56 protein-coding genes (1 of these 56 cut by a window edge) are annotated in these 55,798 nt (G+C 69.7%); 31 read left to right on the forward strand and 25 right to left on the reverse strand.

Annotated elements, in window-relative coordinates:
* Positions 1-476, forward strand: a 476-nt coding sequence (locus ACFPZ3_RS49130) for a hypothetical protein (RefSeq protein WP_379521324.1), incomplete at its 5' end; no start/stop codon positions are given.
* Between the two features lie 108 nt (positions 477-584).
* Complete coding sequence (locus ACFPZ3_RS49135; RefSeq protein ID WP_379521325.1) at positions 585-1,343, forward strand: SDR family NAD(P)-dependent oxidoreductase; 759 nt, start codon at positions 585-587, stop codon at positions 1,341-1,343.
* Here the strand turns inward: ACFPZ3_RS49135 and ACFPZ3_RS49140 are convergent, their stop codons facing one another.
* The gene (locus ACFPZ3_RS49140; RefSeq protein ID WP_379521326.1) at positions 1,344-1,742 is read right to left on the reverse strand and encodes a CAP domain-containing protein; all 399 of its coding nucleotides are present in this window, start codon (positions 1,740-1,742) and stop codon (positions 1,344-1,346) included.
* A gap of 186 nt (positions 1,743-1,928) precedes the next feature.
* Between ACFPZ3_RS49140 and ACFPZ3_RS49145 the strand changes: the two genes are divergently transcribed.
* Positions 1,929-2,714 carry an alpha/beta fold hydrolase gene (locus ACFPZ3_RS49145; protein ID WP_379521327.1) on the forward strand — a complete coding sequence of 262 codons (786 nt, stop codon included), beginning with the start codon at positions 1,929-1,931 and terminating at the stop codon, positions 2,712-2,714.
* On the opposite strand, the gene ACFPZ3_RS49150 is transcribed toward ACFPZ3_RS49145, so the two are convergent.
* The 3 genes from ACFPZ3_RS49150 to mce all read right to left on the reverse strand — a co-directional run bounded on the left by ACFPZ3_RS49150 (position 2,711) and on the right by mce (position 5,998).
* Positions 2,711-3,853, reverse strand: a complete 1,143-nt coding sequence (locus tag ACFPZ3_RS49150; protein ID WP_379521328.1) for an AI-2E family transporter — start codon at positions 3,851-3,853, stop codon at positions 2,711-2,713. The two genes, ACFPZ3_RS49145 and ACFPZ3_RS49150, sit on opposite strands and share 4 nt — an antisense overlap.
* 203 nt (positions 3,854-4,056) lie before the next feature.
* Positions 4,057-5,361: a DivIVA domain-containing protein gene (locus ACFPZ3_RS49155; RefSeq protein WP_379521329.1), complete on the reverse strand. Its 1,305-nt coding sequence runs from the start codon at positions 5,359-5,361 to the stop codon at positions 4,057-4,059.
* A 214-nt stretch (positions 5,362-5,575) separates the two neighbouring features.
* Positions 5,576-5,998, reverse strand: coding sequence for a methylmalonyl-CoA epimerase (mce, locus tag ACFPZ3_RS49160; protein WP_379521330.1), 423 nt, complete (start codon positions 5,996-5,998; stop codon positions 5,576-5,578).
* A gap of 85 nt (positions 5,999-6,083) precedes the next feature.
* Here mce and ACFPZ3_RS49165 point away from each other — a divergent pair, with 85 nt between their 5' ends.
* Positions 6,084-7,271, forward strand: a complete 1,188-nt coding sequence (locus ACFPZ3_RS49165) for an acetyl-CoA C-acetyltransferase (protein WP_379521331.1) — start codon at positions 6,084-6,086, stop codon at positions 7,269-7,271.
* A gap of 542 nt (positions 7,272-7,813) precedes the next feature.
* Here the strand turns inward: ACFPZ3_RS49165 and ACFPZ3_RS49170 are convergent.
* Together ACFPZ3_RS49170 and ACFPZ3_RS49175 are read right to left on the reverse strand one after the other, a co-directional pair.
* Positions 7,814-8,206: a hypothetical protein gene (locus ACFPZ3_RS49170; RefSeq protein ID WP_379521332.1), complete on the reverse strand. Its 393-nt coding sequence runs from the start codon at positions 8,204-8,206 to the stop codon at positions 7,814-7,816.
* Positions 8,207-8,272: 66 nt separating this feature from the next.
* Positions 8,273-9,490 (reverse strand): helix-turn-helix domain-containing protein, encoded by a 1,218-nt coding sequence (locus tag ACFPZ3_RS49175; protein ID WP_379521333.1) that lies wholly within the window; start codon positions 9,488-9,490, stop codon positions 8,273-8,275.
* An 860-nt stretch (positions 9,491-10,350) separates the two neighbouring features.
* On the opposite strand from ACFPZ3_RS49175, the gene ACFPZ3_RS49180 reads away from it, so the two are divergent.
* Positions 10,351-12,639: a terpene synthase family protein gene (locus tag ACFPZ3_RS49180; RefSeq protein ID WP_379521334.1), complete on the forward strand. Its 2,289-nt coding sequence runs from the start codon at positions 10,351-10,353 to the stop codon at positions 12,637-12,639.
* A 285-nt stretch (positions 12,640-12,924) separates the two neighbouring features.
* Here the strand turns inward: ACFPZ3_RS49180 and ACFPZ3_RS49185 are convergent, their stop codons facing one another.
* The 3 genes from ACFPZ3_RS49185 to ACFPZ3_RS49195 all read right to left on the reverse strand — a co-directional run bounded on the left by ACFPZ3_RS49185 (position 12,925) and on the right by ACFPZ3_RS49195 (position 15,466).
* Positions 12,925-13,077, reverse strand: coding sequence for a hypothetical protein (locus ACFPZ3_RS49185; RefSeq protein WP_379521335.1), 153 nt, complete (start codon positions 13,075-13,077; stop codon positions 12,925-12,927).
* Between the two features lie 144 nt (positions 13,078-13,221).
* Positions 13,222-13,893: a DUF4230 domain-containing protein gene (locus tag ACFPZ3_RS49190; RefSeq protein ID WP_379521336.1), complete on the reverse strand. Its 672-nt coding sequence runs from the start codon at positions 13,891-13,893 to the stop codon at positions 13,222-13,224.
* A gap of 28 nt (positions 13,894-13,921) precedes the next feature.
* A complete protein-coding gene (locus tag ACFPZ3_RS49195) occupies positions 13,922-15,466 on the reverse strand; it encodes a hypothetical protein (RefSeq protein ID WP_379521337.1) in 1,545 nt (514 codons plus the stop codon).
* A gap of 236 nt (positions 15,467-15,702) precedes the next feature.
* Here ACFPZ3_RS49195 and ACFPZ3_RS49200 point away from each other — a divergent pair, with 236 nt between their 5' ends.
* Genes ACFPZ3_RS49200 through ACFPZ3_RS49215 form a run of 4 tightly spaced genes read left to right on the forward strand, consistent with a single transcriptional unit; the run spans position 15,703 to position 19,281 of the window.
* Complete coding sequence (locus ACFPZ3_RS49200) at positions 15,703-16,254, forward strand: MarR family winged helix-turn-helix transcriptional regulator (RefSeq protein ID WP_379521423.1); 552 nt, start codon at positions 15,703-15,705, stop codon at positions 16,252-16,254.
* The gene (locus ACFPZ3_RS49205) at positions 16,238-17,176 is read left to right on the forward strand and encodes a co-chaperone YbbN (protein WP_379521338.1); all 939 of its coding nucleotides are present in this window, start codon (positions 16,238-16,240) and stop codon (positions 17,174-17,176) included. The genes ACFPZ3_RS49200 and ACFPZ3_RS49205 overlap by 17 nt, the downstream gene beginning before the upstream one ends.
* 9 nt (positions 17,177-17,185) lie before the next feature.
* Positions 17,186-17,815: a cytidylate kinase-like family protein gene (locus tag ACFPZ3_RS49210; protein WP_379521339.1), complete on the forward strand. Its 630-nt coding sequence runs from the start codon at positions 17,186-17,188 to the stop codon at positions 17,813-17,815.
* Between the two features lie 56 nt (positions 17,816-17,871).
* Entirely contained in the window at positions 17,872-19,281 is a 1,410-nt protein-coding gene (locus tag ACFPZ3_RS49215; protein ID WP_379521340.1) for an NAD-dependent malic enzyme, read from the forward strand.
* Between the two features lie 424 nt (positions 19,282-19,705).
* Here the strand turns inward: ACFPZ3_RS49215 and ACFPZ3_RS49220 are convergent, their stop codons facing one another.
* The 4 genes from ACFPZ3_RS49220 to ACFPZ3_RS49235 form a co-directional block, all read right to left on the reverse strand.
* Positions 19,706-20,194, reverse strand: a complete 489-nt coding sequence (locus ACFPZ3_RS49220; RefSeq protein ID WP_379521341.1) for a hypothetical protein — start codon at positions 20,192-20,194, stop codon at positions 19,706-19,708.
* A 78-nt stretch (positions 20,195-20,272) separates the two neighbouring features.
* The gene (locus tag ACFPZ3_RS49225) at positions 20,273-21,823 is read right to left on the reverse strand and encodes a glycerol-3-phosphate dehydrogenase/oxidase (RefSeq protein WP_379521342.1); all 1,551 of its coding nucleotides are present in this window, start codon (positions 21,821-21,823) and stop codon (positions 20,273-20,275) included.
* 10 nt (positions 21,824-21,833) lie between these two features.
* Positions 21,834-23,306, reverse strand: coding sequence for a glycerol kinase GlpK (glpK, locus tag ACFPZ3_RS49230; RefSeq protein WP_379521343.1), 1,473 nt, complete (start codon positions 23,304-23,306; stop codon positions 21,834-21,836).
* A 75-nt stretch (positions 23,307-23,381) separates the two neighbouring features.
* The gene (locus ACFPZ3_RS49235; RefSeq protein ID WP_379521344.1) at positions 23,382-24,131 is read right to left on the reverse strand and encodes an IclR family transcriptional regulator; all 750 of its coding nucleotides are present in this window, start codon (positions 24,129-24,131) and stop codon (positions 23,382-23,384) included.
* A gap of 250 nt (positions 24,132-24,381) precedes the next feature.
* On the opposite strand from ACFPZ3_RS49235, the gene ACFPZ3_RS49240 reads away from it, so the two are divergent.
* A complete protein-coding gene (locus ACFPZ3_RS49240) occupies positions 24,382-25,041 on the forward strand; it encodes a TetR/AcrR family transcriptional regulator (RefSeq protein WP_379521345.1) in 660 nt (219 codons plus the stop codon).
* Here ACFPZ3_RS49240 and ACFPZ3_RS49245 read toward each other — a convergent pair.
* Complete coding sequence (locus tag ACFPZ3_RS49245; protein WP_379521346.1) at positions 25,030-25,539, reverse strand: hypothetical protein; 510 nt, start codon at positions 25,537-25,539, stop codon at positions 25,030-25,032. The two genes, ACFPZ3_RS49240 and ACFPZ3_RS49245, sit on opposite strands and share 12 nt — an antisense overlap.
* Positions 25,540-25,651: 112 nt before the next feature.
* Between ACFPZ3_RS49245 and ACFPZ3_RS49250 the strand changes: the two genes are divergently transcribed.
* A complete protein-coding gene (locus ACFPZ3_RS49250; RefSeq protein ID WP_379521347.1) occupies positions 25,652-26,230 on the forward strand; it encodes a YqgE/AlgH family protein in 579 nt (192 codons plus the stop codon).
* Here ACFPZ3_RS49250 and ACFPZ3_RS49255 read toward each other — a convergent pair.
* Positions 26,227-26,841: a TetR family transcriptional regulator gene (locus ACFPZ3_RS49255; protein ID WP_379521348.1), complete on the reverse strand. Its 615-nt coding sequence runs from the start codon at positions 26,839-26,841 to the stop codon at positions 26,227-26,229. The two genes, ACFPZ3_RS49250 and ACFPZ3_RS49255, sit on opposite strands and share 4 nt — an antisense overlap.
* A 155-nt stretch (positions 26,842-26,996) precedes the next feature.
* On the opposite strand from ACFPZ3_RS49255, the gene ACFPZ3_RS49260 reads away from it, so the two are divergent.
* The 7 genes from ACFPZ3_RS49260 (at position 26,997) to ACFPZ3_RS49290 (ending at position 35,042) form a co-directional block, all read left to right on the forward strand.
* Positions 26,997-28,592 (forward strand): MFS transporter, encoded by a 1,596-nt coding sequence (locus ACFPZ3_RS49260; protein ID WP_379521349.1) that lies wholly within the window; start codon positions 26,997-26,999, stop codon positions 28,590-28,592.
* Positions 28,593-28,675: 83 nt separating this feature from the next.
* Positions 28,676-28,936, forward strand: a complete 261-nt coding sequence (locus tag ACFPZ3_RS49265; protein WP_379521350.1) for a DUF3039 domain-containing protein — start codon at positions 28,676-28,678, stop codon at positions 28,934-28,936.
* A 78-nt stretch (positions 28,937-29,014) separates the two neighbouring features.
* The gene (locus tag ACFPZ3_RS49270) at positions 29,015-29,929 is read left to right on the forward strand and encodes a zinc metalloprotease (RefSeq protein WP_379521351.1); all 915 of its coding nucleotides are present in this window, start codon (positions 29,015-29,017) and stop codon (positions 29,927-29,929) included.
* Positions 29,930-29,954: 25 nt separating this feature from the next.
* Positions 29,955-31,340: an MFS transporter gene (locus tag ACFPZ3_RS49275; RefSeq protein ID WP_379521352.1), complete on the forward strand. Its 1,386-nt coding sequence runs from the start codon at positions 29,955-29,957 to the stop codon at positions 31,338-31,340.
* Positions 31,341-31,422: 82 nt separating this feature from the next.
* A complete protein-coding gene (locus ACFPZ3_RS49280) occupies positions 31,423-32,586 on the forward strand; it encodes a chromosomal replication initiator protein DnaA (RefSeq protein ID WP_379521353.1) in 1,164 nt (387 codons plus the stop codon).
* A 124-nt stretch (positions 32,587-32,710) separates the two neighbouring features.
* Positions 32,711-34,462 (forward strand): DEAD/DEAH box helicase, encoded by a 1,752-nt coding sequence (locus tag ACFPZ3_RS49285; RefSeq protein ID WP_379521354.1) that lies wholly within the window; start codon positions 32,711-32,713, stop codon positions 34,460-34,462.
* 202 nt (positions 34,463-34,664) lie between these two features.
* Complete coding sequence (locus tag ACFPZ3_RS49290; protein ID WP_379521355.1) at positions 34,665-35,042, forward strand: STAS domain-containing protein; 378 nt, start codon at positions 34,665-34,667, stop codon at positions 35,040-35,042.
* 50 nt (positions 35,043-35,092) lie between these two features.
* On the opposite strand, the gene ACFPZ3_RS49295 is transcribed toward ACFPZ3_RS49290, so the two are convergent.
* The 3 genes from ACFPZ3_RS49295 to ACFPZ3_RS49305 form a co-directional block, all read right to left on the reverse strand.
* Positions 35,093-35,629 (reverse strand): SH2 domain-containing protein, encoded by a 537-nt coding sequence (locus tag ACFPZ3_RS49295; RefSeq protein WP_379521356.1) that lies wholly within the window; start codon positions 35,627-35,629, stop codon positions 35,093-35,095.
* Positions 35,630-35,881: 252 nt separating this feature from the next.
* Entirely contained in the window at positions 35,882-36,451 is a 570-nt protein-coding gene (locus tag ACFPZ3_RS49300) for an isochorismatase family protein (RefSeq protein ID WP_379521357.1), read from the reverse strand.
* A gap of 15 nt (positions 36,452-36,466) precedes the next feature.
* Positions 36,467-37,750 (reverse strand): nicotinate phosphoribosyltransferase, encoded by a 1,284-nt coding sequence (locus ACFPZ3_RS49305; protein WP_379521358.1) that lies wholly within the window; start codon positions 37,748-37,750, stop codon positions 36,467-36,469.
* Between the two features lie 46 nt (positions 37,751-37,796).
* On the opposite strand from ACFPZ3_RS49305, the gene clpS reads away from it, so the two are divergent.
* The 5 genes from clpS (at position 37,797) to ACFPZ3_RS49330 (ending at position 40,407) form a co-directional block, all read left to right on the forward strand.
* Entirely contained in the window at positions 37,797-38,090 is a 294-nt protein-coding gene (gene clpS / locus ACFPZ3_RS49310) for an ATP-dependent Clp protease adapter ClpS (RefSeq protein WP_379521359.1), read from the forward strand.
* Between the two features lie 19 nt (positions 38,091-38,109).
* Positions 38,110-38,634, forward strand: coding sequence for a DUF2017 domain-containing protein (locus ACFPZ3_RS49315; RefSeq protein ID WP_379521360.1), 525 nt, complete (start codon positions 38,110-38,112; stop codon positions 38,632-38,634).
* A gap of 9 nt (positions 38,635-38,643) precedes the next feature.
* A complete protein-coding gene (locus ACFPZ3_RS49320) occupies positions 38,644-39,045 on the forward strand; it encodes a M67 family metallopeptidase (RefSeq protein ID WP_379521361.1) in 402 nt (133 codons plus the stop codon).
* Positions 39,046-39,185: 140 nt separating this feature from the next.
* Positions 39,186-39,458 (forward strand): MoaD/ThiS family protein, encoded by a 273-nt coding sequence (locus tag ACFPZ3_RS49325; protein WP_379521362.1) that lies wholly within the window; start codon positions 39,186-39,188, stop codon positions 39,456-39,458.
* 1 nt (position 39,459) lies between these two features.
* Positions 39,460-40,407 carry a PLP-dependent cysteine synthase family protein gene (locus tag ACFPZ3_RS49330; protein ID WP_379521363.1) on the forward strand — a complete coding sequence of 316 codons (948 nt, stop codon included), beginning with the start codon at positions 39,460-39,462 and terminating at the stop codon, positions 40,405-40,407.
* Positions 40,408-40,517: 110 nt separating this feature from the next.
* Here ACFPZ3_RS49330 and ACFPZ3_RS49335 read toward each other — a convergent pair whose 3' ends face one another.
* Both ACFPZ3_RS49335 and ACFPZ3_RS49340 read right to left on the reverse strand, forming a co-directional pair.
* On the reverse strand, positions 40,518-42,401 hold the full coding sequence (locus ACFPZ3_RS49335; RefSeq protein ID WP_379521364.1) for a DUF3352 domain-containing protein: 1,884 nt from the start codon (positions 42,399-42,401) through the stop codon (positions 40,518-40,520).
* 86 nt (positions 42,402-42,487) lie between these two features.
* A complete protein-coding gene (locus tag ACFPZ3_RS49340) occupies positions 42,488-42,814 on the reverse strand; it encodes a hypothetical protein (RefSeq protein ID WP_379521365.1) in 327 nt (108 codons plus the stop codon).
* 103 nt (positions 42,815-42,917) lie between these two features.
* Here ACFPZ3_RS49340 and ACFPZ3_RS49345 point away from each other — a divergent pair, with 103 nt between their 5' ends.
* From ACFPZ3_RS49345 to ACFPZ3_RS49355, 3 genes are all read left to right on the forward strand, one after another.
* Positions 42,918-43,709: a thioesterase family protein gene (locus tag ACFPZ3_RS49345; protein ID WP_379521366.1), complete on the forward strand. Its 792-nt coding sequence runs from the start codon at positions 42,918-42,920 to the stop codon at positions 43,707-43,709.
* A gap of 106 nt (positions 43,710-43,815) precedes the next feature.
* Positions 43,816-44,640, forward strand: coding sequence for a glutamate racemase (murI, locus tag ACFPZ3_RS49350; RefSeq protein WP_379521367.1), 825 nt, complete (start codon positions 43,816-43,818; stop codon positions 44,638-44,640).
* Positions 44,637-45,389, forward strand: a complete 753-nt coding sequence (locus ACFPZ3_RS49355) for an MBL fold metallo-hydrolase (protein WP_379521368.1) — start codon at positions 44,637-44,639, stop codon at positions 45,387-45,389. Before murI ends, ACFPZ3_RS49355 begins: the two co-directional genes overlap by 4 nt.
* On the opposite strand, the gene ACFPZ3_RS49360 is transcribed toward ACFPZ3_RS49355, so the two are convergent.
* Positions 45,374-46,627, reverse strand: coding sequence for an MFS transporter (locus ACFPZ3_RS49360; protein ID WP_379521369.1), 1,254 nt, complete (start codon positions 46,625-46,627; stop codon positions 45,374-45,376). The two genes, ACFPZ3_RS49355 and ACFPZ3_RS49360, sit on opposite strands and share 16 nt — an antisense overlap.
* 53 nt (positions 46,628-46,680) lie before the next feature.
* Here ACFPZ3_RS49360 and rph point away from each other — a divergent pair, with 53 nt between their 5' ends.
* The 5 genes from rph to ACFPZ3_RS49385 all read left to right on the forward strand — a co-directional run bounded on the left by rph (position 46,681) and on the right by ACFPZ3_RS49385 (position 50,994).
* Complete coding sequence (rph, locus tag ACFPZ3_RS49365; RefSeq protein WP_379521370.1) at positions 46,681-47,400, forward strand: ribonuclease PH; 720 nt, start codon at positions 46,681-46,683, stop codon at positions 47,398-47,400.
* A complete protein-coding gene (gene rdgB, locus ACFPZ3_RS49370; protein WP_379521371.1) occupies positions 47,397-47,987 on the forward strand; it encodes an RdgB/HAM1 family non-canonical purine NTP pyrophosphatase in 591 nt (196 codons plus the stop codon). The genes rph and rdgB overlap by 4 nt, the downstream gene beginning before the upstream one ends.
* A gap of 109 nt (positions 47,988-48,096) precedes the next feature.
* Positions 48,097-49,809, forward strand: a complete 1,713-nt coding sequence (locus ACFPZ3_RS49375) for a molybdopterin-dependent oxidoreductase (protein WP_379521372.1) — start codon at positions 48,097-48,099, stop codon at positions 49,807-49,809.
* A 118-nt stretch (positions 49,810-49,927) separates the two neighbouring features.
* Positions 49,928-50,728, forward strand: coding sequence for a toxin glutamine deamidase domain-containing protein (locus ACFPZ3_RS49380; RefSeq protein WP_379521373.1), 801 nt, complete (start codon positions 49,928-49,930; stop codon positions 50,726-50,728).
* The gene (locus ACFPZ3_RS49385; RefSeq protein ID WP_379521374.1) at positions 50,725-50,994 is read left to right on the forward strand and encodes a hypothetical protein; all 270 of its coding nucleotides are present in this window, start codon (positions 50,725-50,727) and stop codon (positions 50,992-50,994) included. Before ACFPZ3_RS49380 ends, ACFPZ3_RS49385 begins: the two co-directional genes overlap by 4 nt.
* A gap of 204 nt (positions 50,995-51,198) precedes the next feature.
* Here the strand turns inward: ACFPZ3_RS49385 and ACFPZ3_RS49390 are convergent, their stop codons facing one another.
* The 4 genes from ACFPZ3_RS49390 to ACFPZ3_RS49405 all read right to left on the reverse strand — a co-directional run.
* Positions 51,199-53,685 carry an ABC transporter permease gene (locus tag ACFPZ3_RS49390; protein WP_379521375.1) on the reverse strand — a complete coding sequence of 829 codons (2,487 nt, stop codon included), beginning with the start codon at positions 53,683-53,685 and terminating at the stop codon, positions 51,199-51,201.
* 1 nt (position 53,686) lies between these two features.
* Entirely contained in the window at positions 53,687-54,439 is a 753-nt protein-coding gene (locus ACFPZ3_RS49395) for an ABC transporter ATP-binding protein (RefSeq protein WP_379521376.1), read from the reverse strand.
* 169 nt (positions 54,440-54,608) lie between these two features.
* A complete protein-coding gene (locus ACFPZ3_RS49400) occupies positions 54,609-55,265 on the reverse strand; it encodes a response regulator (RefSeq protein ID WP_379521377.1) in 657 nt (218 codons plus the stop codon).
* On the reverse strand, positions 55,262-55,798 hold the final stretch of the coding sequence (locus tag ACFPZ3_RS49405; protein ID WP_379521378.1) for a sensor histidine kinase. 618 nt of this gene lie beyond the right edge of the window; 537 of the gene's 1,155 nt are visible here — the last part of the coding sequence; its start codon lies beyond the right edge, outside the window; its stop codon occupies positions 55,262-55,264. Before ACFPZ3_RS49405 ends, ACFPZ3_RS49400 begins: the two co-directional genes overlap by 4 nt.

Consider the following 55,798-nt stretch of genomic DNA (forward strand, 5'->3'; position numbering starts at 1 on the left):
GGGCCGCTGCGGCCAGGCGGCGTGCCGCTGAGGCCGCACGGCGGGCCAGGGCGGCGGCGGCCAGGGCACGCAGCAGGCGGGCCGCCAGGGCCCCTGCCCGTGCCGCACGGCAGCGTCCGGCCCAGCGGCCGACCAGCCACCGCGCGACGCAGCGGCAGTCTCCGCCGAAGGTCAACCGGGCGCCGGCCAGGAGCCCGGTGCAGTCGAGGCCGAGTCAGGTCTACCGCAACGACGGCACCGTGCAGCCGACGCAGTCCTTCACCGTCTACCGCAACGGCCGCATGTACCCGGACGGCCCGCCGCCGTCCAACCTCACGCGACCGGCGGGTTCCGGACAAGGGGAGAAACAGATCTTCAGGCCCGAGAAGATCGAACCGGAGAACACGCGGACGGGCACGATCGCCGAGACCGGCGCCCGTGTCACCCGCTGGATCGACCAGAGCGGCATTGACGACGCTTTCGGTTTCTTCTTCTGATCCTCCTCCGTGACGCCGGCGCGAGGCCCTCCGTGGGTCTCGCGCCGGTGGCGTCTCCTCAGTAGAGTCACGTTCGGTTCTGTGTCGTCTGTCGTTCGAGGAGGCGGTGTGGGCGCGTTCGATCTCACAGGGAAGCAGGCTCTGGTCACCGGGGCGTCGAGGGGGATCGGGCGGGCCATCGCGCTCGCGTACGCGGAGGCCGGGGCCGACGTGGCACTCGTGTCCCGCTCGGCCGGCACGCTCGCCGAGGTCGGCAAGGAGATCGAGGCCCTGGGGCGGCGCGCGCTCGTCATCCCCGCCGACCTCACCGACCGCGCTGCCGCCGCCTCCGCCGTGGCGGCGGCGATCGACGGGCTCGGCCACCTCGACATCGTGGTCAACAACGCGGGCGGGTCGAACTTCCTGGTCGAGTTCAAGGACCTGCGGTTATCGGGCTGGGACAAGCTGATGCGGCTCAACCTCGACTCCGCCATGGCCGTCTGCCACGCCGTCGCGCCGCACCTGCTCGGGCGCGGCGACGGGGTGGTCATCAACGTGGCGTCGGCGGCGGCGCTCGGCGCGCCGCTGCTCGCCCCCTACGCCGCCGCCAAGGCCGGGCTGGTGGCGCTGACGAAGACGCTGGCCGTGGAATGGGCGGGGTCCGGCATCCGGGTCAACGCCCTGTCCCCGGGCTGGACGGCCACCGAGCTCAACCGCAACCTCTGGGGGGACGAGGCCGCGAGCGCCGCCACGGTGGCGACCGTGCCCATGCGGCGCTGGGGGACGGCCGCGGAGATGGCGCAGCCGGCCGTGTTCCTGGCCAGTCCGGCGTCGGCGTACATGACGGGCCAGGTGCTGTTCATCGACGGGGGAGCCACCGCGATCTGATCAAGTGGGCTCGAAGATGAAGACGATGTACGTCTCGTACCGCTTCGCGCCCTGACCTGCCACCCTCGCGGCGCCCATCGCCGTGGTGGCCTGCCGGATGAGGCGGCCGGTGTCGTCGGCGGTCCAGGAGGCCACCGCGTCGGCGGCGTCGCTCATCTTCTCGCCCTCGCTCCAGAACAGGTTCTCGCCGGTGCCCGCGCGCAGCCCGTCGTGCCCGGCAGGCAGGCCCTCGTGCTGGGAGAGGGCGGCGGCCCTGGCCTTGGCGTAGTCGACCAGCAGCGGGTCCATGGCCAGCGGTGGCACGCGGTGCTCCGCGCGGCGGGCGTTGGCCTCGCGCAGCGCCTGGAGGAGGAAGTCGCCGTTGGTGGCGTCGGGGAGCACGGGACGGGATCCTGGCATTCGGGTCACCTCGGGACGCACGGTCTCTCTGCCTGGATTGTGCGCGGAAAATATTCGTAGAGCAATGTCAGATTTATGGTGGACATTGGCTAAGTGCGGCTTTTGCGGAAGTGGTCAGGGCTGCTGGGGATATTAGGCATAAGCCATTGAGTGATTGTCGCCGTGAACCGCGTTACCGTGTGGTCCGTGCAGCTCTACACGAGATCTGCCGGGATCGGTATCCCGGTTGTCCTGCTTCACGCGTTCCCGCTGTCGTCGGCCATGTGGCTGGCGCAACGGGAAGGGCTGGCCAAGGTCTGCCGGGTCATCACCCCTGACCTGCGCGGCTTCGGCGGTTCGCGGCTGGGTGAAGATGATCCGTCGCTCGACCTGATGGCCGACGACGTCGCCAGACTGCTCGACGAGGAGGGAATCGACAAGGCGGTGGTCGGCGGGCTGTCCATGGGCGGCTACGTGACCATGGCCTTCTGCCGCCGGCACCCCGACCGCGTGCTCGGCGTGATCCTGGCCGACACCAAGGCCAGCCCCGACCCGCCCCCGGCGAGGGAGAACAGGGAGCGCATCGCCCAGGCCGTGCTCTCCGGCGGCAGCGAGGTGCTGGTCAGCGAGGTGCTTCCGGCGCTCATCGGGCCGACCACCAAGGAACGGCGGGCCATGGTGTTCGGCCGGGTCAAGGGGCTCGTGCAGTCCGCCCCGCCGGGCGCGGTCGCCTGGGCGCAGCGGGCCATGGCCGCGCGGCCCGACTCGTTCGAGACACTCAGCGCACTGAAGGTGCCGCTGCTGATCCTCGTGGGGGAGGAGGACGAGCTCTCGCCGCCCGCCGACGCCGACGCCATGGCCAGAGCGGTGCCCGAGGGCAGACTGGAGATCATCCCGAAGGCCGGTCACCTCAGTGCGGTCGAGCAACCGGAGGCGTTCAACGCGGCGGTGACCGAGTTCCTCAAGACGGAGATGGGCGGGGCGCGGCGCTAGGCGCTGTCCTGGCGGGGGTGCACGATCTCGCGGATGATCAGCGCGATCGCCGCCGCCACCGGGATGGCCAGCAGCGCGCCCACGATGCCGAGCAGCGCGCCGCCGAACAACGCGGCGATCACCGTGACCGCCGGCGTCACGTCCACCGAGCGCTTCATCACCCTGGGATAGATGAGGTAGTTCTCGATCTGCTGGTAGAGCACGAAGAAGATCGCGCAGGCGATCCCGGCGGGCACCGACCCCAGCAGCGCCACGCCGGTCACCAGCACCGCGCCGATCGTGGCGCCCACCAGGGGGATCAGGTCCGTCAGCGCCACGACCAGGGCGAGCGCGAGCGCGTACTGGACGCCTGCGATCGACAGGAAGATCCAGGTCAGCACGCCCGCGATGACCGAGATCAGCACGTTGCCCGCCACGTATCCGCCGATGCCGCCGAGGATCTCCTCGCTGATCGCGCGCGTCCGCGACCTGCGCGAGGCCGGTACGAGCTTGAGCAGGTAGTCCTTGATCGTGTGCAACGAACCGAGGAAGTACAGCATGAGCACCAGCAGCGTCACCGTGGTGAACACGCCGTTCAGCACCACCAGCCCCGCGCCCATGATCCCGGTCGCCAGCGACGGCCCCAGCGTGCTCGTCACGAACGTCCTGAGCTGCGGGAGAATCTGGTAGTCCGCGTCGAGCTGGCGCAACGTCGGATGGTTGCTCAGCTCGGTGATGTAACCCGGCACCGCGTTGACGAACTCGGTGAGCTGCTTGCTCACCGGCGGCACGATGGCCAGCCCGAACAGCACGAACGCCACGATCACCCCGGAGAACACGATCGTGATCGCGCCCCGCCTGACCAGGCCCCGGCGCTGGAGGGCCTCGACGGCCGGGTTCAGGCCGACGGCCAGGAACATGGCCACCACCACCAGCACGATCGTGCTCAAGGACGCGACGATCATCTGGGCGAGCGCGATCGCCGTCAGCACGCCCAGGCCGCCGACCAGGCCGAACAGGAACGGGCCGCGGGCGAGCGGCTTGCCGGGCAGGCCGTACGGCTGCCCGCCCCCTCCCTCGTCGGTCTTGGGCTGCTCCTTGGCGGGCTCCGGGGCAGGTGTCTCTTCCCGCTCGGTCGCGGGCTCGACGTCTGCGGACAAGGGGGGACTCCAGGGGGATAGGCGACAACGCGCATCAGGCCGTACACGCCCGACAACAAAGAGAGAGCCTAGCGACCCTTCGGTCGCCAGGCTCTCCCCAGCCGTCAATCAGCCCCCGTGTACGGCCGTTGCCGGCATTGCACCTGCCACCACTCAACCCCCGTGTACGGCCGTCGTCGCCCCGTGTACGGCCGTCGCAGGTGTTACTCCTGCCACCACTCGGCGTCGTCCTCGGCCTTGGCAGCCGCCACCTTGGGGGCGGGCGTCGTGGCCGGGGCGGACGACTCGACCGCGGGCGCGGGCGCCGGCGCGGCGAGCGCGGGCTTCTGCGGGGCCGCGGCGACCGCGGGCTCCGGCTCCATGCCCGGCAGAGCGGCGCCGCCCAGGAGCTGACGGAGCTGGGCCAGGTGACTGGTGATGCTGTCGCGCTGGCGGGTCAGCTCGTCGACCTGGCGCTGCATCGCCGAACGGGTGCGCTCGGCCTCGTTCTTCGCTTCCGTGACGATCGTGTCGGCGCTCGACTTGGCCTCGGCCACGATGGACTCGGAGCTCTTACGGGCGTTCGCGACGAGCTGCTTGGCGTGCAGGTCCGCCTCGCGGCGGGTCTGGTCGGCCTGCTGCGTGGCCTTCGTGGCCCGCGACTCGGCCGTGGCGGCGCGCTGCTCGGCCTCGGCCACCAGCTTCTGCGTGGCGGCCTGCGCGCTGGCGTGCCGCTCGGCCTCCTGGCGCTCGGCGTCCTCGCGGCGGGAGGCGAGCTGGATCTCGAACTCGGCCTCGTCCTGCGCCCGCTTGGCCTCCGACTCCTCCAGCACCCGCTGAGCCTGCGCGCGCATCTCGTCGGCCTGCCGCTTGGCGGTGGTCAGCACCTCGTCACGCTCGCGCTTGGTCGAGGCGCGCAGCTGCGCCACCTCGCGCTCGGTGGTGGTGCGGAGCTTGGCGATCTCCCGCTCGGCGTCGGCCCGCTTCTCCGCGACCTCGTGGTCGGCGGTGGCGCGCAGCTTGGCGGCCTCACGCTCGGTCGTGTTGGTCAGCTCGTCGGCCTCGCGGCGGGCGGTCGAGCGGATGTCCTCGGCGTCCCGCTCGGCGCTCGTGCGCATCTCGTCGGTCTCACGCGTGGCCTGGGCGCGCTTCTCAGCGGCCTCGGACTCGGCGGCGGCGCGCACGTCGGCGGCCTCGACCTTGGCGGTGGCCTTGATCTCGTTGGCCTCTGACCTGGCGGCCTGGACGAGCTCGGTCGCCTGTTCCTCGGCGAGGCGGAGGAGCTGTTCGATGCGGGCGCCGAGGCCGGAGTAGGTGGGGCGCTCCTGCTCCTGCAACTGGCGCTGGGAGTCGGACAGATCGCGCTGGAGACCTGTGGCCTGCTCGCGTGCCTGGCGTAGCTCCCCGTCGAGCTGCTTGAGGTGATCGTGGACCTGGTGACGATCGTAGCCCCGGAGCACGACGTCGAACTCGCGTGCTGGGGCGTCCTCGAAGAAGTTGTTGAGTTGGGCGTCGATGTCGGACTGCATGGAGGCTCGATCCTGGGTTGTCGAGACGGCTACACGGGCCGGACGGGGGGTTCGGGGCATCCGTACCAGGAGCCTGTGCCTCGCGGCAGGCCCCGTGTCCGGTGGAAGGTCAAGCGTACTCCGCTGGTGCCACCTGCGAAGCCCCGTCCAACTTTCTGCGTGACTAGTTACATATGAGCGGTTTATGCGGTTTGCGGGGTTTTGTGGTTATTTTCTATGAATTGGGCGCTTGGACAAGCTCTGTCAACATTCCACCCACGTCCTTGGGGTGCAGGAACGCGATTTCCGAGCCCATCGACCCGTGCCGGGGACGCTCGTCCAGCAGCCTCACACCCTTCTCGCTGATCTTGGCCATCGCATCGGCGACATCGGGCACGCCGAACGCCACGTGATGGACGCCTTCGCCCCGCTTAGCCAGGAATTTTCCCACAGGAGAGTCCTCGGAGAGAGGTTCCAGAAGCTGAATGTAGGAGCCCCCACCTTCGCCGTCGGCGATGTGCAGCATGGCCTCCTTCACACCCTGTTCCTCGTTCACCTCCCTGGCCACGACCGTCAGCTCGAACGTGCGGGAGAAGAGCTCGATCTTCTCCTCGAGATCGCGGCAGGCGATCCCGATGTGGTCGATCCGCATGAACATGTGTGGCCTACCTCCATGGCGAGTGACGGAGTGCTCGTGGGTATCGTGTCAAAGACCCGACGCGCGAGCACAGGAGGCCGTTGTCATGCCCAGTTCCGTCATCGTCGCCGGAGCTCGTACTCCCATCGGCAAACTCCTCGGCTCCCTGTCCGGTCTGCAGGCCGTCGACCTCGGAGGCATCGCCATCAAGGCCGCCCTGCAGCGGGCCGGGGTCGCCCCGGAAACGGTCGAGTACGTCATCATGGGCCAGGTCCTCCAGGCCGGAGCCGGTCAGATCCCCTCCCGCCAGGCCGCCGTCAAGGCGGGCATCCCCATGACCGTCCCCTCGATCACCATCAACAAGGTCTGCCTGTCCGGCCTCGACGCCATCGCGCTGGCCGACCAGCTCATCAGGGCGGGCGAGTTCGACATCGTGGTGGCCGGCGGCATGGAGTCCATGACCAACGCCCCCCACCTGCTGCCCGGCCTGCGCAAGGGCGTCAAGTACGGCGGCTCGCAGGTCGTCGACTCGATGGCCCACGACGGCCTCTACTGCGCCTTCGACCAGTGCGCGATGGGCGAGTCCACCGAGCGCTACAACGCGCGGCTGGGCATCGGCCGCGAGGAGCAGGACGCCCTGTCGGCCCGCTCCCACCAGCTCGCCGCCGCCGCCATCAAGAACGGCCTCTTCGAGGAGGAGATCGTCCCGGTGGAGATCCCGCAGCGCCGTGGCGAGCCGGTGCTCGTCAAGGAGGACGAGGGCGTACGCGGGGACACGACGGTCGAAACCCTCGCCAAACTCCGCCCCGCCTTCGCCGCCGACGGCACCATCACGGCGGGCTCCGCCTCCCAGATCTCCGACGGGGCCTGCGCCGTCGTCGTCATGTCCAAGGAGAAGGCGGAAGAACTCGGCCTTCCCTGGCTGGCCGAGATCGGCCGGCACGGCAACGTCGCGGGCCCCGACGCGTCCCTGCAGTCGCAGCCCGCCAACGCCATCAAGCACGCGCTGACCAAGCAGGGCCTCACGGCCGGCTCCCTGGACCTGGTGGAGATCAACGAAGCCTTCGCCAGCGTCGTCCTCCAGTCCGCCAAGGAACTGGACATCCCTCTCGACAAGATCAACGTCAACGGTGGGGGCATCGCCCTGGGGCATCCCATCGGGGCTTCGGGGGCGCGGATCGTGCTGACGCTGGCGTACGAACTGAGGCGCCGAGGCGGCGGCCTGGGCGCCGCGGGACTGTGCGGCGGCGGCGGCCAGGGCGACGCCCTCCTGATCACCGTCCCCAAGCCCTAGGGGCGCCGGCCGGGGCCACCAAGGGGTTCCGGGGCGCTGGGGGACTGCAACGCCTTCCTTGAGGGGGCGCTACGCGCCATGGGATTCCAGACAGTGCATCCCAAGGGGGGCAGGCCCCCCTTTCGAACCCCCGACAACCCCGCTCGCTCCGCTCGCCCGGCGCCCACCCGTGAGGCGGTTACCGGCTTGACCGTCTATGCCCGCCCCGAATGGGCCTCGCTGCCGCTCGGGCTGCGTTCATTCGGGCCTCGCGGCTTCGCCACGAGGCTCGGGGCTTTCCAGCCTCTCGCGCTCCCCGGACCCTGACCGGCTTCCTATGCGCCATGGTCGTTGCCGGACACGCTCCCTGCGGGCGAAGACTCCTACGGACGGAGATGTCCTGGGCGGAGGCTCCTACGGACGGAGGCTCCTACGGACGGAGGCGTCGTGGACGGAGGCTTCTACGGGCGAAGGCTCCTACGGGCGAAGGCTTCTACGGGCGGAGTGGCCTCGATCAGGCGCTGGATATGCGCCGAAAATTTGATCACAACGGCATCGCCCCGTCATCCCTCATTGATCGTCTGATCACCCCCGGCCTGATAAATCCGCGCCTCTCCCGAAGCCTCAGCCGTCATCTGCACGTTGGTAGCCCCATCCCCAGTGGACACGATCCCCGTGTTATCGCCCCCGATGGCCACCGACCTCGCCCCCGACGCCGACACATCCGGCTTGCTCTCAGGCTTCGGAAGGGGCCGGTCATCCTCCCGCGTACCCGATCGATCACTGCCCAAGCCGTAGATCGCGACCCCGAGCCCGACCAAGGCGACGAACAACCCGATCACACTCGCCAGTTGGTCGGCGTGATCCAGCCCAACCCGTACGAAATAGACCACCAGCCCCGCCACGGCCACCACCGCGACCACGGCCCCGGCCCGCACCAGCACGCGCCTGCGCATACAGCCATCATCAACCCACAGAACGTGACCACACAATGCAATCGGCGTCGTACCTATGGTCAGATCTCACGTCGGCATCGACACCCCAGTACAGAGCGCCTGATAAGCCTCCCGCAGTTCGCCTGCCTCGGGCAGGCCACGCGCCTCGACGCCAACAGCGATCTCGGCGGCACGCCAGTAGCTGGAAGGGACGATCTCACCGCTCGCCATGGCGGTCATGGTGACGTGCACGGCCTCCTCCGGCTGACCCACGGCCAGGAGCGCCAGCGCGAGATCTAGCCGTGCCAAGGCGGCTCTCCGTGGCCGTGGCGGCCCTTCGCCGGGTGACTCCAGGCGAGCGAGCACCTGCCGGGCGTAGGACTCCGCTGCGGGGTCGCCGATCCATGACAAAGTGGTCGCGGTATAGGTGTCGCTCTTGGCGGGGTCGTACTGGTAGTGATGCTCTGGGCGGTCCGGCGCCGGCAGAGGCGAGACCAGGCGGTGCACCCGGCCCAGGGCGGAGCGGGTGGCCGGTCCATCACCGAGGCGGGCCCAGGCGCGTCCTTCTTGGGCTGTTGCCTGGATGAAGACGGAGCTGGCACGGGGGGCCAGGTCCTGCGCGCCCTGGGACAAGGTCACCGCACGCCGGTAGTCGCCCTCGATGAGGACCCGCCACGCCTCCGTCTCCACGCACCATGCGGTCAGTTCCGCGTACTCGGCCTGCCTGCCCAGTTGGGCGGCCGTACGCAGTCGTGCCTCGGCGAAGGCGTACTGGCGTAGGTCGATGTGGCAGGTCGCTCCCAGCAAGGAGAGCCATCCACCGGCAATGAGCAGCCTTCGGTGCTCCGCGAGTGTCTTTCGGCCGTCCAGCAACCGGGTGACGTATTCCAGGTGCCGCCTGACACGTTCCAGGAGCTGGGCCGGCGGAACTTTGGGGTAGGCCGAGGCGAGGTCGTCCACGGCTGTGTCCAGCCGGTCAAGGGTCTCGTTCCCGACGTCGCTGGCCGCTGCCCGGCGGCTCAGCTCCATCGCGTCGATCTCATCGCCCAGGCCTGGTGTCTCATCCGCCGAGTCGAAGAGGATGGCCGCGCTCAGGCCGTACACGCGGCAGTACAACTCGGTGTACCTGTCGTCGGGACGATGCCGGCCATGCTCGTGGCCCCGGATGACCCTGATGATGCTCTCCGGGTCAGGAAGGGCTTCGTCGGACGCCTCTATGAGCTTCCGCGCGAGCTGACGCTGTGACCACTGCTGCGCGGTACGTGCGGCACGGAGTCGTGTTGCCCAGGCGGGGACCGCGTTCATGGCGCACCTTCCGGACGGTCGCGGGGGGATATCCGCGTGCTCCCCTAGTTTCCTCTCCTCAGGAGGTTCCGCATGTGGCTCTCATTGATTCATGTCTCGGGACACGGAATGTTTCTATTCATGGACTGCTTGTGACGGTCGCGGCCGTGGGGCGTGTGGTGTGACCGGCGACCGTGATCAGGCCACCGCTCTGATGAACGGGGCCCTGGACGGTTTGGCGGCCGAGGCCACCGGATCGGTCCAAGTGGTAAGGCTCGATCGTTACGCCCGCGATCCGTCGTACATCTACGGCAGTGTCGTGGTCCGAGCGCGTCGAAATCCCGCCGTTGGTGCGTTGGAGGGGCTCTCGTGATCGGGTGGGAGTCACACAGGCCGCACACTCCGCGCACTCGCGTCACCGAAACCTCATGCTGTGGGGTCTACGAGTGGTGTTCGGAAGGGGGCCGGTACTTCGTTCTCCGCCAAGGCGAAGGCGGCTACGAGGAGACCGGTCGAGGGCTCCATGCCGACGCTCGCCCGATTTGGAACAGCCTCGTCCAAGGTCATCGGCACGGCGAGGAGGCCGATGTCGAAGCCGACTTACGCGCCCGGCCGGAGGCGGCTCAACCTTCTACGGCCCATGGGACCGGACCGTACGACAGCTGATCGCCGGCGCCGAAGGTTACGCGCCGTAAGCGAAGAGTTGCCTAATCATTACTCTCTGTGCATAATAGAGTCTCACCCTGCCCAAAGTGCTCACTGGCCAGAAAAGGCCCCATCGACCCGAAGAGCGCATCGGTCACACCAAGAGCGCCGGCTCCACAGGCCCCGCGAAAGTTAGCCGGCGCCCTGTTCCATCTGGAAAGGGGAGGGATCCGCCGATGCCCCCAGCCCCATCACCGCCGTTCGAGTTCCCCACCCCTTACCAGCCCGACCCCGCCCGCCTGAGCCCGCACGCGGACGCCACCCACGAGCACTCCATGGCCTGGTCCCGCGAGATGGGGTTGTTCGACTTCAGGGACCGGTGGGGCGAGCGCATCTGGGACGAGGCGGGGTTCGCGTCCATGCGGATCCCGCTGATGGCGGCGTACTGCCATCCCGACGCCGCCAGGACGACGCTGGAGCTGGTCTCCGACTGGTACGTCTGGACGTTCTGGTTCGACGACCACTTCGCCCGGGTGTTCAAGCGGCCCGGCGCCCGTGAGCAGGCGAAGGAGCACCTGGCCAGGCTCCGCCTGTTCACCCCTGTCGACTTCGTGGACACGCCGCCCCCGGCGAACCCGGCCGAGCGCGGGCTCGCCGATCTCTGGTCGCGTACGTTCGCCGGAGCCTCCCCGGGCTGGCGGCGCAGGTTCGCCGCGAGCACGCAGGGCCTCATCCAGGACCGCCTGCGCGAGCTGGAGAACATGCGGGACCAGCGCGTGCCCAACCCGATCGAGTACATCGGCCTGCGCCGCAGCTGCGGCGGCGCTCCCTGGTCGGCGGGCCTGGTCGAGTACACGAGCGCCGCCGAGGTGCCGGACCGGATCGCCGGTACGCGGGCGGTCAGGGTCTTGCGGGACACCTTCTCCGACGGGGCGCACCTACTCGACGACCTGTACTCCTACCGGCAGAGGGGCGAGCTCGACAACGGCGTGCTGGCGTTGCGGACGTTCCTGGGCTGCGGCGCGCAGGAGGCCGCCGATCGGGTGAACGACCTGCGCACGTCCCGGTTGCGGCAGTTCGAGAACATCGCGCTCACCGAGCTGCCGCCGGTCGTGGAGGAGTGCGGGCTGGATCCGGAGGAGCGGGGGAGGGTCGCGCGCTACGTCCAGGGACTGCGGGACTGGCAATCCGGTACGTGTGAGTGGCACAGGCGGTCCAGTCGTTACCCGGCGGTCCCGCCGAAGACGTCGGCGGCCGGGCGCGCGCGGAGCGGGCCGGCAGGGGAACTGGCGGCGGCGAGTGGGCTGGCCGGGAGTGGGTCGGCAGGGGACGGGGTCTCCGCCGGTGAGCTACCTCACCGCACAGAAATGCCCTCCATGGCGGCGGACGCGCCAGGACGCATCAGCCCGGTGGATGCGCCAGGTCGCAACGGCGCGGCGGTGGACAGGACGCCGGGATATCTCTTCCGGCTGCCCGAGTTCGAGATGCCGTGGGCGGTGCGCATGAATCCGCATCATGCGGCGGCGCAGGCGGCCGGTAAAGCATGGGCGTGCGAGATGGGAATCGTCGGATCGTCGCCGGACGCGCTCTGGTCGGACGACAGGTACGACGCCATGCGGTTCGCCGAATGGTGCGCCATGACCAGCCCGGAGGCCGCGCCTGAATGCCTCGAACTCATGGCGTTGTGGTTCACCTGGATTCTCGCGCTCGACGACCACTTCATCGTCGAATACCAGGCGCGCGGGGACATCGTGGGCGCCCAGGTCTTTCTGGAGCGGCTGGCGGGTTTCATGCCCCTGGAGGCGGAGGAAGGCCCGCCGCCGCAGCCTGGCAACGGTGTCGAGCGGGGGCTGGATGACCTGTGGGGCGCGACGATCGGGCGGCTGGCGGGGGAGGGGCGGGCGGCGCTTCGGAGGGAGGTCCTGCTCTGTGCGGAGGGCAATCTCTGGGAAATGGGAAACAGCGCCCAGCACCGGGTTCCCGATCCGATCGACTACGTGGAGATGTCGCGGGTGGCGAAAGGAGTGGCGGGGCTGGGGGCTCGGCTGGTGCCGATGGTGCAGGAACTCGACATCTCAGAAGAGGTGCTGAAGAGCCGGTTCATGCGTGAGCTCGTCAACGCCTACGCCGACCATATCGACCTGACGAACGACATCATTTCCTACCGCTTGGAGACAGAGGTGGAAAGACATCTCAACAACGGCGTGCTGGCCGTGCGGAATTTCCTGCGCTGCGATCTTCAGCAGGCCGTGGAGATCGTCAACGACCAGCTCACGGCGTGCGTCAGGAAATTCGAGCGCATCGCGAACGAGGACCTGCCGGGAGTGGCTCCCGGGAGCGACGTGGCGGCGTACGTCGAGAGCCTGCGGCACTGGATGTGCGGGAACCTCGCATGGCACGTCGGCAACAGCCGCTACATCGACCTCTGTCCCGTCGGCGGCGTCCGCCTGCCCAAGGTGCTCAGGGCGGGGCACGTCAGCGCGGCGCCGGCCCCCAGCGATCAGGGCATGCAGCGGCTCGCGTGATGGCTCGCTCGTGCCCCCGGATGACCCTGACGACGCTCGTCGGGAAGAGCACGACGCTCGTCGGGAAGAGCACGACGCTCGTCGGGAAGAGCACGACGCTCGTCGGAACAGCACGATGCTCGTCGGAACAGCACGATGCCCCGGTCCGACCAGGAAGTGGACCGGGGCCTCGTGATGCCGCGCTCCGGCCCCGACCAGGAATGCGGGTCCGGCGCGCCGCCACCCCCTAAGGGGGCAGTTCAGCCCGGCCGCGAGGGAGGTTGCGGCCGGGCTGCTTGTGGACGGTCATGAGGCGAGGAAGCGGGCGAAAAGCGAGCGGTGACGGCGCTCGGCCGACCGGCTCTCGCTCGCCTCGCGGGCCCGGCGGTGCTCTGCGGCGGCTCTCCGCAGCTCGGAGGCGCGATGCTGCATGACGGTGTATTCGAGTTCGGCGTTCATCCGGAGTGCTCCTCTGATCGTTGCCTGCACTCTTAAGACTCCGCCTAAGGCCCCCGCCCGCACATCGGGCGTATGCCTTATCTACGCGGCCAGGGAGGTACTTAGGAGGGCCCACAGGGTGCCTAAGGCGCAGGTGAGAGGGGCTTAGGGCTCGTCGGTGAACTTCACCGTGACCTTCGTGAAGCCGAGTGACTTGAGCATCCCGGACATCATCGCCTTGGTGTTGGTGTCGGCCCGCGTACGCAGGTCGCTCGCCACCGCCGCCTCGCTGATCTTCTTCTCGGCCAGCAGGTAGAGCTCCCGCTGGTCACCCGGCGAGCCCGACAGGAAGTCCGACACCCGGTCGAACAGGCCCCGCTGCTGCGCGAACACGTAGGAGCGGCTGTTGTCCAGGTTCGGCTTCTCGAGCTGGGCCCGGGGGAGGCGCACGGTGGCCTGGGTGCGGTCCTGCGAGACCGTCACGCCGTTCGCCGCCATGGCGGAGAAGTCCACGTAGGCGTCCACCCCGCCCGCCCCGACGAACAACGTGCGGGTGCCCTTGATCGCGTCGGGCAGGAAGTTGGCGTCCTTCTCCAGGTCCACCACCACCTGGAAGGTCCCCGTGGCGGCCTCGAACCTGCTCATGTCCTTGATGGACTCCAGGAGCACCGGCTGGCTGCGGTCGATCGTCTGCTCGCCGAGCGGGTTGATCCAGGACCAGGCCAGCCGGCCGCCCACCACCAGCAGGACGGCCAGGACCAGGAAACCCGCCAGATATCGCCACCAGCGACGCCGCCCGGGAGTCACCTCGGGCAGCGTCGTTTGCGAAGTCGTCATGGGAGCATGACTACCCGATCAGCGATCATCAGTCCCAGCTGTTTGGTGACATCTCCGGTCCCCATTTGTCATATGACACGGGCCAGCTCGCTCCCGACATGTCGGGAGCCCAGCCCTCGGCGGTGTCGGCCGGGGCCCGGCCCGCGGCGGGGGTGTCGGACGTCTGGCCGGCCTTGGGCGTGTCCGGCACCGAACTGGCCGACGTGGTGCCGGTGGTGGTGCCAGTGGTGGTGCCGGTGGTGCCGGTGGTGCCGGTGGGGCTGGGGTAGACCGGGTAGGCGTGGTTCGTCTCGGGGCTCGGCTCGGGGGTCGGCCGCATGGGCGGCGCCACCTGGACGCGCGAGGGCCCGCCGCCGAAGTGCGTGATCGACAGCGTGCAGCCCTGGAAGTCGCTGTAGAACATGCGCAGCCACTCCCTGCGCTGGTGCTCGCTCCAGGAGGAGAACTCCCCCGTCGAGTACTGGTGCTCCGGCAGCGGCGCTCCCGGCAGCGGCTCGCCGCGCAGCCAGGCCACCACCATCTGCCGGTAGCCCTCAGCGACAGTGCTGTGGCACTTGGGGGCCAGCGCCTCGATGTACTCGTACGCCGCCTCCTCCGCGAACCCGGGTGACAGGTCCGGAATGTGCACCGGCGCCAGCCCGTTCGACGGCTTGAGCGGCTCGTCGAGCGGCCGCTGCTCCACCCGCGTGAACGCGGCGGGCGTGCCCGCCAGCCGGGAGGCGATCTGCGTGAACGCCGCGCCCGTCTCGGTCAGCCCCGCCCGCATCCCCGGATGCACACACACCGTGATCGGCCACTCCTGGCAGGTGTAGGCGATGTCCACGGCGGCGGCCGGCTTCGGCTGCGCCAGCACCCGCGTCACGCCCATTCCCGCGGCCAGCACGGCCAGCAGCGCGCACCCCAGCATCAGGGCCTGCCTGGTCACCAGCGCCGCCCAGCCGAGCAGCAGCGCCGCCGTGATGCCGAGCAGCCAGATCGTCTGGTCGAAGAACGGCGCCCCGCTCAACCCCTGGAACAGGTCGTACGGTTCCCCGGTCCCCGGCGCCAGCTTGTCGGCCCACCCGCGGTCGTCGGCCAGCCACGAGAACAGCCCGTAGCAGGCCAGCCCCGCGATCGGCGGCGTGTAAGCCCGCGGCAGCACCCAGCCGGCCACCCACCCGATCACCGAGTAGAGCGCCAGCCCCGCCATGCCCATTCCCAGCCCGGGCAGGCTCACCCGGCCCGCCTGGTCGGTGAGCACCGTCTTGACGGCCAGCACCAGCACCGTCGCCCCGAACGACCCCAGCACCACCATCACGATCGCCAGCGGCGCCTTGAGCGCCCGCCACGTCGTGAGCGAGCGCCCGCGCAGCGCCCGGCGTTTGCGCAGCGCCACCCAGGCGGCGAAGGCCGCCGCCACGGGTCCGGTCAGCCGGAGCGAGCCGATGACCGCGGCCACGATGTTCTCCCACGCGTCTACGCCAGGGATCAAGACGTTCCACGCCGCGACCAGGCCGACAGCCAGCAGTACGGCAACCGTGACGGCCGCGCTGTGCTTCAGCTCCTCTCGTGAAACGCCCGCGTGCTCACGCACCCGTTTTCCCGTTGAAGTTCATCAAGCAGCACCCCCCGTGCCCCTCGGTGAGGCGGATTGACGATCAAGTCCTGGCCGGTCCCCACAGGCCCATGGACTTGGCATCCGCGTCACCATTCGTACGAGAACCATAACTGAGCGTGATGATTGATGTCCGGATTCTTGGTCAAGCGAAGAAGCCTGTCGCGGAGAGTAATCAGACGAACCGGGACGACCGGCGCGCTACCGTATGCGCTGTGTCGCAGCCGAAGCCGCTCAACCTGCCGTTCGATCCCATCGACCGCGCCGCGGAGAGCTGGCGCGCTCACTTCGGACCGTCCGCCGCCATGGCCGCCGTTACCTCGATCATGAGAGCGCATCAGATCCTGTTGTCGCAACTTGACTCGCTCCTGAAGCCATACGACTTGACCTTCGCCAGATACGAGGGATTGGTCCTGTTGACCTTCAGCAAGACGGGCGCCCTCCCGCTGTCCAAGATCGGCGAACGGCTCATGGTTCACCCCACCAGCGTCACGAACACGGTAGACAGGCTGGAGAAGTCCGGATTCGTGCGCCGCCTGCCCAATCCCCGCGACGGCCGCGGCGTGCTGGCCGAGATCACCGAGGCGGGCAGGGGCGTCGTACGCCGTGCCACGGCCGACCTGATGGGCGCCGAGTTCGGGCTGACGATGTACGCCGAGGACGAACTTCACGCGATGTTCGACCAGTTGCGCACCCTTCGCGTGGCGGCGGGTGACTTCCCCGCCTCGCCCATGCGGCAAGATGAAGGGCATGGCGGACTTCTCTAGGCCCGGGTCACTCTACGGAGCAGTGGACCTGGGCGCGCGTAAGCAGGCACTGGAAGCGCAGGCCCGGCGGGACGCGGGTGGTCCCCAGGCTGCCTCGTCGGCCTCGGTCGTCGACGCGACCGAGGAGACGTTCACGACCGACGTCATCGACCGGTCCATGACCGTGCCCGTGGTCCTCGACCTCTGGTCGCCGAGAGCGCCGGGCAGTGCCCAGCTCAGCCCGGTGCTGGAGAAGGTCGTGGGCGAGATGGGCGGCAGGGTCGTCCTGGCCAAGGTCAACGTCGACGCCAGCCCGCAGATCGCTCAGGCGCTGCGCGTGCAGGCGGTGCCGACCGTGCTGGCGATCTTCCAGGGCCAGGCCGTCACCGGCTTCCAGCAGGTGCTGCCCGAGCAGGAGGTGAAGCGGTGGCTCGACGAGCTCATGGGCGCGGTCGAGCAGTTCTACCAGGCCAACCCCGACGCCCGGCCCGAGGCTGAGCCGGGCGAGCCCGAGGAGCCCGTGGGCCCGCCCGCCGACCCCGACCTGGTGGCGGCCGAGCAGGCCATCGACGACGGCGACTTCGACGCGGCGATCGCGGCCTACGAGCGGCTGCTGGCCCGCGTGCCGGGCAACGAGGACGCCAAGATGGGGCTCGCGGGGGTCAACCTGATCAAGCGCACGGCCGACGCCGACCCCGCCGACGTGCAGCGACGCCTGGAGGATCCGGCCGACATCGACGCGCAGCTCCTCGCGGCCGACCTGGAGATGTTGTCCGGATCGGTGGACGAGGCGTTCGCGCGGATCATCGCCCTGGTCAAGCGCACCTCGGGTGATGACCGCGACAAGGCCAGGAAGCATCTGCTCGGGCTTTTCGAGGCATTGCCGGCAGAAGACCCATCTTTGGCGAAAGCGCGTAGAGCATTGGCGAGCGCGCTGTTCTAGCCTGGGGTTATGCGGGTCGTCACTATATCGGCTACTTACGGCACGGCCGGCAGCCAAATCGGCCCGGCCGTGGCCGAGCGGCTCGGCGTGCCCTTCGTCGACCGGGCCATCCCCAGCGCAGTGGCCGAAGAGCTCGGCTGCACGCTGGAGGAGGCGCTGGCCCACGACGACCGCGCCGAGCACGGCCTCGGCCGCCTGTTCTCAGGGGCGATGCGGCTGCCGACGGTCACGTTCGGCGGCGTGGACATGTATGTCTCCGGCGCCATGCCCCTCGCGCCTGAGGAGTTCGTGCGCCGTACCGAGCGCATGCTCAAGGAGATGGCCCGCGATCGTGGCGGCGTGTTCCTGGGCCGGGCGGGGGCGATGGTCCTGGGCGAGCACCCCGGCGCGCTGCACGTCAGGCTCGACGCCCCGGTTGACCGCAGGATCCGGCAGACGGCCACGCTGGGCGAGATCAGCGAGCGCGAGGCCCGGCAGATCATCGAGGACAACGACCGCGCCAGGAACGCCTACGTGCGCCACTTCTACCGGGCGGATCCAGCCGATCCCTGCCAGTATCATCTGGTTCTCGACAGCACCACGATCCCGGTCGCAACCTGCGTGGAACTGATCGTTCTGGCTGCCGAGGCACTGGATTGACCTAACGCCCCCTAACATGGGAGGAATTCTTGGTCAGTCCCGAAGGAGCGATTGACGTGGCGACCGTCCCGAGTGTGTCGTACTCCATAACCGTGCGGCTCGAGGTGCCCGCCGGCGGCAAGGCCGTCAGCCAGCTCACCCACGCCGTTGAGTCGGCCGGGGGCGTGGTGACCGCCCTCGACGTCACCAACGCGGGCCACGAGAAGCTCCGCATCGACGTGACGTGCGCGGCCAGGGACACCGACCACGCCCAGGCCATCGTCGACCAGCTTGAGGCCGTCGAGGGCGTCGTCATCCACAAGGTGTCCGACCGCACGTTCCTCATGCATCTCGGTGGCAAGATCGAGATGGTGTCCAAGGTGCCGCTGCGCAACCGCGACGAGCTGTCCATGGCCTACACCCCGGGTGTGGCGCGCGTGTCGATGGCGATCGCGCGCAACAAGGAGGACGCGCGGCGGCTGACCATCAAGCGCAACACCGTGGCCGTCGTCACCGACGGCTCGGCGGTGCTGGGGCTGGGCAACATCGGGCCGGAGGCCGCGCTGCCGGTCATGGAGGGCAAGGCGGCGCTGTTCAAACGGTTCGCGGGCATCGACGCCTGGCCGATCTGCCTGGACACGCAGGACGTGGACGAGATCGTCCGCACGGTGCAGGTGATCGCGCCCGGGTTCGGCGGCATCAACCTTGAGGACATCGGCGCGCCGCGCTGCTTCGAGGTGGAGCGGCGGCTGCGCGAGCTGCTCGACATCCCGGTCTTCCACGACGACCAGCACGGCACCGCGATCTGCGTGCTGGCGGCGCTCACCAACGCGCTGCGGGTCGTCAACAAGAACATCGAGAACGTCAAGATCACCATGGCGGGCGCGGGCGCGGCGGGCAACGCCGTGCTGCGGCTGCTGCTGGCGGCCGGCGCGCGCAACGTGATCGTCTGCGACTACCTGGGGGCCGTGCACAAGGGCCGCGACGACCTGGACGAGTCGCTGCGCTGGATCGCCGACCACACCAACGCCGAGGGCTACTCGGGTGATCTGCGGGGCGCGGTCAAGGACGCCGACGTCTTCGTCGGGGTCTCCGCGCCGGGCATCCTGGTCGGTGACGACATCGCGACGATGGCCAAGGACGCGGTGGTCTTCGCGCTGGCCAACCCGGAGCCCGAGGTGTCGCCCGACGACGCGCGCGAGCACGCGGCGGTGGTGGCCACCGGCCGCTCCGACTACCCCAACCAGATCAACAACGTGCTGGCCTTCCCCGGGGTGTTCCGGGGGCTGCTGGACGCGCAGGCCGCCGGGGTGACGCAGGAGATGCTGCTCGCCGCCGCCCGCGCTCTGGCGGAGGTCGTCTCGCCGGAGGAGCTGGGCCCGAACTACATCGTCCCGAGCGTCTTCCACCCCGACGTGGCGACCGCCGTGGCGGCGGCGGTCCGTGAATCCGCCGGTGGGCGCGCGAGAGGCTTCACAGAGGCCTGAGGCCTCAGATCATCCTTTACGGCACAGCCAACGGCACTCCACCCGCCGACCGGGGCTGAGGACCCTCCAGGGGGACGCTCCTGACTCCCGCACCCGGCGGGCCGCCGCAACGGCGCACGGTGGGCCGATCGCGTGGTGAGGTGTCGGCCGGACAACCTGCGTGCGGCGGATCCCTCGTTGCGGGGCGGGGCGGGTTGAGGACGTGGTGGTGTGTCGGTCGAGGGACCCGAAGGGCCGCGAGTTCACCCTCAGGCGGTCCGTCCCAAGCGGCCTTGTCACGGGCCGACATGTCACCACGCGACCGGCCCACCGTGCGCCGTTGCGGCGGCCGGCCTGGGGCGGTTGTCAGCGGCGTCTCCCTGGAGGCCCTCAGCCCCGGTCGGCGTTTGGGGTGCCGTTGGCTGTGCCGTAAAAGATGATCTTCTTATCGGGTGATGGCGGGGATCAGGCGGTAGCTCTCCTGGAAGACCAGGTTGTGCGCGTCGCCCGCCGCTATCACCCGCAGCGTGTCCAGTTGCCCCGCCGCGTCCGCCTCGTCGAAGACGTTGAGCGGCCAGTCGCCGACCGTGTTGCCCCGCAGGTGCGGGTGGTGGAAGTCGCGGCCGTAGTGGGCGACCACCGCGATCGGCTGCTCGCCGCTCTCCTGCTGCTCCGGCCACGTCAGCGACCACATCGCGTTGAGCCCGCCCTCCTGGGACCTGGTGACCCCGCTGGCCACCACCTCCCCGGTGCCGAGCAGCAGGTCGGCGTTGGCCTCGTCGAGGGCCGCGCGCGCCACCGGGTCCAGGAGCTCCACGGCCCGGACGAAGAGGAGTTCCTTGTCCTCGCGGGTGACGGCCCGGCCGTGGTCGCCGTCGCGCAGGTCGGTGAAGTGCCTGAGCAGGGCCTCGTTCATCGGAGTTGGAGTACGCATGCCCTGCTCCTTCCCCGATAACCCCAAACGAGCCCAAACGAGCCTGAAGCTGCCCGAAATGCTCCCAGGTGAAGCGGGTCAGGCCAGCAGGCCGGAGATGCGGGCGCGGATTTCAGGCGTGTCGAGGCCGCGTACGGTGAGGGTCGTGCGGCGGCGTACGACGTCGTCCACCGTGGCCGCCCACTCGTGGTCGCGCGCGTAGATCGCCTGGGCCCAGATGTCCGGCCCGTCTGGGTGGATGCGCTCACCGAGCGCGGGGTCCTCGCGAATGAGCCGGGCCAGGTCGAACGCGATCGAGCCGTAGTGCGTGGCCAGGTGCCTGGCGATCAAAGGGTCCATGCGCATGCCCGGGTCGCGGTCGGTCCACAGCCGCATGGCCACGGCGTCGGGGCTGGCCAGGCCGGGCAGCGGCACTGCGGGCAGGATGTCGGCCAGGTCGTCGCCCAGGGGACGGCCGGGGAGGTGGGCGAGGATGTCGAGGACGTATTTGCCGATGTGGCGATATGTCGTCCATTTGCCGCCGGCCACCGACAACATGCCGCCCGATCCCCGGGTGAGCACCGTCTCCCGCTTGGCCGCCGTGACCTGCCCAGGCCCGCCGGGCAGGACCCGGAGACCGGCGAAGGCGTAGGTGATGTCGTCGCGCCGGACCTGCGAGTCGTGTACGGAATGCCCGGCCTCGTCGAGGATCTGTGCGATGTCCGCCTCGGTGGGGCGGACGGCGGCCGGGTCGCCCTCATACGGCTCGTCCGTGGTCCCCAGCAGCAGGTGGTCCTCCCACGGGATCGCGAACGACACCCGGTACTTGTCGATCGGCGTGGTCAGCGCCGCCTTCCACGGCTCGTGCCGGCGCAGGACCAGGTGCGCGCCCTTGGACAGCCGGATGCTGGGGGCGGCGTCCGGGTCCTCCAGGCGGCGCAGGTGGTCCACCCAGGGGCCGGTGGCGTTCAGGACAAGGCGGGCGGAGACGCCGAACTCCGTACCGTCGAGGCGGTCGCGCAGGTCGGCGCCGGTCACGCTGCCGCCCGTCTTGCGCAGGCCGACCACCTCGGCGTGGTTGAGCACGGTCGCGCCCGCGTCCACGGCGGCGCGGACGGTCATGACCGCGACGCGGCTGTCGTTCATCTGGTGGTCGCCGTAGACGGCGGCGGCGCGCAGCCCCTCGGTGCGCAGCGCCGGCACCTTGGCCAGTGCCTGGTGCGGCGTGATCACCTTGCCCATGCCGTCGCCGAACACCGACAGCGCCGAGTACAGGAACACGCCCGCGCCCAGCTTGGCGGCCCCGTGCGGCCCGCCCTTGTAGATCGGCACCAGGAACGTCAGCGGTTTGACCAGGTGTGGCGCGATGTCACCCGCCAGGGCGCGGCGCTCGCGGTGGTTCTCGGCCACCAGTTTGACGTTGCCGGTCTGCAGGTAGCGCAGGCCGCCGTGGACGAGTTTGGAGGAGGCGCTGGAGGTGGCGCCGGCGAAGTCGCCCGCGTCGACCATCGCCACCCGCAGCCCCGCCTGGGCGGCCATCCAGGTCACCGAGGTGCCCAGGATGCCGCCGCCGATCACGAGCAGGTCATAGGCGGTGCTCGCCAGCTCGTGGCGGGTCTCCGCCCGGTCGGTGCCGATCGCGGTCGTCATTGCCATTCTCCTATTGCTCGACCCAGCCGAGGGTCCTGGCCACGGCCTTCTTCCAGTTGCGGTATTCGCGCTCGCGTACGGACTCGTCGATCGCGGGGCGCCACTCGGCGGCCTTGTGCCAGTTGGCGCGCAGGCTGTCGAGGTCGGGCCAGTAGCCGGTCGCCAGACCGGCGGCGTAGGCGGCGCCCAGCGCGGTGGTCTCGGCCACCATGGGCCGGATCACCGGCACGGCGAGCACATCGGCGAGCGTCTGCATGAGCAGGTTGTCGGCGGTCATGCCGCCGTCGGCCCGCAGCGTCGTCAGGTCGAGGCCGGAGTCGGCGTTCATGGCGTCCACCACCTCGCGGGTCTGCCAGGCGGTGGCCTCCAGCACGGCCCGCGCGATGTGCCCCTTGTTGACGAACCCGGTCAGCCCCGCGATCACCCCGCGCGCGTCCGAGCGCCAGTGCGGCGCGAACAACCCCGAGAAGGCCGGTACGAAGTAACAGCCGCCGTTGTCGTCCACCGTCTTGGCCAGCGTCTCGATCTCGGCCGCGCTGGAGATCAGGCCGAGGTTGTCGCGCAGCCACTGCACCAGGGAGCCGGTGACCGCGATGGCGCCCTCCAGCGCGTATGTGGCGGGGCCGTCACCGATCTGGTAGCCGACCGTGGTGAGCAGGCCGTGCTTGGACACGACGGGCTCCTGGCCGGTGTTCATCAGCAGGAAGCTGCCCGAGCCGTAGGTGCTCTTGGTCTCGCCGGGCGCGAAGCAGGTCTGCCCGAACAGCGCCGCCTGCTGGTCCCCGAGCGCCGAGGCCACCGGCACGCCGGCGGAGGTGTGGCCGTAGACCTCGGCGGAGGGCCGGATCTCCGGGAGCATCGCGCGGGGCACGCCCATCGCGGCGAGCAGCTCGTCGTCCCAGGTCAGCGTGTGGATGTTCATGAGCATCGTACGGCTGGCGTTGGTCACGTCGGTGAGGTGGCGCCCGGTGAGGTTCCACAACAACCAGCTGTCCATGGTGCCGAACAGCACCTCGCCGCGCTCGGCCCGCTCGCGCAGGTCGTAGGCGTCGAGCAGCCAGCGGATCTTCGGCCCGGAGAAGTAGGTCGCCAGCGGCAGCCCCGCCTTCTTCTTGAACAGCGGCTCGTGCTCGGCCATGGCGTGGGTGAGCGCGTCGGTGCGGGTGTCCTGCCAGACGATCGCCGGGCAGACCGGGCTGCCGGTGGCGCGGTCCCACAACACGGTGGTCTCGCGCTGGTTGGTAATGCCCAGCGCGGCGATCTGGCCGTCCTCGATGTCGGCGCCGCTCACGGCCTCGGCGAACACGGTCTGCACGGCCTGCCAGATCTCCGCCGCGTCGTGCTCCACCCAGCCCGGCTTGGGGAAGATCTGGCGGTGCTCGCGCTGGGCGACGGAGATGATGTTGCCGGGCTGGTCGAAGACGATGCACCGGCTGGACGTGGTGCCCTGGTCGATGGCTGCGACGTAGTGCGGTCGAGGCACTGGAATTCCTCGCAAGACTTTAGGGTTCGACAATGCCGAACGAATGGTATTTGGTCACCGGGACGTGTTCAAGTGTCATCGGGCGAGGTCGCGGGTGATGGCGCGGGCGGCGTCGCGTACGTAGGAGACGAAGTCCATGTGCAGGTCGTCGCCGGGAGCCAGGCGCTCGACGGCGCCCCTGATGCCGATGGCGCCCACCACGAGGCCGCGCGGATCCTTGATCGGCGCGGCGATGGCCACCTCGCCCTCCGTCAGCTCCTCCATCTCGGCCGCCCATCCGCGCGCCCTGACCTGGTCGAGCTCGGCCTCCAGCTCCGCCTGGTCGACGAGGGTGTGTTTGGTGTGAGGCCGCAGCGGAGGGGCGAGTGACTCGCCGTAGGGGTCGAAGGCGAGCAGGACCTTGCCCAGCGCGCTGGCGTGCGTCGGCAGGTAGGTGCCGACCTGCAGCGTCTGCATGCTGTCGTCGGGCCGGAACACGTGATGTATCACCAGGACGTGGCCCTCGTGCAGGGTCCCGATCCAGGCGCTCTCCCTGCTCCGCCCGGCCAGCGCGTCGGCCCAGTTGATGGACCGGGTGCGCAGCTCGTTGACGTCGAGGTAGCTGCTGCCCAGGTGGAGCAGCGTGGCGCCGAGGCGGTACTTTCCCGTCGTCTCGTCCTGCTCGACGAACCCGACGCGGACCAGTGTGCGCAGGATGCCGTGCAGCGTCCCCTTCGGCAGCGCCAGCGCCCTGGCCAGCTCGGCCACACCGAGCTGCCGGGGACCGGAGGCGAGCAGCCGCAGGATCGCGGCCGCCCGTTCGACCGATTGAATCGTCTCTCCCACAACCGGCACCTTAGCGCAGTTTCGTTCGGGATTGTCGAACGAATTTTATTCCTGACCATTGGCTGTGAGTGTCGCCCTACAATGGCCCAGCCCTCTGGCGCGCGAGGAGAAGCCGAGCAACCTCAGACCGATCGGGAAGAGCCTGTGCCGCCGGAGTCCTGAGATCCACAGCCGGACATTGCCCGGCGACTGCGGCATTTCTCTAATGGGACCCGAGTCCCATTAGAGCAGGGTACGGAGAGGGGACTTGATGGACCAACCTTCCCGTTTAGCGGGAACCGTGCGGCCGGGGGGCCGTACCGCGCGGGTGCGCGCGGCCGTTCTGGAGGCCACCCAGGACGAGCTGGTCGAGCACGGCTTTCACGGCCTGACCATGGATCAGGTCGCGGCCAGGGCCGGCGTCGGCAAGACCACGGTCTACCGGCGCTGGGGGACCAAGGCGGGGCTGGTGGCCGATCTCATGAACGAGCTGGCGAACCAGTCCTCGGCCCATGCCGACACGGGCGGCATCGAGGCCGACCTGTACGCCAACGCGCTCGCAGTGGTCGAGGCGATCAGCGACAGGCGCCTGGGGGTCACCTTCCAGGCGGTCATCGCCGCCGCGACCAGCGACGACCAGGCCGCCCAGGCGCTGCGCGGGTTCTTCCAGCGCCGTATCGAGGAGTGGGCCAACGTCGTGGACCTGGCCGTCGAACGGGGTGAGCTGCCCAAGGGGACCGACGGCGCCGAGGTGATCAGGGCGATCTCGGCGCCGCTCTACTACCGCCTCGTGGTCACGAGGGAGCCCGTGACGGAGGAGGTCGCCGAGTGGTCGGTGGCGCGCACGCTGGCCGCCGCCAGGGCCGGGACGTTCGCCGTGAAGGCGAGGCGGGCGATGGGCGTGCGGGAGGCGGTGGAGTCACGTGGATGAGCGCGGCCAGATCGAGCCGTACCACCACAGGATCCCGCCCATCACCACCAGGCCACCCGCGGTGGCGAGCTTGCCCATGAGGTCGGCGGGCGGGCCCGTGTAGGGCAGGTGGCCGCGTCGGCCGTGGCCCCAAGGGCAGTCGTTCTCGACTCGGGTGGAATCGATCAGTGTTTCCGGGTGGTCGTCGCTGACCGAGTACGCCTCGATCTCGGCGCTGCTGCCCTTGTCCACGGCCACCTGCCTGACGATCGTCTTGCGGGCCGGGATCGAGCCGCTCGCCGTGCTGGAGCCGTCGGACTTGAGGTCGAAGCGTACGAGCTGCCTGGTCTGGTTGTGCAGGGTGACGGCCACCCGGCCCGAGCGGCACCCCACGTCGTCCACCGTCATCGTGAACGGGTCTCCCGGGTCCGGCCGGGGCCACGCGTGGGCCGCGACCGGAAGGAGCAGCCAGGCGCCCACCGGCAGGGCGGCCAGGACGAGACGAGTGCCGATGCGCATATGCTCCCCCCGAAAAGTGATCTCCGCTACCTAAAGTTCCCAAGCAGGCACGAAGAGTAACATCAACGGACTGGGGGAGCGCGCACCCCTAGTTAGCCTTCATGATGGATGTATGGCGGAAGCGATCTACGTCGGCGGGTTGTTGGTGGCGACGCCGCTTCTCGACGACCCCAACTTCCGGCGTAGCGTCGTGCTGATCCTCGAGCACGACCACGACGGCGGCACCCTCGGCGTCGTGCTCAACAGGCCGAGCGACATCTCGGTGACGCAGGTGCTGCCCGTGTGGGATCCGCTGGTAACCGGGCCCTCGGTGTTGTTCGAGGGCGGGCCCGTGCAGACGGACAGCGCGCTGGCGCTGGCGGCGGTCCCGAGCGGCGAGGAGCCCCTCGGCTGGCGCCGGCTGCACGCGGGCACCGACGCGGTGGCCCGGCTGGGCACGGTCGATCTGGACGCGCCGCCGGAGATCCTCCAGGGGGAGATCGCGCAGATGCGCATCTTCGCGGGATACGCGGGATGGACGTCGGGACAGCTCGAGAGCGAGATAGCCGAGGGGGCCTGGTATGTCGTCGACTCCGAGGTCGGCGACACCTTTCATGCCGACCCCGGCGTGTTGTGGCGGCACGTGCTACGACGTCAGCGCGGGGAGCTGGCCTTCGTGGCGACCTGCCCGGACGATCCGACGCTGAACTAGCGCCGCAGGTCCCACCCGGGGCGCAGGCAGCTCTCGGCCAGTTCGATGCTCTCCGCCATCCGGTGCTTGATCTCCTGCATCGTGCACTCGCGGCGCACGCACTCGAAGCCGACCCGCATGGTGGACATCGCGAACGCCACGATCAGGCGCGCGAGCTGGTCCTGGTCGGGATCCATGCCTCTGCGGGCGGCCACCTCCTCGGCCAGGCGGCGCTCGATCTCGGCCCCTCTGGCCACCGACAGGCCGATCAGGTGCGGATGTCCGTCGAGGAGCCCGCGCAACTTCAGGAACCTGGCGGCGTCCGCCGGCGTCGAACCCTCCACATCGCTCAGGACCGCACGCAGCGCGTGCATGAGAGAGGTGAACGGCGGCTCCTCGCGCGGGCGTTCGGCCAGGGTTTCCAGCAGGATCTCCGCGCCGTGCTCGTGGAACCACAGCACCAGGTGGTCCTTGTTGGTGAAGTAGCGGAAGAAGGTCCGGGGGGAGATTTCGACCGCCCCCGCGATCTGCTCTATCGTGGTCGACTCGTATCCTTGTTCGAGGAACAAGTCGAGCGCGGCGTCCAGGATCGCCAGGCGCGTCTTCTCCTTCTTGCGTTCCCGTAGACCCACCGTCACTCCCTCGAAACCTTTCTGTCACAGTGTGCCATAAGTCATAGGCCGACGATTAAAAGCCAGTTGTCATATGTCATGCTCTGCCATAGATTACCGGAGGCTTACGAGGTCTATGCCCCGGTGTGGGGCAGTACGTGTAACTAGGGGGACTCATGGCTCACGCGAAAGCGGTGGAAGCACCGCTGTCGCCCGGCCCTGCCAAGACGGGGACAGGGGGCAACCCGTGGCTGGTGCTGTTGGCGGTCAGCCTGGGCGTCATCATGGTGATGCTCGACGGCACGGTGGTCGGCATCGCCAACCCGTCGATCCAGGCCGATCTGAAGGCTTCGATGTCCGATCTGCAGTGGGTGACCAGTGGTTACCTGCTGGCGCTGGCGGTCTTTCTGATCACCGCGGGGAAGCTCGGTGACCTGTTCGGCCACAAGCGTGTCTTTCTCATCGGTGTCGGGGGCTTCGCGCTGTCTTCTGTGGGCATCGGGCTCAGCGCCCAACTGGCCGACATCATTCCCGGTGTGACTCCGGCCGGTGTGCTGATCGGCCTGCGCGTGCTGCAGGGCCTGTTCGGCGCGCTGTTGCAGCCCGCCGCGCTGGCCCTGCTGCGTGGAGCGTTCCCGGGTGAGCGGCTGAACCAGGCGATGGGCGCTTGGGGCGCGATCATCGGCCTGTCCAGCGCGGCCGGCCCGATCGTGGGCGGTCTGCTGGTCGAGAAGGTGAGCTGGGAGTCGGTCTTCTTCATCAACGCGCCGGTCGGCATCGCCGCCCTGGTCCTGGGCTTCCTGCTGATCAAGGACAACCGCGTGCAGACGTTCTCCCGGGTCGACTGGCTCGGTGTGCTGCTGCTGTCCGGCGCGATGTTCTCGCTCGTCTGGACGATCATCAAGGCCCCCGAATGGGGCTGGGGCGACACCACGACGCTGAGCTTCGTGGGCGCCTTCGTGGTGCTCATCGCGGCGTTCATCTTCTGGCAGAGCAGGGCCAGGCAGCCGCTGGTGCCGCTGTCGTTGTTCGCCAACCGCTCCATCTCCATCGGCACCTTCCTGATGATGATGGTCGCGTTCGCGATGTTCGGCGCGATGTTCTTCCTGGGCTTCTTCTTCCAGGGCGTGCACGGGTTGTCCCCGCTGGAGGCCGGCCTGCGCATGTTGCCGATGAGCGCCGGCATGATCGTCGCCTCGCCGCTGGCGGGCATGCTGCTCGGCAGGCTGGGGCCGAAGGTCACGATGGCGGGCGGTCTGGTGATCACCGCGCTGTCGATGTTCCTCATGTCCCAGCTCAGCATCGACGCCTCGTTCATCGAGAGCGCCATCCCGTTCGTGCTGCTGGCCTTCGGCCTCTCGCCGGTCTTCGTGGGCGCCACGGAGATCATCGTGGGCAACGCGCCGGTGGAGCTGAGCGGTGTCGCGGGTGGGGTGCAGCAATCGGCCATGCAGGTCGGCGGCGCGCTCGGCACCGCGATCCTGGGCGCCGTCATGGCCGCGGAGATCTCCAGCAGGCTGCCCGGTCATCTCGGCCCGGCGGCGCAGGCGATCCCGGCCGAGCAGATGACGCTGCTGGAGAAGGCCGCCGCGTTCGGCCAGGCGCCCGCAGGGGTGCCGCAGCAGATCGGCGACGCCCTGCACAACTCGTTCATGGACGGCATGCACATCGCCTTCCTGGTGAGCACCGGCATCGCGCTGCTGACCGCCGTGCTGGCGCTCTTCGTCAGGTCCGGCAGGAAGACCGAGGGCGCACCGGTCCACATGGGCTGACCAGCGCTCTCCGTACGGCCTCCGCTCACCGGGCGGGGGCCGTAGCGCTGTCCGGGGTCCCCGGCGGGCATAAACTCGGTGAGGTGAGCACGAAGATCCTCCCACAGCAGGAGACGACTCCGCGGACGTCGCACGGCGACGGCGATCACGAGCGGTTCGCCCACTACGCGGACAAGCACAAGATCACCGAGAGCATGGTGAGCGGCACGCCCATTCGCGCCCTGTGCGGCAAAATCTGGGTGCCCAGCCGCGACCCGAAGAAATATCCGGTCTGCCCGGAGTGCAAGGAGATCTACGAAGGGCTGCCCCAGGGTGGCGGCGAGGGTGGCGACGACAAGCAGTGAGTGTTGCTGAGCGGTAATCCCCCCACGGAGAGTTACGGTCTGTAGCCAGACCGTCTCATACCGTTGTGGGGGGATTACATGGCCCGGCGTGCGACCGCCGTCTTTTTGGCATGCCTGCTCGCGGCCGGGTACTCCCAGCCGCTCCTGCCCGGCGCCGCCGTGGCGGCCGCCTGCGCCAGACCCGCTTCACGCACTCTCGCGCCACGCACTCTGGCGCCACGCACTCCCGGCCCGCGCTCGCCCAAGCCGGAAGACGTCGGCAAGATCCTCGCCGAACTCGGCGAGCGGCTCGCCGGGGTCACGCCGCCGAGTCAGATCACGGTGCCGACCCGGGTGCACGTCATCTCCCGCGGCTCCGGCCGCCAGGTCTCCGACCAGGCGATCATGGCCCAGATCGACACGCTCAACTCCGCGTACGGCGGCAGGTTCGGCGGCGTCGACACCGGCGTGCGCTTCCGCCTCGACGGCATCTCGGTCAAGGAGAACTCCTCCTGGTTCACCGATCCCGTCGGCCACGAGAAGGCCATCAAGAACGCGCTGCACGAGGGCGGCCCCGGCACGCTCAACCTGTACATCGCCCAGCTCAGCGAGCTCATGCTGGGCTTCGCCAGCTACCCCTACTGGTACGCGGGCTCGCCCGGCCTCGACGGCGTCGTGATCGACTGGCGCAGCCTGCCAGGCGGGGCGATGATCAACTACAACCGGGGCTTCACCGGCGTGCACGAGATCGGGCACTGGCTCGGCCTGTTCCACACCTTCGAGAACGGCTGCCAGTCGCCGGGCGACGGCATCGCCGACACCCCCGCCGAGGGCGGCCCGACCGAGGCGTGCCCCCAGGACAAGGACTCCTGCCCCAGGCACAAGGGCAAGGACCCGGCGCACAACTTCATGGACTACGCCCACGACCGGTGCATGTGGGAGTTCACCCAGGGGCAGGCGGACCGGATGCACGAGATGTGGGCCGCGTACCGGGACACGGCGGCGGTCCTTTAGATTTCCGGCAAATTACGATGTGTGGGTGACAGCACCAAAGGCACTCGACACTCCCCACAAGCCTCCCGGCATCCTCGGCCCCGACTACCGCACCGCCACCTTAGGCATCCTGCTGGTCGTCACGCTGATCGCCTTCGAGGGCATGTCGGTCGGCGTCGTCATGCCCGCCATCGCGAAGGATCTCGACGCCTTCGACCTGTACGGGCTCAGCTTCTCCGCCTTCCTCATCGCCAGCCTGTTCATGAACGTGGTGGCCGGGCTCTGGTCGGACCGGCGGGGGTACCCGGTGCCGTTCCTGGCCGGGGTGCTGCTGTTCGTGGCCGGGATGGCGCTGGCGGGGGCGGCGTCATCGGCCGTGATGTTCCTGCTGGCGCGGGCCGTACAGGGGCTGGGGGCCGGGGCCTCCATCGTGGCGCTGTTCGTGATGATCGCCCGGGTGTACCCGGTCGAGGTACGGCCCAAGGCGTTCGCCGCCGTCTCCGCCGCCTGGGTGGTGCCCGCCATGGTGGGGCCGTCCGTGGCCGGGTTCGTCGGGCAGCAGTGGGGGTGGCGATACGTCTTCTACGGGATCGTGCCGCTGGTCGTGCCCGCGCTCGTGATGCTCGTACCGGCGTTGCGGATGGGGTCCTCCGCCGTGGCCGCGCCCGGCACCGGGCCGCGCTCCAGGCCGATCGCCATGACGCTGGCCGCCACCGCCACCGCCGGCGGGGCCGGGCTGCTGCTGTACGGGGTGGACCGGCTGCACCTGCACGCCGCGTCCGCGAGCGTGGAGACCGTGGCGGGGCTGGCGCTCCTCGTGTACGGCCTGTACCGGCTGCTGCCTCCCCACGCGCTGCGATTCGCGCGCGGTCTCCCCACGACCGTGCTGATGCGCGGGTTCTTCTCGGCCTCCTTCTTCGGCGTGAACTCCTTCATCCCGCTGGCGCTGCAGGAGGTCAAGCACTTCGACACGACGTCGGCCGGGATCGCGCTGACGACCGGGGCCCTGGGGTGGTCGGCGGGATCGTTCATCCAGAGCAGGCGGCCGGGCGAGGCCCACAAGCGGATCCGGCTGGGCGTGGGGTGCGTGGCCATCGCGATCCTGCTGTGCCTGCTCTCCGTCCTTCCCGGGGTGAGCGGGTGGATCGCGGTGCCCGCGTGGATCGTGGCGGGCTTCGGGATGGGCTTCGGCATGACCACCGTCAGTGTCACGGCCATGAAGCAGTCGCCGGTCAACGAGCAGGGGGCCAACTCGGCGGCCCTGCAGGTGTCGGACCAGCTCGGGTCCGCGCTGTCGATCGGCATCGGCGGGGCGCTGATGAACGTGATCGGGCACTCCTCCGCCCAGATCGCCACCGGGTTCATGGTCATCTCGGCCCTCATGGCGGCCATCGCGCTCGGCGGCGTCCTGCTCGCCGGCCGCACCCGCTGAATTCCGCCCCTCCTGTCACAGCGATCACGGTTCTCCTGATCCCCGTGGCGGGGAGTGATAGGACAGCGGGCAAGGAGGTGCCATGGAGGATGATCACCAGGTCTGGCCCCCTCTCTCGGGGCCCAGGCATCGCCGTACTCCTCCAGAGGGCACGGAGCCCGCGCCCCGCGACGAGGAGCCGCCACAGGGGCGTGCCGGCCGTCCTGAGCCGCCCTTAGGGCGGGCGCCGTACGTACCGGCGCAGGAACGCCCGCCGGAGCCCGGCTGGGGCCGCCCTCGCGAGCCTCCTGGGAGCCGTCCGCCCGAGCCTGGCTGGGGCCGTACTCCCGAGCCTCCTGGGAGCGATTCGCCCGAGCCCGACTGGGGACGCTCGCCCGATTCCGACTGGGGGCGCTCGCCGGACCCCGACAAGGGCCGTCCGCCTGGCTGGGGCCGCCCGCCCGAGCAGCGGCCGCCCGAGCAGCGGCCGGGCTGGGGGCGCAGGAGGCATCCGCTGGATCTGGAGCCCGAGCAGGCCGGCTGGAGCCGCCCCCATCCACCGGACCCCGGCCCGGAGGAGCGGGCGGAGGCGTCGTGGAACCCCAGGATCCGCGGGACCGGCCCCCGCGATCTCGACCAGGGCGGTTACGACGACCTCCCCCCGTCCGCCCGCCTCCACGGGTCTCCAGCGGACCCGGGGTCGCGCGGACGGAGCGCCGCAGGGGGAGGAGGGGCGTGGAAGCGGGTGGCGGCCGTGCTGGCGGCCCTCGCGGTCGGGGCGGGGCTGGTGGCGGGGGCCACGGTGGCGGTGTTGCGGATGACCACGCCACAGGCGGGCACGGGACGGGTGAGCGACTCGCTGGCCGGGGTGGCGGCCACGTTGCCGCAGGGATGGAGCGTGGGCGCGGTGGCGCCGGTCACGGGGTTCACCTCGGTCGTACGGAACGGGGACGGGGCGCTCGTGATGGCCAGACCGGTGCCTGGACCGGTGAAAGACGCCAGGAAGGCCACGGCGGAGGCGTCGGAGCTGTACTCCAGGCTTCTCCTCCAGGGCGACCGCGTGACCGTCGTCGAGGACAAGGATCTTCCCGACGGACACACCCGGGCGCTGCGGGCCGAATATCGGGACGTGGTGAACCGCCCGGCGTTCCTCAGAGTGATGCTGCTCACTCGCGGGGACCGGCCCGTCCTGCTGGTCGGACTGCTGCAACCCGAGGAGAACAGCGGCAGGCAGGCGCTCGACGCGGTCATGACGAGTCTCAGATAAGCCGCATAGCACGTGAGGAAGACCTTGGCCAGAATCCTCGGCTCACGGCACGTCTTGTCGGTGGGCCCGATTACTCTTGGGTCACTGTGAGAAAGCGAAGCACACGAACCCCAGAGGTGATGCGGTGAGCACCTTCGCCGCGTCCCACCTTTCGCCTTCCTATCCGGACCGGGCCGCGTGGGGCACCGCCCCCAAGTTGCGCGCCTGGCAGCAGGAGGCGTTCGACCTCTACTTCAGGCGCGAGCCGCGTGACTTCCTCACCGTGGCGACGCCGGGCGCGGGCAAGACGACCTACGCCTTGCGCATCGCCAGCGAGCTGCTCGCCAACGGGGTGATCAGGGCGGTCACGGTCGTCACGCCCACCGAGCACCTCAAGCGCCAGTGGGCCGACGCCGCAGGGAAGGTCGGCATCGGCATCGACCCGGAGTTCAAGAACAGCCAGGGCGCGACGTCACGCGACTACACCGGGGTGGCGGTGACATACGCGCAGGTCGCGATGCACCCCGCCCTGCACAGGGCGCGCACAGAGGCCCGCAAGACGATGGTCATCTTCGACGAGGTGCACCACGCGGGCGACGCCAAGTCGTGGGGTGACGGCGTGCGGGAGGCGTTCGAGCCCGCCACGCGCCGCCTCCAGCTCACCGGGACGCCGTTCAGGTCCGACGACAACCCGATCCCGTTCGTCGGCTACGAGGAGGACGCCGAGGGCTTCAAGCGCAGCGTCGCCGACTACTCCTACGGCTACGGCCCGGCGCTCGACGACGGAGTCGTGCGGCCGGTCATCTTCCTGGCCTATTCCGGCGAGATGAAGTGGCGCACGCGCGCCGGCGACGAGATCGCCGCGACCCTGGGCACGCCGCTCACCAAGGACCAGCTCGGCCAGGCGTGGCGGGCCGCGCTCGACCCGAAGGGCGACTGGATCCGCCAGGTCATGCAGGCCGCCGACCGCCGCCTCACCGAGGTGCGCAGGGGCGTGCCCGACGCGGGCGGCCTGGTCATCGCCACCGACCACGAGACCGCCCGCGCCTACGCCCGCCACCTGCGCAACATCACCGGCGAGGGCGCCACCGTGGTCCTGTCCGACGACCCCGGCGCGTCCAAGAAGATCAAACAGTTCGGGGCCTCGGAGGACCGCTGGCTGGTTGCCGTGCGCATGGTGTCAGAGGGCGTCGACATCCCCCGCCTGTGCGTGGGCGTCTACGCCACCTCCATCTCGACCCCGCTCTTCTTCGCCCAGGCCGTGGGCCGCTTCGTGCGTGCCCGCAAGCGCGGCGAGATGGCCTCGGTCTTCCTCCCCTCGGTGCCCACCCTCATGGGGCTGGCCAACGAGATGGAGCTGGAGCGCGACCACGTGCTCAACAAGCGGCCTCCCGAGGACGGCCTCGACGACACCCTCCTGGACGACGCCAACCGCCAGAAGGACAACCCCGACGTCCTGGGCGACGAGCTGCCGTTCGAGACGATGGAGACCTCGGCCACGTTCGACCGGGTGCTCTTCGACGGGGGCGAGTTCGGCACGGGCGCCGAGGTCGGCTCGGCCGAGGAAGAGGACTTCATCGGGCTGCCGGGGCTGCTGGAGCCCGACCAGGTGGCGACGCTGCTGCGCAAGCGGCAGTCCGACCAGCAGGCCGCCAGGCGCAAGCAGCAGGAGGAGGAGCCCCCGCAGGCGGTGGCGCCGCACGAGCAGATCGCCGAGCTGCGACGCGAGCTGAACGGCCTGGTGGGGGCCTGGAACCACCGCACGGGCCAGCCGCACGGGGTCATCCACGCGGATCTGCGGCGATCGTGCGGCGGCCCGCCGATCGCCCAGGCCACGGCGGAGGAGATCCAGGAGCGCATCAACACCATCCGCCGCTGGGCCACCCAGCGGCGCTGAGGGCCTCCCGCCGCCGGGCGGCCCGTGGGGGGCGCCCGGCGGCGATCTGAGGGACATCCCCAGGTCAGCGGGCACGCCGCCGATGATTACGATGCGTGACTCTGCGCATTTGGCCACAGAGCAGTGGCCTTCTGTTAGAAGCTCGACGGAAGCGGCAACAACCACTCTTGGCTGTCTTGGGATATGCAGAAGGACTTCACCCATGTCGTCTGAGGCCACCGGAAAGTCGACGCTCATCGTCGCTTCCGGCCTCTCTCGAAACGCCATCATCGTCAGGCTCGACGGCGACCTCGATGTGGGGGCGCTGCCGATCCTGAGGGAGCACCTGCAGCACATCTGGGAGCTGCCCCCCAAATCCTTCCTGATCCTGGACCTCGGCGAGATCGCGTTCTGCGACTCCATGGGCATGAACGAGCTCGTCGACATCATGCAGCGGTGCGAGTCCAGGGGTACGAGGCTGCTGCTGGGAGGGGTTCAGGGGGTGATGGCGCGAGTGTTGTCGATCACCGGGTTGCGGCACGCGTTCGAGGTGTTCGCGAAGTTCGACGATGCGCTGCGGGAGGCCGCCGAGGAAGCCTGAACGAACTCGCGAGCCCTGGACGGCGCTGTTCGGGGCTCGCGATCAAGCGCTTATGAGGCCGGTCGCGGGATGGGGCGCCCGCTACGCCCATCAGTCAGGATGTAGCCCGATTTTTCGTGCAACGGGACCTTTAGTGTGACCGTGCCGCTCTTGATGTGGACCGGGAGGGTGAACACGTTCCGGTGCCGCGTGGTGAGCACGGCCGTGTGCTCGCCCGTACGCGTGGTCTCGTACAGCCAGACCAGCAGTCTCCTTCCGTGCGCGCGCAGGACGACCTCGGCGGTGTCGCACTGGCGCGGTACGGCCGGCCACGTCAGCACGAGCTCCGCCCCGGCCCTCGCCGACCGGGGAACGGGGGCGCGCTCGTCACAGGCGGGCATGGGGACGGGCACCGCGTGCGAGGCGGGCTCGGTGGCCGGCCGGATCCGGGAGGGGGTCGCGAGGGCGTTCATCGCGATCGTCCCGGCCTCCAGCAGGGCTAAGGTCGCGATCGCGCCCGCGCGTTCCGCCTTGCTGCCCTTGACGAGCAGCCACAGGCAGAGGGGGGCGAGGATGAGCCAGGCCACACCGAGGGAGAGGGCCAGCATGAAGAACCTCCACTAGTTGGTGACTCTCCGTATTACCGTGATTTCGGAGGGGGTTCGCCCTCTTCGATATCACATGACCTCAGCGTTGCAAACTGTGTACTCTTCGTGATCGACGGCGCCATCGGGGCGCCGGGCCACGGTTCGAAGGGTGCCTGAGGTGCGTCTCCATCTGCCGGAGGACATCAAGCACGAGGTCGCCAAGGCAGCACGGGCGCGCGGGATGTCCGAGGAGGTCTGCGTGGGCTTGAGTGATCAGCCCTGGGTGGGGGCGCCGTGGAGGGTGGCGCCGGCCTGTTGGAGCTCCGCCATGGCCGCTTCCGTGGTCGTCGGGGCGACGCCGGCCGTCAGGTTCAGCAGGACCCGCACGGCCAGGCCGTGCTTGACCGCGTCGAGGGCCGTGGCGCGGACGCAGTGGTCGGTGGCGATGCCCACCACGTCCACCTCGTGGACCTCGCGCTCCCGCAGCCAGTCCGCCAGGGACGCGCCGTCGCCGGAGACGCCCTCGAAGCCGCTGTAGGCCGCCGCGTACGCCCCCTTGCTGAAGACCTCCTCCACCCCCGACACGTCGAACGACGGATGGAAGTCGGCGCCGGGGGTGCCGGCCACGCAGTGGGCGGGCCAGGTGGAGACGTAGTCGGGGGCGTCGGAGAAGTGGGTGCCGGGGGAGATGTGGTGGTCACGGGTGGCCACGACGTGGTCGTAGGCGTGGTCGGCCACGTGACGGGTGATCGCCGCGGCCACCTCCGAGCCCCCGGCCACGGCCAGGCTGCCGCCCTCGCAGAAGTCGTTCTGCACATCGACGATGATCAACGCGGTGCCCATAGGTAGCACGATACGTCAGGCGAATTCCGTGGGGATCGCCGCGTAGCCGCGTCCGAGGTGGAGGGCGTCGGAGGGGAGGATGGCGACGGCGGCCTGGTGGCGTTCGCGGGCGGCGGACAGGGGTTCGCGGCCGATGACCTTGCCGTCGTGCACCAGCTCGTGGAGGAGGGGGATGCCGTTCTCGGGGACGAGCTCGCCGGTGGTGATCAGCTCGGTGTCGGCGGTGCCGGTCTCGTCGAGCAGCCGGTACGCCTCCTTGCGGCCCCCGCGCGACGGTTTGCCCACCGAGCGCTTGGCCACGGCCTCCAGCTTGCCCGTGGCCGTCTCCCTGGCCACCAGCTTGTACACCAGGGCCGCGGTCGGCACGCCTGAGCCGGTCACCAGGGAGGTGCCCACGCCGTAGCCGTCCACGGGGGCGGCGGCGAGCGCGGCGATGGCGTACTCGTCGAGGTCGGAGGTGACCAGGATGCGGGTGTTGAAGGCGCCGAGCGCGTCGAGCTGCTCGCGTACCTCCTGGGCCGCCGCCGCCAGGTCTCCCGAGTCGATGCGGACCGCGCCCAGCTTGGGCCCGGCCAGCTCCACGGCCGTGCGTACGGCCTCGGGAACGTCGTAGGTGTCCACCAGCAGCGTCGTCCCGGCCCCGAGCGAGGCGATCTGGGCCTCGAACGCCGCCCGCTCCGTGTCGTGCAGCAACGTGAACGCGTGGGCCGCCGTGCCGGCCGTGGGCACGCCGTACACGCGTCCGGCCATCAGGTTGGAGGTCGAGGCGAACCCGGCGATGTAGGCGGCCCTGGCGGCGGCCACGGCGGCGGCCTCGTGCGTACGGCGGGAGCCCATCTCGATGAGCGGGCGCGGCCCGGCGGCGTTCGTCATGCGTGAGGCGGCGGAGGCGATCGCGCAGTCGTGGTTCAGGATGGACAGCGCGACGGTCTCCAGCAGGACGGCCTCGGCGAACGTGCCCTCCACGACCATGATCGGGGAGGCGGGGAAGTAGAGGTCGCCCTCGCGGTAGCCGTAGATGTTCCCGGAAAACCGGTAATCGGCGAGAAACGCCAGAGTGGCGTCGTCGACAACCTGGTGCTCCCGAAGATAAGTGAGTTCATCGTCACCGAAACGGAAGCGTTCGAGCTCGTCCAGGACACGTCCGGTACCGGCGACCACCCCGTAGCGCCGCCCACCTGGCAGATGCCGGGCGAACACCTCGAAAACCGCGCGCCGGTGCGCCGCGCCGCTCCTCAGCGCGGCCTGCAACATTGTCAGCTCATAGTGATCTGTGAGCAACGCAGTGCTCATGGTCATTGTCACGAGTCGAAGACTACGGCCCAGATAGGGCAGACTCGTGGATGTGGGTAGCACCGCTCCAATCGCCGTCGAGCGTCCGTCATCGGACGTCCGGCCCGATCTGCCATGGGTGACCATCGTCTGGAACGACCCCGTCAACCTCATGTCTTACGTGACCTATGTCTTCCAAACGGTCTTCGGCTACACGAAGGAGAAGGCCGAGAAGCTGATGCTCGACGTCCATCAGAAGGGCAAGGCGGTCGTGTCCAGTGGCACGCGCGAGGAGATGGAAAGGGATGTGCAGATTCTCCACTCCTACGGCCTGTGGGCGACGGTCCAGCCGGACTCGGTCAAATGAGTCGGATGAGGTGGCACTGGTGAGTTCGGGGTTCACACGAGGCAAGAACGGCGGCGTCATCGCCGTGTTCGAGGCGGCGGAGGTCTCGCTGCTGCGCTCGCTCGTCTCCATGATGCTCGGCATCGTCTCGCCCGGGCAGACCAGCGACGACCCGCTGGAGCGGGCCCTGGGCATCGGCGACAGCGCGGTGCCGTCCGATCCGGTGCTGGCCAGGCTGTTCCCGTCGGCTTATCAGGATGAGAAGGACTCGGCGGAGTTCCGCCGCTACACCGAGGCCACGCTGCGCGACGGCAAGCGCGCCGACGCGCAGACCGTGCACGAGACGGCGACGCCCGGGCACGCGGAGCTGAACGCCGAGGAGGCCCAGGCGTGGCTGCGCTCGCTCAACGACCTGCGGCTGACGCTCGGCACCAAGCTCGACGTGACCGAGGAGGTCCACGACGAGATCGCGATCATGTCCGAGGACGACCCCCGTTACCCGGCCTACGTCACCTATGACTGGCTGACCTACCTCCAGGACAGCCTGGTCCGGGCCCTCTGGTAATTTCCGGGCATGCTGTCGATCGCGCAGGAACTGGTAGACAAGATCGTCGCCCATGCCCGGGCCGATCACCCCGACGAGGCGTGCGGCGTCATCGCGGGCAAGGGCGGCGTGCCCGAGCGTTTCGTCCCGATGGAGAACGCCGAGCGTTCGCCCACCTTCTACCGCTTCGACTCGATGGAGCAGTTCCGGGTGTGGCGGGAGATGGACGACCGGGACGAGGAGCCCGTCGTGATCTACCACTCCCACACCGCCACGGAGGCCTACCCGTCGCGCACCGACGTCTCCTACGCCTCCGAGCCCGACGCCCACTACGTGCTGGTCTCCACGAGGGACGAGAACGAGGTGGAGTTCCGCTCCTACCGGATCCTCGAAGGTGTGATCACCGAGGAAGAGGTAAGGTTTCTCCCATGATGGTCAGGCCTGTGCAGAGCTTTCTGTTCGCACATACTCCGGCTGTCGTCGTCTACGACTGTCGCTGACGCGGAATCCGCATCAAGCCGTCGGTGTTGCTGCCGATGGGACGACGACCTGACCTGAGGAGACTGACCGCGATGGCCATCGAGGTTCGCATTCCGACCATCCTGCGTAATTACACTGACGGCGCCAAGGCCGTGAGCGCCGAGGGCGCCACCCTCGACGAGCTGATCAGCAATCTCGAGGCCAGCCACCCCGGCATCAAGGCTCGCCTCGTCGACGAGGGCAGCCTGCGGCGCTTCGTCAACGTCTACCTGAACGACGAGGACGTGCGCTTCCTGGGCGGCCTCGGCACGCCGGTGTCCGACGGCGACACGGTGACCGTGCTCCCCGCCGTCGCCGGCGGGTGACATGCGTTTCGAATCGCTGATCGACTCGGTCGGCCGCACGCCTCTGGTCGGGTTGCCGAGGTTGTCGCCCTCCGCCGACGTGCGGATCTGGGCCAAGCTCGAAGACCGCAACCCGACCGGGTCGATCAAGGACAGGCCGGCGCTCTGGATGATCCAGGAGGCCGAGAAGGACGGGCTGCTCACGCCCGGCTGCACCATCCTGGAGCCCACCAGCGGCAACACCGGCATCTCGCTCGCCATGTCGGCCAGGCTCAAGGGCTACAAGCTGATCTGCGTGATGCCGGAGAACACCTCCGATGAGCGCCGCCAGCTCCTGCGCATGTGGGGCGCGGAGATCATCTCCTCGCCCGCGGCGGGCGGCTCCAACGAGGCGGTGCGGGTGGCCAAGGAACTGGCCGCGAAGAACCCGTCCTGGATCATGCTCTACCAGTACGGCAACCCGGCCAACTGGCGCTCCCACTACGAGAGCACCGGCCCGGAGATCCTGGAAGACCTGCCCACCGTCACCCACTTCGTGGCCGGGCTCGGCACGACCGGGACGCTGATGGGGGTCGGGCGGTTCCTGCGCGAGCGGGTGCCCGAGGTCCGGATCGTCGCGGCCGAGCCGCGTTACGGCGAGCTGGTCTACGGGCTGCGCAACGTGGACGAGGGGTTCATCCCCGAGCTCTACGACGAGTCCGTGCTGACCACGCGCTTCTCGGTGGGTTCCGCCGACGCGCTGAAGCGCACACGTGAGCTGCTGGCCACCGAGGGCATCTTCGCCGGGGTCTCGACCGGGGCCGCGCTGCACGCCGCGCTGGGCGTGGCCGCGAAGGCGGTCCAGGCGGGGGAGCGGGCCGACATCGTGTTCGTGGTGGCCGACGGCGGATGGAAATACCTGTCCACGGGAGCCTACGAGGGCACGCTGGAGGAGGCGGAGGATCGCCTCGAAGGCCAGCTCTGGGCCTGATCTCGACGACGGGCTCGAAGGCCGGCTCTGGGGCCTGATCTCGACGACGAAAGGCGGCCGGTCCCATCGGACCGGCCGCCTTCGTCGTTCGAGGTGACTCTTCGAGGTGACTAGTTGAACAGCAGCCGCAGCGAGAACGTCGACTCGGTGTCGCTCTGCGTGCCGCTCAGCCCGACCGCCCGCAGCACCTGGGCGTTGGCCTTGTCATCGCCCTGCATGGACGCCAGGTAGAGCTTCTCGATCTTGTCCAGGTCGACGAACAACGCGTAGTTCACGTCGGCGGCGTTCGGGATCGCCGTCTGGAACGTCTCCGAGTCGCCGAGCGTGCCCTCCTCGGCCAGCTTCTTGGCGTACTCGTCCGTCGTCGCCACCGTGAAGACGCCGTCGCCGGAGACCTTGGCGATCTGCGGAGCGGGCGAGCCGTTCTGCGTCATCGCCTGCGTGACCTTGTCCAGGATCGCCTGCGCCTTGGCCGGGTCGGTGGTGACCTTCACGCCACCCTTGACCTGGTCGCTGTCGAGGCCCTCACTGTCCACGGCGATCGTGAAGTTCTTGCCGAGCACCGTGGCCAGGTCCCCGGGCAGATTCAGGCCGAGCTGCGTCTTGGCGCTCTGGAGGAGCTGGCTGATCTCCGCGGAGCCGGCCGCCGTGGCCTGCTTCTCGATCTCGGCCCACTGCTTGGTGACGATCTGGTCCAGGCCCGAGACCGACAGGGCGCCCGCGGTGCTGGCGGGCAGGGTGCCGAGGTTGGCCTTGGGCAGGTCGCCCTCGGGGGTCATGCCGTTCGCACCGCGTACGACGCCGGCGAGCTCGACGTAGGCGCTGTCGAAGCGCAGTGCGCCGGCGAACCTGGCGTCCTTGATCTTGTCGAGGGTCGCGGCCTGGCCGGCCGGGACTTCCTTCTTGGCCAGTTCGAGCATGCCGCCCATGTCGGCCCAGAACGACAGCACGCCCTGCTCGCCGACCGCGCCCATGTCGTCGCTGAACTCGGCGTTGTCGGACAGGCTGCCTTCGCCCTGCGCGTACTTGTCGGCCAGGGCCTGCGTGGAGCTCAGCAGCGCGTAGTCCTCGCGGAAGGCGACGCCGTACTTGTCGCCCTCCATGAGCTTGGCGAGGCCGGCCTTGGCCAGCTCCTGGTCCTTGACCTGGATGGCCACCGCGTAGTCGGGGTCCTCCTTGCCGGAGGGCACGGCGGCGAAGCCGATCCGGCTGCCCAGCCACGGGTCGACGTCCTTGGCGAAGTCGAGCTTGCTGTCGGAGTCCTGGCCGTTGATCGTGTCGAACAACGCCTTACGCGGGTCCTCACCCGAGAAGGAGTCCTTGGTGACCGTGAACTTTCTGGCGAGCTGGAACAACGCCAGCTTCTGGTTCGCGGCCGGGTCGAGGTCAAGACGGGCGTAGGCGATGGAGTTCGCGGGCAGGACGTCGTTCGGCTGCGTGCCGCCGCCGCCGAAGGAGCCCACGGCCCACACCGCGCCACCACCGAGCAGGACCACGGCCAGTGCCGCGGCTATGGCGATGATCCAGCTCTTGCGGCCCTTCTTGGCGGGTTCCGCGGGGCCGAAGCCGTCGGGGCCCTGCTGCTGCCAGCCGCCCTGGGCGTACTGGTCCTGCTGCTGCCAGCCCTGCTCCTGTTGCCAACCCTGCTGTTGCTGCGGCTGTTGCTGCTGCTGCCAGCCGCCCTGAGGCTGCTGCCCGCCGTACTGCTGGCCGCCATGGGGCTGCTGTTGCTGCTGCCCGTAGGTGGGTTGCTGGCCATAAGGCTGTTGCTGGCCGTAGGGGGGCTGCTGGCCGTAGGACGCCTGCTGCCCGTAGGCACCCTGTCCTTCAGCGGACTGCTGGCCATAGGGCTGCTGCTGGTACGGCTGTTGCGGTGGGTAGGGCTGCCCCGGATACTGCGCCGTCGGCGGGTTCTCCGGCTGCTGCCCCTGGTTCCAGTTATACGCCGTGGTCCGGTCAGGATCCTGGCCATAGGGGGGATTGTTCGCAGACATCACTCAACTCACAATGTGGACTTTTGACCACAGTGAAGGTAGCTGATGTTGCTAGACGTGCGCTTGCAATGTACTGAAGTTGGAATTTAGACCCGGCTGAGTTCATTTCTCAGGACATCGATGTGGACCTCCCCATCTCCGTAGTCTGTGACGTTCTCCCACGGCACGAACGTGCACCCCGCGTAGACCAGTCGCGCCAGCGCCTGCGAGAGCCACGCCGATCGGCCCTGGCGATCGCGGGTGAGGCCGAGCAGGAGCGGAGCGCGCCTGCCTGACACCACCAGTCCGTAGACGGTGTGGCTCTGCTGAAGCTCCCCTTTGTGCCTGACCACCCGGATGTCCACCACGAAACCGACCCACACCCCGTTGGAGTCCCAAACGGACTGACCGATGAGTTCGGTGACACTTGCCATGATCAAACGTTGTCACCCGAATCATGTTTTCGCAGGTAGGCGCGCTGATGGGCGAATGCTCTAGAGTTGCTAGAACATAGTTCCAGACGTGAGGCAGGGGCGAATGACGAAGTTCGACGAGGCCACGCAGGCGATCAGGGTGGACGAGAGCACCTACGACGTGTGCCTCGACACCGGATACGCGATCGGCGGGCCGCTCAACGGCGGTTACCTGATGGCCGTGATCCTGCGGGCGGCGGTGGACGCCTCGCCGTTCGAGCATCCGGTGAGCACGACGGCGCAGTTCCTGAAGGCGCCGGTCGCCGGTCCCGCGCAGGTGCGGGTGGAGCCGTTGAAGGCGGGCAGGACGGTCGCGTTCGCCAGGGCGACGCTCGTACAGGATGGGGTGGCGCAGATCGAGGGGCTGATCACGACGGCCACGCTGCACAACGGCGAGCCGATTTATGCCGAAAAATCGGCGTATGAGATGCCGCCGGTCGAGGACTGCGTCAAGCTCCCCGATCCCAAGCCGGAGTCCGGCATGACCCTGAACGCCCAGATGGAGCTGCTCTTCGACCCGCCCACCATCGGCTGGCTGAAGGGCGAGCCCGTCGGCAGACCGGAGTCGCGGGCGTACTTCAGGATGGCCGAGCCCCAGGACCCCGACCCGTACGTGCTGGCGCTGGCCGTGGACGCGCTGCCGCCCGTGGTGTTCTCCGCCGGCCTGCGCGGCTGGGCGCCCACCGTGGACCTCACCTGGCACCTGCGCGCCCTGCCCGCGCCCGGCTGGCTCACGGTGCTCGGCAGCGGCCGGTTGATTTCGGACGGCTGGTTCGACGAGGAGGTCGAGGTACGCGACTCCGCGGGCCGTCTGGTGGCCCAGTCGCGCCAGCTCGCCCGGGTCGGCAGAGGGTGACGTGACGGGCTGATGTGACCAACGCAACACCGCTACAAGCTCACGTGTCGCACCTGTGAGCATTCTTACGCAGTGTTGATCGTGCAGGTCGCCTACCCTCTAGAGCGTGCCGGACGCGAGTATTGGGATCTTCGACAGCGGGGTCGGCGGTTTGACGGTCGCGCGCGCGATCATCGACCAGTTGCCCCATGAATCCATCACGTACGTGGCCGACACGGCCCGTCAGCCGTACGGGCCGAAACGCATCGCGGAGTTGCGCGCGTACGCGCTGGAGGTCATGGACCACCTGGTCGAGCAGAACGTCAAGATGCTCGTGATCGCGTGCAACAGCGCCAGCGCCGCCGTGCTGCGCGACGCGCGCGAGCGTTACGACATGCCGGTCGTCGAGGTGATCATGCCGGCCACCAGGCGCGCGGTGCGAGCCACCCGCAACGGCAGGGTCGGCGTGATCGCCACCAGGGCCACCATCGACTCCATGGCCTATCACGACGCCTTCACCGCGGCGCCCGACGTGGAGCTCACCGGCGTGGCCGCCCCACGCCTGGTGGACTACGTCGAGCGAGGAGAGACGATGAGCGACGAGCTCATCGAGGCCGTGCGCGAATACCTGGAGCCCGTCAGGGCCGCCGGGTGCGACACGCTCATCCTCGGCTGCACCCACTACCCCCTGCTCACCGGCGCGATCTCCTATGTCGCGGGTGACGGGGTCACGCTGATCTCCAGTGCGGACGAGACGGCCAAGGACGTCTACCGGATCCTGCACGACCGCGATCTGGCGGTGGGAGGCGAGGCCACCCCCCGGCACCGCTTCCGCGCCACCGGCGACTCCCTGCTCTTCGCCCGGCTCGGGCGGCGTTTCCTGGGCCCGGAGATCGATGTGGTCGAAGTCGCACCCGCGGGGGGTACTACCTTTAACGGGAGGCCCACATGAAGGTGACCATCGTCGGATGTTCCGGGAGCTACCCCGGTCCCGACAGTCCCGCGTCCTGCTACCTCCTCGAAGCCGACGGGTTCAGGATGTTGCTCGACCTCGGCAGCGGGTCGCTGGGCGCGTTGCAACGCCACATCGGCCTGTACGAGGTTGACGCGATCTGCCTGTCGCACCTGCACGCCGACCATTGCCTGGACATCTGCGGCTATCACGTGGCGCGCACGTACGGTCCCGAGGCCCCGTATCCGGTCGTGCCCGTCTACGCGCCCGCGGACGCGCCGGCCCGGCTCGCGGCCGCGTACGGCATGCCGGAGGAGCCGGGCCTGGAGACCGCGTTCGACTTCGTGGCGCTGGCGCCGGGCTCGTTCGAGATCGGGCCCTTCACGCTCACCACGGGCCTGGTCAACCACCCGGTCGAGGCGTACGGCTTCCGCGTCGTCAACGGTGGCAAGAGCCTGGCCTACTCCGGCGACACCGGCGAGTCGGGCGAGCTGGTGAAGCTGGCCATGGGCGCCGACCTGCTGTTGTGCGAGGCGTCGTTCATGGAGGGCCCCGACCTGCCTCCCGACCTGCACCTGACCGGCCGCCAGGCGGCCGAGCACGCCGCCAAGGCCGACGTGGGCAAGCTCGTGCTCACCCACCTCGTGCCCTGGAACGACCAGGCCGCCGTGCTGGAGGAGGCCAACGGAGGCGGCTACGGCGGACCGGTGGAACTGGCCCGCAGCGGCGCCGTCTACGACCTGGCCTGAACCTCGGTGAAGTCACGCAGGCGTGGCAGCGGCGAGAACAGCAGCGGCACGAACGCCACCGCCCGGCCCGCCATCAGCAGCCACAGAGTCTGCCGCACCCCGATCTGCTGAGCGACGAGGCCGCCGAGCAGCGCTCCCAGCGGCATCACACCCGACGACAGGAACCGAACCGACGCGTTGACCCGGCCGAGCAGGTGCTCGGGGGTGACGGTCTGCCGGTAGGTGATCTGGCCGATGTTCGACAGGGTCGCGCCCCACGAGATCATGATCGAGGCGATCCCGAAGCACACCACCCGCCAGTCGGGCTGCGTCATCGGCAGCAACAGGCCGAACGGAGCGCCGATGGTGGCGGCCAGCCAGGTCATCCTGGCGGTGCCGTGCCTCCTGGCCAGCCAGCCGCCGGTGAGGCCGCCCAGCAGCCCGCCGAATCCGCCCGACATGAGCAGCGCCCCGACGGCCCCCGGAGTCAGCTTGATGGTCTCGGCCAGGAACAACACCGACAGGCCCATCACGCCGCTCACGCACAGGTTGCCGATCGTCGAGGCGGCCATGAACGCGCGCAGCAGGGGGTCCTGCCACACGAACGAGAGCCCTTCGCGGATGCCCTGCAGCAGCGGGCGGCGCTCGGTGTCGCTGGGCGGTTTGTCGGGCGTTCTGATCGAGGCCAGCAGGAACACCGACGCGAGCGCGCCGAGTGCGGTGGCCACCATCGTGCGCTGCGCGCTCAGCAACTGCACCAGCACGCCGCCCACGCCCGGTCCCGCGAGGAACGATCCCGAGCGCACCACCTCCAGTTTCGCGTTGCCATCGCTGAGTTGCGGCCTGCTGACCAGATTGGGCAGATAGGTCTGGTCGGCCACGTCGTTGAAGACCTGGGCCACCCCGGCCAGCAGGGCGACCGCGAACATCATCTCGATTGTCAGCACCCCTAGCGTGGCCGCCACCGGAATGCTGCCCAGCAACAGGAACCTCGCCAAGTCGGAGGCCATCATCACCCGGCGTTTGCGCATCCTGTCGACCCAGACCCCCGCGGGCAGACCGAAGATCAGGAACGCGGCCGTCTGCAGCGACGACAGCAGCCCCACCTGGGCGGGACCGGCGTGCAGCACCATCACCGCTATCAGCGGAAGCGCCACACGGGAGATATTCGCCCCCAGTTCGTTCGCCACATGCGAACTCAGGAACCGGAGAAAGTCAGGGTTTCGCAACACCCCCGTTGTCATTGCGTAAGGATCCATGTGTCGGACACATTTGGTCAAGAGTGTTGTGGCGCGGAGATAGGGTGATCTGCATGTCCCGACAGGATGGCCGCAACCCTGACCAGCTACGTCCCATTACCATCACCAGGCAATGGCTGACCCACGCAGAGGGGTCGGTGCTGGTGGAATTCGGCGGCACCAGGGTGTTGGTCGCCGCGTCGGTCCAGGACAGTGTGCCTCGTTGGCGCAGGGGCAGCGGGCAGGGCTGGGTTACGGCCGAATACGCGATGTTGCCGAGAGCGACCAATACGCGTAACGATCGTGAATCGGTCCGCGGCAAAATCGGCGGCCGGACTCACGAGATTTCCCGGTTGATCGGGCGCTCGCTGCGCGCCTGCGTCGATTACAAGGCGTTGGGGGAAAACTCCATTCTGCTCGACTGCGACGTCCTGCAGGCCGACGGCGGCACCAGGACCGCGGCGATCACCGGGGCCTACGTCGCGCTGGCCGACGCCATCGAGTGGATGCGCAAGCGGCGCATGTGCCCCGGCGACCCGCTCATCGGCTCGGTCGCGGCCGTCTCCGTCGGCGTGGTCGGCACCGTGCCCATGCTCGACCTCTGCTACACCGAGGACGTCGCCGCCGAGACCGACATGAACGTCGTCATGACCGGTGAGGGCAGCTTCGTCGAGGTTCAGGGCACCGCCGAGGGCGCGCCCTTCGACCGCGGAGCGCTCAACCAGCTTCTCGACCTGGCCGTGGCGGGTTGTGAGGAGCTGACCCTGATCCAGCAGGAGGCCCTCGGCTCATGAAGATCGTGCTGGCCACCCGTAACGCGGGCAAGATCGCCGAGCTGCGCCGCATCCTCGCCGGGTTCGACATCGTCGGGCTCGAGGAGTTCCCCTCGATCGGGGAGGTCGCCGAGACCGGGGTCACGTTCGAGGAGAACGCCCTGCTCAAGGCGCACGCGGTCGCCCAGGGCTCCGGGCTGCCCGCGGTGGCCGACGACTCCGGCCTCTGCGTCGACGTGCTCAACGGCATGCCGGGTGTCTTCTCCGCCCGCTGGGCGGGGCGGCACGGCGACGACAGCGCCAACCTGGCCCTGCTGCTGGCCCAGATCTCCGACGTGCCCGCCGACAAGCTGACCGCCCACTTCGCCTGCGCCGCGGCGCTCGCGCTGCCGTCCGGGGACTATCGGGTGGTGGAGGGCGTGCTGCCTGGCCACCTCGTCACGACGCCGCGCGGGTCAGGCGGGTTCGGATACGACCCGATCCTCGTGCCCGACGGTGAGCAGCGCACGACGGCCGAGATGGCGCCCGAGGAGAAGGACGCGATCAGCCACCGGGGGCGGGCCTTCCGCGCCCTGGCGCCGATCGTGCGCGAACTGGTCAGCTCGTAACCACCGCGTAAGAACCCGGAGGTGCGGAGCAACGTACCTTCGGATTGTGCACAGGAATGAGATGGTCCCCGCCTGGGCGGGAGCCTTGGCGGGATTGGTGTCAGGAGGCGTGGCCCTCGGGATCGCGCAGCTCGTGGCCGGGTTCGTCGGGCCAGAGACGTTTCCCGTGGTGGCCGTCGGCGATGTGACCGTCGATCTGACGCCCGCCCCGGTCAAGGACTTCGCGATCAGGACGTTCGGCGAGAACGACAAATCCGTGCTCGTCGGGGGCGTTCTGGTGGTGCTCGCCGTGGTGGCCGCGCTCATCGGGGTGCTGGCCAGGCGGCGGCTCGCCTACGGCTACGCGGGGCTGGCGGCGTTCGGGGTGGTGGGCGTGCTGGCCGTGGTGACGCGGCCTGACGCCGGCGCTCTGGACGTGATCCCGACCGTGGTGGGGGTGGCCGTCGGGGCTTGGGCCCTTTCCTGGCTGCTACGCCGTGCGTCCGTGCCGGGCCCCGCGGCTTCCCGCGCCCCGGCGTCCACGGTCGCCGCGCCTGAGGAGGGCGTTCCTGACGCCGCTGCGGATCGATCGGCCGGGAGCGAAGGCGGCGTCGAGCAGCGGGCGGCCCGGAGCGGAGCCGGCGTCGAGCCGTCGGCGGCCGGGATGCCGGGCGCCGACGGTGCGGAGCCGGAGCGGCCGGCTGTCGTACGGGCCGAAAGCGAGGCGGGGGAGCCGGAGCGGCCGGCTGTGATGCGGGCCGGGGGCGAGCCTTTGGTGTTCGATCGGCGGCGGTTGCTGACCGGCGCCGCAGGGGGCGTGGTCGTCGCCGGGGCGACGGCCCTGTTGGGGCGGCAGTTCGGGGCGGGGCGGGCGGTGGACGCCGCGCGCGTCGGCGTGACGCTGCCCAAGCCCGCGACCCCGGCCAAGGCCCTTCCCGCGGGTGCCGATCTGCGGATCAGGGGCCTGTCGCCGTTCGTCACGCCGAACAAGGACTTCTACCGCGTCGACACCGCCCTCGTCGTTCCCCAGGTCGATCCGAACGACTGGACGCTGCGCATCCACGGCCTGGTCGACCGCCCGGTCGAGCTCACCTACGCCGACCTGCTGAAGATGCCGCTCACTGAGGCCGACGTCACGCTGACCTGCGTCTCGAACGAGGTCGGCGGCCCCTACGTGGGCAACGCCCGCTGGCTGGGCGTGCGTATGGCCGAGGTGCTGCGCCGGGCGGGGCTGCGCTCCGACGCCGACATGTTGTTGTCCACCTCGGCCGACGGCTTCACCTGCGGCACCCCGGTGGACGTGGTGATGGACGGCCGCGAGGCGCTGTTCGCGGTCGCGATGAACGGTGAGGCGCTCCCCGTCGACCACGGCTTCCCCGTGCGGCAGGTGGTGCCGGGACTGTACGGGTACGTGTCGGCCACCAAGTGGGTGGTGGACATCAAGGCGACCAGGTTCGACACGGACGAGGCGTACTGGACGCCCCGGGGCTGGTCGGCCAAGGGGCCCATCAAGACCGAGTCGCGCATCGACGTGCCCAAGTCGGGCGACTCGCTCAAGCCGGGCGGCGCCACGATCGCCGGAGTGGCGTGGGCGCAGCACGTCGGTGTGGACGCCGTCGAGGTGCGGGTGGACCGCGGGCAGTGGCGGCAGGCGAAGCTGGCCCAGGTGCCCGGGCCCGACACGTGGCGGCAGTGGTCGATCGACTGGGACGCCACTCCCGGGAAGCACACGATCGAGGTGCGGGCGACCGACGCGTCCGGGCGTACCCAGACCGATCAGCTCGCCCCGCCCGCGCCCGACGGCGCGACCGGATGGCACACCATCACCGTTCAGGTGGGCTGAGGTATGGGCCGTTTGCGCAGGTAAGAGAGATAGTCCGGGCGGAGAATCTTGCCGACTTCGCCCCCTTGACACGGTGTCGCCTCTACGATCGTTCGTCGAGCATGACAGGAGGCAGGCCGTGTTCCGCGAGCGCAAGCCGAGTGTCCCGCAGGGGGAGTACAACCCCGTGGTGGCGGACGGGGTGCGGTGGCTCGACTACGAGCGGGCCGCCGACTCCGCGAGCACCGAGCCCCGTGAAGGGCCCCGTGACGAGTCCCGTGAAGGGCCCCGTGACGAGTTCGTGGCGCCGCCGGAGGGCGGCGACTGGTTCGACCTGCCGCGGCGGCCGCCCAGGCTCGCCGACAGCCGCCCGTACGGCGTGCCTGGCGGGCTCGCCCAGCCGGACCCGCAGGTGGAGCGGGACCTGGCTGAGGCGCTGCGGCCCGGCGCCCGCTTTCCCGACCCGCGCGGCACCTGGGTCCGGCTGGTCAACGGCGGCGGACCCGCCGACGACCCGTTCAGGGCCTCCAACGCCGCAGATTGCGCGCTGGCCGTGCTGTCCACCTGGCACGGCGAGCCCGCGACGGCCGCGCCGAGGCTGCCCGAGTACGACCGGATCGGCCGCCCCGCGCTGACCGGCGAGCGGGGGAGCGTGGCCAGGATCGAGCGCTGGGCCGGGCAGCGCCTGCAGTACGCGGGCCAGGGACGGCACGCCTACCCCATGATCGCGCGGCGGCTGCTCGACGCCGGGCACGGCGCCGCCGCCGTCATCGTGGTGCGCTGGCCCGGTGGCGGCTCCCACGCGTGGAACGCGGTCAACTACGACGGCGAGGTGATCTGGATCGACGCCCAGCGGGGGCACATGTCGGTCGAGCCGCCGTACCGGACCGTGACAGGGGTGTTCTGCGTGATACTCGACCGTCAGGGACGGCCGCGATGAACCTGGAGCAGGCCAGGGCGCTGGCGGAGGAGTACTTCAACGGGGTTCGGGAGCCGGAGGAGGCCGTGCCGGTCGGTGTGCACGGGTTCGACGGCGGTTACGTGGCGTGGGTGCGCGACCTCGAACCCGACGATCCGGCCCGGCTGCCGGAGACGACCGGGGGCGGGTGCGTCGTGATCGACCGGGCGACGGGCGAGGTCGTGGCCCGGCCGCTGCTCGACCCGGAGTCCGTGGCCGAACTGTGGCCCGGCCGCACGCCCCGCTGACCTCAGATCTGGCCTCAGAGCTGACCTCACCCGGCCGCACGTCAAGCTGACGCTGGGGCTGACCTCACCGGGCCGCACGCCACGATGACCTCAGGGCGCGCCTCAGATGCGTGGCCGGGCGCCGCCCCCATAAGACGCCCGACCAGCCCATACCTTCTATCCTAATTCTTCGCATTTATTCGGCTACGGGGCTTTCGTCCGAGATCAGCTGGTGGCGAGGGAGCCCACGATGGAGGCCCGCGCGGCGCGGCGGGCCGGGATCACGGCCGCCAGCACGCCCGCCACCCCCGACAGCACCACGAACAGCACGATCTGCGGCACAGGCACCGAGAACACGGCGCCCGTCAGGATCGCCCGCATCGCGGCCCACCCGAAGACGAGGCCGAGCACGACGCCCACCAGCGCCCCGATCAGGCCCAGGACCAGCGCCTCGACGGACAACATGCCCCGTAGCTGCGGCCGGGTCAGGCCCAGCGCCCGCAGCAGGGCCGACTCCCTGGTGCGTTCGTGGACCGAGAGCGAGAGCGTGTTCGCGATGCCCAGCAACGAGATCAGGATCGCCAGCCCGAGCAGCCCGGTGATGATCGCGAGCATCATGTCGAGCGTCTCGTCGAACTGCCCGCGGATCTCCGTCGAGCTGGCCACCTGCACGGTCGGATAGGGCGCGGCGGCGGCGTCCACCACCGCGCGGGCCCGCTCCCCGGCCACGCCGTCCCCGACGGTGACCATCACCCGGGAGTCGGGCACCGCGCCGAAGTACGTCTCGAACGCCCCCTCCGGGACCGTGACCGGCGTCAGCGTGGACTGGTTGCCGTCGAGCAGCGCGACCACGTCCAGCGAGACGGTCCCCGCCCGCTCGGTCCTGACCGTCACCGTGTCGCCGACCCGCACACCGAGCCGCTCGGCCACGGTGTCCTCCAGCGCTGCCTGGCCCGCCCCGAAGCCCTTCATGGAGCCGGCGGCCACGTACGGCTCGATGGGACCGCTGAAGGTGCCCACGACGAGACGATCGCCCGCGACCACGGCCTCGACCTCGCGGATCTGCGCCACGGAGGCCAGCTCCCGATGGCCGCGCAACTCCCCGGCCACGGACCTCGGGATGACCGAGTCGCGCTCCTGGCTGGTGAGCACGTAGTCGATCGGGAACTGCTCGTCCAGCTTGCCGGTCATCGTCAGCCTGGTCGACGCGGTGACCACCGAGATCAGCGTCATGAGCGTCACCCCGATCGTCAGCGCGACCGTGGTGGTCGCGGCCCGCCTCGGGTTGCGGCCCGAGTTGTCCACCGCCAGACGGCCCGGCACCCCGAACACCCTGCGCGGGATCCAGCCCACCAGCGCGCTCAACGGCTTGACCAGCACCGGGCCCAGGATGAGCACCGCCAGGAACGTCAGCGCGCCCCCGGCCATGACGACGAACAGCGCGACCTCACCGGGTTCGAGGGCGAACACGCCCGCACCGGTCGTGCCCAGGCCCGCCAGCAGGAAGAGGGCGGCGAACGCGGCGCGTGCCAGGCCGGTGCGGAACGCGCGTTCCTCGGGCTGGCTGCGCAACGCCGCGATCGGCGGCACCCGGGTGGCCGACCTGGCCGGCAGCAGGGCCGCGCACATCGTGACCACCAGCCCGACGGCCAGGCCGATCGCGACCGTGGCCGGGGTCAGCGCGGCACCCGCGTCCGTGGGCAGCGGGGCGTCGGCCGCGCCGAGCACGGCCAGCGTGGCCGTGGCCAGGCCGTACCCGATGATCAGGCCCAGCGCGGAGGACAGCAGGCCCACGACGGCCGACTCCAGCACGATCGAGCCGAACACCTGCCCGCGCGTGGCCCCGATGCAGCGCAGCAGCGCCATCTCCCGCGTGCGCTGGGCGATGAGGATGTTGAAGGTGTTGTAGATGACCAGCGCGGCCACCATCATCGCCACGACGCCGAACATCAGCAGCCCCAGCGTGAACATCTGAGCCTGCACCCCGGCGGCCTTGGCCAGGTCGTCGGCCAGTTCGGCGCCGGTCTTCACCGTGTACGCGCCGCCCGCGGCCGCCGCCACCGCCTGCTTCAGCCCGGGGCCTGAGCCCGCGACGTCGATCTCGGCGTATCCCTTCACACCGGTCATCCGCCGCGCGGTGGCCGGGGTGAAGCCGACCGCGCCGGTGTAGGCGAGCATCTGGTCCACGCCGGTGTCGATCAGCCCGACGAGCCGGAAGTGGTGCGCGCTCTTCTTCCCGTCGAGCACGGTGATCATGTCGCCGAGCCGGAAGCCCTGGGCCTTGGCGGTGTTCTCGTCCAGCACGGCCGCCAGGTCGTCGGTGCCGGGGCCGGTGCCGGAGACCACGTCGGTGCGGTCGAGCGGGCCCGTGATGACGGACAGGGCGGTGGTGGGGGCGTTGCCGAAGGTCTTGCCGTCCTTGCCGAGCACGGGCGCGCCGCCACGGATCAGCCCTCTGGCCTCCGTCACGCCCGGGAGCGCCTGGACGCGCTGCAGCACCTTCTCGGGCAGCAGGCCGTCGCTCTTCCCGGGCAGCACGGCCACGTCCACCTTGCCCGCGTCCGCCGTGACCCGCTGGGCGAAACCCGCCTGAACGGTGTCGTTCAGCACGAACGTGCCCGCGATGAAGCCCACGCCCAGCATGATCGCCAGCGACGTGAGCAGCAGTCTGAGCCGGTGCGCGCGCAACCCGGCCAGCGCCGTCCTCAGCACCTCACGCCTCCAGTCGCACGAGCGTGTCCAGCACGGACTGCGGCGTCGGCGCGGCGACCTCGGTGACGAGCTCGCCGTCACGCAGGAACACCACCCGGTCCGCGTACGAGGCCGCGATCGGGTCGTGCGTGACCATGACGATGGTCTGGCCCAGCTCGCGTACGGAGGTGCGCAGGAAGGACAGCACCTCGGCGCCACTACGCGAGTCCAGGTTCCCCGTGGGCTCGTCGGCGAAGATCACCTGAGGCTTGCTGATGAGTGCCCTGGCCACCGCCACGCGCTGCTGCTGGCCGCCCGACAACTCCGACGGCCGGTGCGCGAGCCGGTCCCTCAACCCGACGGTGTCGATGACCCGGTCGTACAGCGCCTGGTCGGCCTGGCGGGCGGAGATGTCGAGGGGCAGGCGGATGTTCTGCTCGGCGGTCAGCGTGGGCAGCAGGTTGAACGCCTGGAAGACGAAGCCGATCCGCTCGCGGCGCAGCAGCGTGAGCCGCCGGTCGGTCAGCCCCGTGAGCTCCACGTCGCCGATGTGCACGGTGCCAGAAGTGGCGGCGTCGAGGCCGGCCAGACAGTGCATCAGGGTGGACTTGCCGGAGCCGGAGGGGCCCATGATGGCGGTGAACGCCCCGGTGGCGAAGGACACGGTCACGTCGCGCAGGGCGTGTACCCGGGCGTCGCCCTGGCCGTACACCTTGCTCAGATCGGTGGCCACCACGGCGGGCGGGGCCTGGAGCCGGGTCTCGGTGAGCGTCACATTCATCTCCTAGTCAGGAAATTTCAACGTGACCAACGCTAGGAGTGGAAATTTCGGGATCCATGGGTCCTGAGGAGGGACTTCGTGTGCGCCCGCCGATGACCCGCGTCAGACTTTCGGCCGATGGGAGGGCGCGATCAGACCGGCCTCGGCTGATGGAAGGGCGCGATCAGACCGGCCTCGTACGATGGGAGGGCGTGATCAGACCGGCCTCGTACGCGTACACCACCACCTGCGCCCTGTCCCGCAGCCCCAGCTTGGCCAGCACCCGGCCCAGATGTGTCTTCACCGTCGCCTCCGCCACCTCCAGGCCGCCCGCGATCTCCATGTTGGACAGGCCGCGCGCCACCATGAGCAGCACCTCGCGCTCGCGCGGCGTAAGGTCGGCGCCCGCCCCCACCGGCTCCCCGGTGGGCAGTTGCGCCGCGAAGCGGTCCAGCATCCGCCGCAACGTGCTCGGCGAGACCACCGACTCACCCGCGTGCACGACCTTGATCGCGCTGACCAGGTCGGCCGGCGGCACGTCCTTCAGCAGGAACCCGGACGCGCCCGCCTTGACCGCCGAGAAGGCGTATTCGTCCAGGTCGAACGTGGTCAGGATCAGCACCTTCGGCCCCTCGATGCGCCGGGTGGCCTCCACGCCGTCCATGGTGGGCATGCGCACGTCCATCAGCACCACGTCCACCTCGGTCGTCCGGAGGATCTCCAGCGCCGCGGCGCCGTCGCCGGCCTCCGCCACCACCTCGATGTCCGGCTGGGCCCCGAGCACCATCCTGAACCCGGCCCGCAACAGCTCCTGGTCGTCGACCAGCATCACGCGAATCACGCCGCCTCCTTGGCCATGGGCAACCGGGCCAGCACCTCGTAGCCGCCGCCCTTCCGGGGGGCGGCCGACACCGCGCCGCCGTACAGGCCGACCCGTTCGCGCATGCCGATCAGGCCGTGCCCGCCGGTGCCGCTCGGGGCCGCCGCGCCCCGCCCGTCGTCGGTCACCCGTACGACCAGGTCGGAGCTGTTGTAGTCGATCTCCACGGAGGCCCTGACATCGGGGCCGCCGTGTTTGAGCGCGTTCGTCAGGGCCTCCTGGACGATGCGGTAGACCGCGAGCTGCTGGCCCTCGGGCAGCTCGACCGGCACGCCGCCGACCCGCAACCTGGCCGGCACTGCCGAGTCGCGTACGAGCTCCTCCAACTGGCCCAGCCCAGGCTGCGGGGTGTAGTCGGTGCCCGCGGCCTCGTTCTCGCGCAGGACGCCCACCAGCCGGCGCATCTCGGCGAGCGCGGCGCGGCCGGTCTTGGAGATGTTCCTGACGGCCAGGCGGGCCTCCTCGATGTCGCTGTCCAGGGCATAGCCGGCGCC

It is taken from the genome of Nonomuraea insulae, from assembly GCF_042656245.1.

Excerpts from the sequence above, each read along its gene's own strand:
- ACFPZ3_RS49140 (WP_379521326.1), bottom strand. The coding sequence starts at position 1,742 with ATGCCAGGATCCCGTCCCGTGCTCCCCGACGCCACCAACGGCGACTTC.
- ACFPZ3_RS49155 (WP_379521329.1), bottom strand. The coding sequence starts at position 5,361 with ATGCAGTCCGACATCGACGCCCAACTCAACAACTTCTTCGAGGACGCC.
- mce (WP_379521330.1), bottom strand. The coding sequence starts at position 5,998 with ATGTTCATGCGGATCGACCACATCGGGATCGCCTGCCGCGATCTCGAG.
- ACFPZ3_RS49165 (WP_379521331.1), top strand. The coding sequence starts at position 6,084 with ATGCCCAGTTCCGTCATCGTCGCCGGAGCTCGTACTCCCATCGGCAAA.
- ACFPZ3_RS49170 (WP_379521332.1), bottom strand. The coding sequence starts at position 8,206 with ATGCGCAGGCGCGTGCTGGTGCGGGCCGGGGCCGTGGTCGCGGTGGTG.
- ACFPZ3_RS49175 (WP_379521333.1), bottom strand. The coding sequence starts at position 9,490 with ATGAACGCGGTCCCCGCCTGGGCAACACGACTCCGTGCCGCACGTACC.
- ACFPZ3_RS49180 (WP_379521334.1), top strand. The coding sequence starts at position 10,351 with ATGCCCCCAGCCCCATCACCGCCGTTCGAGTTCCCCACCCCTTACCAG.
- ACFPZ3_RS49185 (WP_379521335.1), bottom strand. The coding sequence starts at position 13,077 with ATGAACGCCGAACTCGAATACACCGTCATGCAGCATCGCGCCTCCGAG.
- ACFPZ3_RS49190 (WP_379521336.1), bottom strand. The coding sequence starts at position 13,893 with ATGACGACTTCGCAAACGACGCTGCCCGAGGTGACTCCCGGGCGGCGT.
- ACFPZ3_RS49205 (WP_379521338.1), top strand. The coding sequence starts at position 16,238 with ATGGCGGACTTCTCTAGGCCCGGGTCACTCTACGGAGCAGTGGACCTG.
- ACFPZ3_RS49210 (WP_379521339.1), top strand. The coding sequence starts at position 17,186 with ATGCGGGTCGTCACTATATCGGCTACTTACGGCACGGCCGGCAGCCAA.
- ACFPZ3_RS49220 (WP_379521341.1), bottom strand. The coding sequence starts at position 20,194 with ATGCGTACTCCAACTCCGATGAACGAGGCCCTGCTCAGGCACTTCACC.
- ACFPZ3_RS49225 (WP_379521342.1), bottom strand. The coding sequence starts at position 21,823 with ATGACGACCGCGATCGGCACCGACCGGGCGGAGACCCGCCACGAGCTG.
- ACFPZ3_RS49240 (WP_379521345.1), top strand. The coding sequence starts at position 24,382 with ATGGACCAACCTTCCCGTTTAGCGGGAACCGTGCGGCCGGGGGGCCGT.
- ACFPZ3_RS49245 (WP_379521346.1), bottom strand. The coding sequence starts at position 25,539 with ATGCGCATCGGCACTCGTCTCGTCCTGGCCGCCCTGCCGGTGGGCGCC.
- ACFPZ3_RS49250 (WP_379521347.1), top strand. The coding sequence starts at position 25,652 with ATGGCGGAAGCGATCTACGTCGGCGGGTTGTTGGTGGCGACGCCGCTT.
- ACFPZ3_RS49260 (WP_379521349.1), top strand. The coding sequence starts at position 26,997 with ATGGCTCACGCGAAAGCGGTGGAAGCACCGCTGTCGCCCGGCCCTGCC.
- ACFPZ3_RS49270 (WP_379521351.1), top strand. The coding sequence starts at position 29,015 with ATGGCCCGGCGTGCGACCGCCGTCTTTTTGGCATGCCTGCTCGCGGCC.
- ACFPZ3_RS49280 (WP_379521353.1), top strand. The coding sequence starts at position 31,423 with ATGGAGGATGATCACCAGGTCTGGCCCCCTCTCTCGGGGCCCAGGCAT.
- ACFPZ3_RS49290 (WP_379521355.1), top strand. The coding sequence starts at position 34,665 with ATGTCGTCTGAGGCCACCGGAAAGTCGACGCTCATCGTCGCTTCCGGC.
- ACFPZ3_RS49295 (WP_379521356.1), bottom strand. The coding sequence starts at position 35,629 with ATGCTGGCCCTCTCCCTCGGTGTGGCCTGGCTCATCCTCGCCCCCCTC.
- ACFPZ3_RS49300 (WP_379521357.1), bottom strand. The coding sequence starts at position 36,451 with ATGGGCACCGCGTTGATCATCGTCGATGTGCAGAACGACTTCTGCGAG.
- ACFPZ3_RS49305 (WP_379521358.1), bottom strand. The coding sequence starts at position 37,750 with ATGACCATGAGCACTGCGTTGCTCACAGATCACTATGAGCTGACAATG.
- ACFPZ3_RS49320 (WP_379521361.1), top strand. The coding sequence starts at position 38,644 with ATGCTGTCGATCGCGCAGGAACTGGTAGACAAGATCGTCGCCCATGCC.
- ACFPZ3_RS49325 (WP_379521362.1), top strand. The coding sequence starts at position 39,186 with ATGGCCATCGAGGTTCGCATTCCGACCATCCTGCGTAATTACACTGAC.
- ACFPZ3_RS49330 (WP_379521363.1), top strand. The coding sequence starts at position 39,460 with ATGCGTTTCGAATCGCTGATCGACTCGGTCGGCCGCACGCCTCTGGTC.
- ACFPZ3_RS49335 (WP_379521364.1), bottom strand. The coding sequence starts at position 42,401 with ATGTCTGCGAACAATCCCCCCTATGGCCAGGATCCTGACCGGACCACG.
- ACFPZ3_RS49340 (WP_379521365.1), bottom strand. The coding sequence starts at position 42,814 with ATGGCAAGTGTCACCGAACTCATCGGTCAGTCCGTTTGGGACTCCAAC.
- ACFPZ3_RS49345 (WP_379521366.1), top strand. The coding sequence starts at position 42,918 with ATGACGAAGTTCGACGAGGCCACGCAGGCGATCAGGGTGGACGAGAGC.
- ACFPZ3_RS49355 (WP_379521368.1), top strand. The coding sequence starts at position 44,637 with ATGAAGGTGACCATCGTCGGATGTTCCGGGAGCTACCCCGGTCCCGAC.
- ACFPZ3_RS49360 (WP_379521369.1), bottom strand. The coding sequence starts at position 46,627 with ATGGATCCTTACGCAATGACAACGGGGGTGTTGCGAAACCCTGACTTT.
- rph (WP_379521370.1), top strand. The coding sequence starts at position 46,681 with ATGTCCCGACAGGATGGCCGCAACCCTGACCAGCTACGTCCCATTACC.
- rdgB (WP_379521371.1), top strand. The coding sequence starts at position 47,397 with ATGAAGATCGTGCTGGCCACCCGTAACGCGGGCAAGATCGCCGAGCTG.
- ACFPZ3_RS49385 (WP_379521374.1), top strand. The coding sequence starts at position 50,725 with ATGAACCTGGAGCAGGCCAGGGCGCTGGCGGAGGAGTACTTCAACGGG.